We start from the raw sequence: 48,303 nt of genomic DNA, 5'->3' as shown, positions 1-48,303 counted from the left end.
GGGAGCGATGCGCTTTTTGATTTTGAACTGCAACCGCCGGTTTATGCTCAAGAAGATGCGTGTATTTTATTGGAGGAACGTCCTCATTGGCGGTTGGCTTTGCAGGAAGCGCAGACTAATTGGAAAGTTAAACCGTGGTTTGTTTTGGCATTTATGCATCAAGAATCGCGATTTGATCCGCGGGCATTGAGTAAATCGATGGCTTATGGTTATGCGCAGGCAAAAGATGATACGTGGGATTGGTATATGATGAAAACGGGGCGTTATGATAGCGTGCGCGATCGTTTTGATGATGCGGTGGATTTTATGGGATTTTATGTAAATCGTAATCGTGACCGTAATCACGTAGCCATTAATGATGTGAAAAATCAATATCTTGCTTATCACGAAGGTATGGGCGGTTTTGAAAGCGGTAGTTATTTAGCAAAACCATGGTTATTGGCGGTTTCCGATAAAGTGGTCAACCGCGCGCATATGTATCGCGAGCAATTGCGGCGGTGTCCATTATGAATGAGAAAGCATGTTGGCAGCTGCCGCAGGATAAGGAAAGCGTTTATCGTCATATTTTTGCCGGTGGGGTTTTTGCTTATCCAACGGAAGCCGTTTACGGATTGGGCGGAAATCCTGCCGATGAACGGGCGGTTTGTGAGATTTTGCGTTTAAAAGGGCGAACGGCGGCAAAAGGTTTGATTATGGTTGCGGGTAATTGGGCGCAATGTTGCGGTTGGGTGAGCGGCGTTTCTAAACGCGATCAAGCGGAAATGATGGATTGGGCAGGCGATTATCCCACAACGTTTATTGTTTACGCAGGGGAAAAATTGTGCGCGCACGTTGCTACCGCTGACGGCAAAACGGCAATTCGTATTTCACAACACCCGTTAATTCAAGAACTTTGTGCTTTAATTGGGCAGCCGTTATTGTCAACATCGGCAAATTTAAGCGGTCAGGAACCAGCGCGCAGTGTGGCAGCAGTGCGGCAGTATTTTCCAGATTTACCAATGGTTTTAGGCGCATTGGGCGCGGCAGAACGTCCCAGCCGTATTATTGATTGGCATAGTCGGCAGGTTATTCGTGCGTAATAAAATTGATGAAAATATGCGCGAAAGCATGCTGATGAGTTGCGTTAAAAAAAGGCGAGAATCACCAATCTTTATCTGGCTATCAATGTATATTATGATACTATCGGCGCGCATGCGGGGCGTTTTAGTAGGCAGATAAAAAAAGGGCGAGATGGTGCGAAATATCGGCGTCATGATTTTTTAAATCTGGAATTCTTTGTGAGTTTTTGGATAAAATTGCAGCCATCTTTATTATCTGCTGATTTAAAAGGAGTTAAGTATGAGTCTAGTTGGTGTTGATATAGGACAGTATGCAATCAAGATTGCTAAGGCAAAAAAGAGTGGGAAGGTTTTTGTTTGCGACTTCTTAATCTCTGAAGTTATTCCTTCGGATATTAGAGAAAAAAAGGATAAATTAGCACTCAAAAATCTTTTAAACAGAATATGGAAAGAATACAAACTCTCTAGTTATACCCCCGTTATTCACGTTCATGCCGGCGATACGATTATGCGACAAGTTCATGTGGACGAATCTTTAAGCGGCAATGAACTTGAAGGCGCGATGGAACTCGATTTAGCGCCCGCCATTCCTTTCGGAATTGAGCAAGTTTATTTTGATTATGCAGAAAAACCTGATGCCAACGGTGATCGCTTAGCCGTTGCTGCGCGCCGCGATTTAATTGATCCTAAAACAGATTTATTTGTCGATCCTAAAAAACCCAAAGCTAAAATTAAACCAATGGTCGATGTGGACGTTTTTGCTTACGAGCGTTTGGTTTCTTATTTACCTAACTCCGGGGTTGCCAGCGAACCCTGCTTTATGATCGCTGATATTAGTTATAATCGCTGCCGATTTGCCGTGTATCGCGATCATAAATATGTGTTCCATAGAGAGCAGCAATTGGGCGGACAAAAGATCAACGAAAATTTCATTGATGTTTATGATATTGATAATGAAGCCGCTGAAGTTAAAAAGATAAATCAGAATTTTGGTGAAGAGTATAATGAGCTCGTTTTAACGCCTTTTGCGGCAGAATTAGCAGAACAAATTAATTTGGCTATCGATTTCTATGAAGCAAGTAGTCCTGATTCGGCTTCAGTTGAAAAAATTTATTTAACGGGCGGTGGCGCAAATACGCATAATTTGTTGAAAAAATTAGAGCAAAATTTGAGTATTAGCGTTGATTTGTTGGATTTATCTCGTTTTATTAAATTGCAAAGAGGGCAGCCTGATTTGTTGCGAAACGGATTGAGTCATGCGCTGGCAATTGGATTGGCATTGGAGACAAAATAATGGCAAGAAGATTTAACCTACAACCTTGGCGTCATGAACAAAGGGAAGCGCAACGAAAAACTTTTATAACGATTACCGCTGCAATCGCAGTCATTACAGCTTTGCTGCTTGGAGCGTATTGCATCATGATGGATCGGTATATTGAAAGCCAGCAAAATGGAATCAGTAGACTAGAGCAAAAGATTAAAGATTGCGAAACAGCAGAAAAACAAATTGCGGTAATTAAAAAATTAAATGAAGGAATAGAGCAACAAATCTCTACCATCTATGCTTTGCAGCTTCAGCGTTCAACAACTGTGGAAATCCTCGATCATATTGCTAAAAAAACTCCAGAAAACATTTTGATTAATAATATTTCCTACGGTAATGATTCTGGAAGAGGGCGAAAAGCGGATATTGCTGCGGGGGAAAAAGTGTTGCTGATTAGCGGCGTTGCGGAAAATGAGCTGGCGGTTTCTTCTTTTATGTCGGAGCTCAATAGTTTTGGGCAATTTGCGCCGGCAAAAATCGTCGGTATCGAAAGAGCAAGCAATACCGATCGTTATACCGTTCCTGATGATACTGATGTGCGATCTTTCCGGGTTAGTATCGTCGTTTCTCCTAAAGCCTCGGATAAACTTAATCCAGAATCAATGCAAGAAAAATAGGAGTAATCGATTATGAAAGGTTTTGTGAGTCCTGCGAAGTTAGATACTTCAAATATAGGTGGTTGGCCTATTTACTATAAGATTCCCATGTGGGTGTTGCTTGTTGTTGCCATGTTTGCTCTTGCAAAATCCGCTTTGTTCAAGGAGCGAGAAGATAGCATTGCCGCAAATGAAGCCAAAATTGCATCTTTGGAGAAAAGTTTTGCCGATATTTTTCAAAAAACGGTGGATCTTCAACAGTATCAGGTAAGAGCAAATGAATTGTGGAATATATTGGAAGGATTGTTAAAATATTTGCCGGAAAGCGATCAAGCTCCTGAATTAATTAAAGAAGTTAACCAGTCTGCACTCAATAGTAGCATCGCCATTACTAAATTTTCTCCCGCGGCAGAAGTGAAAAGCGAATCTTATACAATCAATCCGTTTATTTTAGTGACGAAAACGAGATTTGAGAATTTTGCAACGTTTGCGGAAGCTTTAACGAAACTTGATCGTATTATGAATATCGTAAACTTTGATTTAAATGTTGCTCCTCAAGAGGATCAAAATTTTATCGATGAAAAAAATATGATCGATGTTTCTGCACAGCTTCAAACTTATGTTTACGATAGCGAGATGATTGAAGGGCTTCGTAAAGAGGTAATGCAAAGTACGAAAAACATGAAGAAAAACGTGAAATAAGGCAGAGGAACTATCATGAAAACAAAATATGAACTTATCGCGGTAATATGTTGTTACGTTTCTCTGGTGGGATTTGGTGAAATTTTGTTGGCAGAAAGACCAGATAGGGCAGTGGAAGCGTCTATTAATAGAATACAAAGTAATGCGCAACCGAGTAAAAACCTCGATTTGGGATCGCTTCCTAACATAGAAAAATATAATCCTTATGTTTATTCTTCGCCCAGCGATAAAGATCCCTTTATACTCAAAGCTTTTGTAAGCCGAATGCAAACAGAAGAAGAAATGCAAGAGCAGCCAATTTCAGAAATTTGTGATAATCGCTCTTGTGATGGTGATCCGCCAGCTCCGCACGAACCTTATTTTTTAGAAAATTATGAACTCAGTCAGCTCGCTATGGTTGGTTTTGTTATCAACCGGAAAAATTGTCAGAGTTCTCATGAAGACTCTTGCGAGAAAATCGCATTGATTAGTACGCCTGATGCCGGCATTATTGAAGCGAGAAAAGGCGAATATATGGGCAGGGATAACGGATTGATTATGGAAATTCATAAAGATCATATGACGATTAAGGAAGCAAAGAAGGTTCCCGGGGGTTGGCAGAATCCTAATCCTCCTTTTGAGCTAATTGTTAGATAATTTTGAGGTATAGGAAGACACAATGAAAAAGTTAATTTATGCGAGTATGTTGTTGGTAAGTTCCCATATTTTCGCGGGAACGATCACAGGGATTGATGCGGTTGCAGGAGGAAATAATCGTTTCAATCTGGTTTTTAAAAATGCAGATGCTGAACCCGTCAGTTTTAATACCAACGCGCCCACAGCGATTATTTTGGATTTCCCGAGAACAACTTCCGCGCTGCCCAGCCGTGAAGTGCCGATTAATGCCAACGGCATTTTTTCTGTTGACGTAATCCCCGGTGATGATCGGACGCGTGCCGTGGTTAATTTATCCAAACCCATGAGCTATAACGTTTCTCGTGTGGGAAAAGATATTTATCTTTCTTTGCCTTTATCCGATGCAGCGCCCGCTTTGAGTCAAAATACTTCTGCAGGATTATTCAATATTGCCAACGCTGCGCCACAGTCAAACTTTTCAACTAATGCTACAGCACAGCGCAAAGCTTATGCCTATAAATTGGTTCCTACATTCCATAAAAATGGTAAAAAAGGAGGTCTTTTGTCATTCAAACTGCCTGATAAAGACACTTACGTTAATTTGAAGCAAGAAGGCGGCACATTAGTTGCGACGATCAGTGATTACAAACCTTCACGCGATGAAGAACGGCGCTTAGATGTTGCTGACTATGCTACGCCGGTGATGCGTGTTGATATCACAGGAAAACAAAAAGATACCAAGATTGAAATCTATATGGGGCGTAATCCGTACGATTACAAAACCTATCAAAATGGCGATATTTATAACATTGAAATCAGCGAGCCAGATTTAGATTCTTTCGAAAATAAAGCCAAAGAATTAACAGGTTTTGCGCCGAATAAAGTTTATACCGGTGAGCCGTTATCATTGAACTTCCAAGATATCGAAGTGCGCGCGGTGCTCAATATTATTGCTGAATTTACGCAACAAAATATTGTAGTTAGCGATACGGTTTCTGGAAATATTACTTTGCGTTTGGATAATGTTCCTTGGGATCAAGCATTAGATATCATTATGAAAACCAAAGGATTAGCAAAACGCGAAAACGGTAATGATAAAACCGGAAGAATTATCTATATTGCGCCCGAAAAGGAATTGGATACGGCAGAAATTGACGCGTTAGAAGGTTGGCAGAAAAAACAACAATTAATGCCAATGCAAACTGATTTTATCAGAATTAAATATGCTAAAGCATCTGATTTACAAAGAATTTTAGAAAAATCCCGTGAAATATCTTCTGATGGTACAAAAAATGGTATTTTAGCGGCGCAAGACGCAGTTTTATCAGCGCGTGGTTCTGTGACTATTGATGAAAGAATGAACGCGCTCATTGTTAGTGATATTCCTGCTAAAATTCAGGCAGTGCGCGATTTAGTGGCTCGATTAGATGAATCCGTGCGCCAAGTTTTGGTTGATGCACGTTTGGTTATTACTAAAGATAATTTTGCTCGCGATTTGGGTGCACGTTTTGGTTTATCCTTTAAGGGTACAGCGGGTAGTAATCCTATTGTGGGTAGTGGTAATTTAACTGGCACTACTTTTTATGCTGGCATGTTGGAAGAAAAAACCATACCCATCGATAATCGTCTTGGAGTAAATTTGGGAATTGCTTCTCCCAATGTCAGAGCTCCTTCTTACGGTATATCTATCTTAGGCTCCGATGTGCTCGTAGATTTAGAATTGCAAGCTTTGCAAAATGAAGGGCGTTCCGAAGTTATTTCTAGTCCACGCGTGGTAACACAAGATGGCAATCAAGCAAAAGTGATGTCTGGTCAGGAAATTCCTTATAGTACTCTTGATGACAAGGGTTCTGTCCAAACTGATTACAAAGAAGCTTTGCTTTCTTTAGAGGTTACACCGCGCGTTACTCCTAATGATCGGGTCAATATGGAAATTGAAATTAAAAAGGATCGTGTAAATTGGAGTGAACAAGTTCTAGGACAACCAGCAATAGATAAAAATCTGTTGAATACTAAAGTAGAAGTTGCTAATGGAGAAACCATTGTGCTTGGTGGTATCTATGAGCAAGAACAATCACTTAGTGAGAATAAAGTACCTTTGTTAGGTGATATTCCCGTGGTTGGTAATGTATTTAAAAATACCAATAAGAAATTCACTAAAAACGAATTACTTATTTTCATTACGCCGCGCGTTATCGATCAACGCTTAACCGATAGCGATAAATTCTCTAATTTGCGCGACAACTAAGCGTTAGGTTTTTATTTGCCCCACTTTTGTGGGGCTTCTTGTTTTTTCCTTGAGGTAATAATGCGTTACGAACCCGTGATTGGTCTTGAACTCCATATTCAATTAAATACTCACAGTAAACTTTTTTCTCCTTCTTCCGCAGCTTTTGGCGCCGAAGCGAACACGCACGTCAATGAAATTGATTTGGCTTATCCGGGCGTTTTGCCGGTATTAAACGAACAAGCGTTGGCATCAGCGGTATTATTTGGTTTAGCTTTGGGCAGCCGCATTCATTCTTCTGCCGTTTTTATGCGCAAAAACTATTTTTATCCTGACTCGCCAAAAGGTTATCAAATCAGCCAGTTAAATGATGCGGTTATTTTGGGCGGACAAGTCAGCATTGATGTTGACGGCGCCACGCAGACCGTACGTATCAATCGCGGGCAGTTAGAAGAAGATGCGGGAAAATCCGTGCATGATATTTTTTCCGATCGCACGGGTATCGATTTGAACCGCGCCGGCGTGCCGCTCATTGAATTGGTTTCAGAACCTGATATGCATTCCGCGGCGGCAGCGGTGGCTTATATGCGCAAAATCCATCATTTAGTGCGTTATTTGGGCATTAGCGATGGCAATATGCAAGAAGGATCATTTCGTTGCGATGCGAACGTTTCCATTCGTCCGGTCGGCAGCAAAGAACTCAATGCCCGCGTGGAATTGAAAAATATCAACTCTTTCCGTTTTGTGGCTCAAGCAATTCAAATCGAAATTGAACGGCAAAGCGACATTTTGGACGCCGGCGGCAGCGTTGAGCAAGAAACGCGGCTTTTTGATCCGGAAAAAATGCAAACAAGAACCATGCGCAGCAAAGAAAATGCCAACGATTATCGCTATTTTCCGGATCCTGATTTGTTGCCACTCCATTTAAGCGCGGAAACTATTGAACATATTCGCGCGCAATTGCCCGAATTGCCCGATGCGCGCGCGCAACGTTATCGCAAAGATTATCAGCTCGATGACGAAACTATTGCATTCCTCGTACAAACCCGAATGATTGCCGATTATTTCGATGCCGTCGTTGCCAAATGCCACGACGCCAAACTCGCTGCTAATTGGATTTCCGTAGAATTAGCGCGGTTGCTCAATGAACATCATTTAAGTTTTGAACAAAATCCTGTTTCCGCGGAACAATTTTCTCAATTATTATTGAAAATTCATGATGATACGATTTCGGCGCAAAATGGTAAAAAAGTGCTGGATTACTTATGGCAGCACGCCGATGCGGATGTTGATGCCGTCATTGATACGCAAGGTTTACGGCAAATCAGCGATGATCAAGCGTTGAAAACATGGGCGGCGGAAGTATTGGCTGCTTATCCGAAGCAAGTTGCCGATTATCGCGGTGGACAAGAAAAACTTCTTGGCTTTTTTGTCGGGCAAGTGATGAAAAAATCGCGCGGCAAAGCCAATCCCAAAACGGTAAACGATATCATCAGCCAAATGCTTCAAGCGGAATAAAACCGCCGCTGAAGTTAATGCGCTTCCTTTTTCTTGCGGCTATAATTGCCGCTCCTTTTTTTAGTGGATAAGAGTATGACTAATAACGATACGGCGTATATTCGTAACATTGCGATTGTCGCCCACGTCGACCACGGTAAAACAACTTTGGTTGATCAGCTGCTGCGCCAATCCGATACCTTAGCGAAACGGGCAGAAATTCATGAACGTATGATGGATTCAATGGATTTGGAACGCGAGCGCGGGATTACTATTTTGGCGAAGAATACGGCGATTCGTTGGCACGATTATCAGATTAATATTGTCGATACTCCAGGGCACGCCGATTTTGGCGGCGAAGTTGAACGCGTTTTATCGATGGTAGATAGCGTTATTTTATTGGTTGACGCGACCGATGGCCCGATGCCGCAAACGCGTTTTGTTACGCAAAAAGCTTTTAATATGGGACTGCGCCCAATTGTACTCATCAATAAAATTGACCGCCCCGAAGCGCGTCCGGATTGGGTTTTAAATGAAACTTTTGATTTATTTGACCGTTTGGGTGCCACCGATGAACAGTTAGATTTTCCAATTGTTTATGCTTCTGGATTAAATGGTTACGCCGGCGATAATCCCGATATCCGCTCGGGAGATATGACTTATCTTTTTGAAACGATTGTCAAATATGTAAAAGCGCCGCAAGTTGATCGTACAAAACCATTTCAAATGCGGGTTTCTTCATTGGATTATTCGCGTTATACCGGCGTGATTGGCGTGGGACGCGTTGAGCGCGGCACAATCAATAAAAATACGCCGGTTAAAATCGTTGGACGAGATGGCGCCATGCGCAGCGGACGCATTTTGCAAATGTTTCGTTTTTTAGGTTTGGAAAAAGTAGAAATCGAACAAGCCGCCGCCGGCGATATTATTTCTTTTACCGGCATTGATCCGCTCTATATTTCCGATACGTTATGTGATCCTAATTGCGTGGAAGCATTGCCGAGTTTGACGGTTGACGAACCAACAATGAGCATGACGTTTCAAGTAAACACTTCTCCATTTGCCGGACGGGAAGGCAAATTTGTTACCTCGCGGCAAATTCAAGAACGTTTAGAACGTGAATTAATTCATAACGTTGCTTTGCGCGTGGAAGCAATGGCAGATGCCGATAAATTTAAAGTTTCTGGTCGCGGCGAACTGCATTTATCTGTTTTGATTGAAACGATGCGGCGCGAAGGTTACGAGCTTGGCGTTTCGCGTCCGGAAGTAATTTTTAAAGAAATTGACGGCGTCAAACATGAACCTTATGAGCTTGTTTTGCTTGATATTGATGAAGAACATCAAGGCGCGGTGATGGAGCGCATGGGCGAACGTAAAGGCGATTTGCAAAATATGGTGGTTGACGGCAAAGGACGCGTGCGGCTGGAATATTTGATTCCAACGCGCGGCTTGATTGGTTTTCAAACAGAATTTATGACGATGACTTCCGGCACGGGTTTAAAATTCCAATCTTTTGATCATTATGCGCCGGTTAAAGAAGGTTTGGGCAAAACACGGCGAAACGGCGTATTAATTGCCAACGGTTCCGGCAAAGCGCTGGCTTATGCCTTGTTTAATTTGCAAGAACGCGGACGTTTATTTATCGGGCACGGCGATGAAGTTTATGAAGGCATGATTATTGGCATGCACAGCCGCGATAATGATTTAGTGGTTAATCCATTGAAAGCAAAACAATTAACCAATATTCGCGCTGCCGGTTCAGATGAAAATATTATTTTAACGCCGCCGATTCATCATTCTTTAGAGCAAGCTTTGGAATTTATTGATGATGATGAATTGGTGGAAGTGACGCCGAAATCGATTCGTTTGCGCAAAAAATATTTGCACGAACTCGAACGCCGACGCGCCCCAAAAGAATAACGTTTCGAGGCTGATCATTTCAGCCTCTTTTTTTAAGCTTTTTGCCCAAATTATTGGGCGTTTTATGCTTTTTAGCTGCTAGAATAAACCGTTTTTGAATAGAGTTAGGAAACAACAAAATGAGCGAATCGATGGCAACACGCTATCAGCCGGCGGAAATTGAGGCAAAGTGGTATCAAATTTGGGAACAAAATGGAGATTTTAAACCCAGCGGCACGGGCGATGTGTTTTCCATTATGATTCCGCCGCCAAACGTCACCGGCAGCCTTCATATGGGACATGCTTTTCAAGATACGATTATGGATATTTTGATCCGCTATCACCGTATGAATGCGCACAATACATTATGGCAAGTTGGCTGCGATCACGCGGGTATTGCCACGCAAATGGTGGTTGAACGGCGTTTAAATGCGCAAGGAAAAACGCGGCATGATTTGGGACGCGAGGCGTTTTTACAAGAAGTTTGGCAGTGGAAAAAAACCTCCGGCGGACAAATTATGAAACAATTGCGGCGTTTAGGCACTGCTGTGGATTGGTCACGCGAACGTTTTACGATGGACGAGGGCATGTCGCGCGCGGTGTGTGCGATGTTTGAACGTTTATATGATGACGGCTTGATTTACCGCGGTAAACGTTTGGTTAATTGGGATCCGGTATTAAAAACGGCGATTTCTGATTTGGAAGTTGAAAACCGCGATGAGCAAGGATTGATGTATTACGTGCGTTATCCTTTTGCTGCCGGACAAGGGCTTGACGGTCAATTTATGATGATTGCCACCACGCGTCCGGAAACGATTTTGGCAGACGGCGCGCTGGCAGTTCACCCAAATGATGAGCGTTATCAAAAAGTTGTGGGGAAAAAAGTGCACGTGCCGTTAACCGAACGCACGGTTACCATTGTGGCTGATGATTATGTTGATCCCGAATTTGGTACGGGTTGCGTCAAAATCACGCCGGCGCACGATTTTAACGATTACGCGGTGGGCATGCGTCACAACATCACGCCGATTAATATGCTAAACCCTGATGCAACGTTAAACGACAATGTTCCGCCGATTTATCGCGGTTTGGATCGGGAAACGGCGCGGGAGCGCGTGGTTGCGGATTTAAAAACAGCAGATTTGTTGATAAAAACCGAGCCGCATCTTTTAAAACGACCGTACGGCGATCGCAGCGGCGTGGTTATTGAGCCGTATTTAACCGATCAATGGTTTGTTGATTTGAGTAAAAAAGGTTATGAACGTTTAACGAAACCTGCGATTGAGGCGGTGCGCAGTGGTCGCATTCGTTTTGTGCCGTCTAATTGGGAAAATACTTATTTCCATTGGATGGAAAATTTACAAGATTGGTGTATTTCTCGGCAATTGTGGTGGGGACATCGCATTCCTGCTTGGTATGACGCCGATGGACATATTTATGTGGCAGAAAACGAAGCCGCCGCGCGCGAAAAATATCAATTAGCAGACGATGTGCCGTTAACGCAAGATGAAGACGTGTTGGATACGTGGTTTAGTTCTGGATTATGGCCTTTTGCAACGCAAGGTTGGCCCGAATCAACGCCCGATCTCAATACTTATTATCCGAGCAGCATTTTAGTGACTGGTTTTGACATTATTTTCTTTTGGGTCGCGCGCATGGTGTTATTGGGACTGTATGCGATGGACGGCAAAGTACCATTCCATACCGTTTATATTCACGGTTTAGTGCGCGATAGTGAAGGCAAAAAAATGTCTAAATCCAAAGGCAATGTGATTGATCCGATTGATGTTATTGACGGCATCGATTTGGAAACTTTGGTAGCAAAAAGAACCGAAAATATGATGCAGCCGCAATTAGCGGAAAAAATTGCGGCGCAAACGCGCAAAGAATTTCCAGAAGGCATTCCTGCTTGTGGCACCGATGCTTTGCGTTTTACTTTTGCCGCACTGGCAACCAGCGGTCGCGATGTGGTTTTTGATTTGCAACGTGTTGAAGGTTATCGCAATTTTTGCAATAAATTGTGGAACGCCGCGCGTTTTGTGTTGATGCAAACGGAAGGAAAAGAAATTGCCGCAACCGTTGAATCCAAAGATGCAGTCGCGCGTTGGATTGATGACCGTTTATGCGTCACGATTGCGGCGGTGCGTCAAGCGTTTGCGGAATATCGTTTTGATTTTGCGGCAACGGCGATTTATGAATTTGTGTGGCACGATTATTGCGATTGGTATTTGGAATTGGTTAAACCCGTTCTTAATAAAAATAATCCCGACGAAGCGGCAAAAGCGCAAACGCGGCGGCATTTATTAACGATTTTAGAAACGATTTTACGCCTCGCGCACCCGATTATGCCGTTTATCAGCGAAGAAATTTGGCAAACTTTGCGCGATTTGCTCCATTTGCCTGAAAAACACATTACGCATTGCGCTTATCCGCAAGTTGCCGCCGATTGGGCGCTTGATGAAGATGCGCAGGCGCAAGTTTTGTGGTTGCAGGCGGTATTATTAGGCGTGCGCAAAATTCGCGCGGATATGGATATTGCGCCGGCGAAATTGTTGCCGTTATTGCTTGATAAAGTCAGCGCGCAAGATCAACATTATTTGCAGGCGCAAAAAGAACGTTTGCTCGCTTTGGGACGGTTGCAAGAAATCACGATTATTACGGGCGCAGCGCCAGAATCAGCGGCGTTTGTAGTCGGTGAAATGCAAGGATTAATTCCGCTTGCCGGATTAATCGATAAAACGGCAGAACTCGCGCGGCTCGATAAAGAGATTGAAAAAATTGAAAAAAATCAAGCGAAATTGAGCGCGCAACTTAATAATCCTAAATTTGTTACGCAGGCACCCGAGGCATTAGTTGCGCAAACGCGTGCGCAATTGTCCGCCGATGAAACGGCGCTTAAAGCGTTAAAAGAGCAACGCCAAAAAGTCGAACAAATGTAACCGCGTTTTGATGAAAACCAGCTGATTATCAGCTGGTTTTTTTATGGTGCGATACAAATTAATAAACTTGACAAGGAAGGAACATCGTTTTTAGTATGGTGCCGCGGTTATTTTATTGAAATGCTCGTCTCTACGATGACTTGCTTCATCGCGGGCGGCAATATTTGTGAAGCCGTAATCTACTAATTTTAATAAGGAGATAACTATGCCTTGTACAACGATTTTAGTTGGCAAAAAAGCCAGCTTCGATGGCTCAACTTTAGTGGCGCGGAATGAAGATTCTCCCACCGGAATTTATAACCCGAAAAAATATGTCGTCGTGCAACCGAGCGAGCAGCCGCGCGTTTATAAATCAGTATTATCACATGTTGAAATTCCGCTGCCCGATGAGCCAATGCGTTATACCTGCATGCCGCATGCGATTGATAAAGAAGGCATTTGGGGATCGTTTGGTGTCAATACTGCCAACGTTTCTATGAGCGCAACAGAAACTATTACGTCTAATGAACGCGTTTTAGCCGCGGATCCGTTGGTGAAATATGTTGCCGCAGTTGGTAAAGAAGGCGATGAAAATTATATTCCCGAACAAGTCGGCGGCATCGGCGAGGAAGATTTTGTTACTTTGCTTTTGCCGTATATGCGTACCGCGCGCGAAGGCGTGATTCGTTTGGGCGAATTGTTGGAAAAATACGGCACGTATGAAATGAGCGGCATTGCTTTCCAAGATGTCAACGAAATTTGGTGGTTGGAAACCATCGGCGGTCATCATTGGATTGCAAAACGCGTGCCTGATGATTGTTATGTCATTATGCCGAACCAATTCGGAATTGATGATTTTGATTTGCATGATGCTTTTGGCGCGCAAAAAAATCATTTGTGCTCCAAAGATTTAAAACAATTTATTGAAAAATATCATCTTGATTTATCTTTAAACGGCACATTCAATGCACGGCTTGCTTTTGGTAGTCGCGCCGATTCTGATCATATTTACAACACACCGCGGGCGTGGATTTTGCAACGCTATTTGAATCCGCGCTCCAATGTTTGGGACGGTTGTAACGCTGATTTTACGCCGTATTCTGATGATATTCCTTGGGCGCGGGTGCCGGAGCGCAAAATTACGGTTGAAGATGTGAAATATGTGTTATCGCATCATTTCCAAGGTACACCTTATGATCCGTATGGAAAATATGGCGATTTGTCGCAAAAAGGACAATTCAGATCGATCGGTATTAACCGCAACGGCGTTTTAGGATTGGTGCAAATTCGTCCTTATATGCCGGAAGCGATTCGCAGCTTGGAATGGATTGCTTTGGGGTCAAACGTATTTAACGCCATGATTCCGTTTTACGTAAATATCGATAAAACTCCAGATTATCTCGCAAATACCAGCGCCACTGTAACCACGGATAATTTTTATTGGACTAATCGCATTGTTGGTGCGCTCGCTGATGCGCATTATCACGCTACCGCAAATACTATTGAGTTTTATCAAAATGATTTGCAAAGCAAATGTATGGAATTAATCAACAAGTACGATGCGCAAATTTTAGAAAAAGGTCTTTCTTATGCCGATGCGGCGCACATTTGCGAGGAAGCCAACGAAGCCATTGCCGAAGAAGCGCGTAAACAAACGCAAGGCGTTTTAAATGATGTGCTTTATATCGCGTCAAATACGATGAAAAACTGTTATTTAAGAACAGACGATTAAACGTCTCAAAACAAAAAGACCGCAGCTCGTGCGGTCTTTTTTTATGCGAAAAATAAGGAAATCATTCGTTGCGTTCGTTATAAAACGATTTTTCTTTGCGTTCGGCAAGATGTTTGCAATCAATGCACAATTCTGCCGTTGGGCGCGCTTCTAAACGATGAAAACCGATTTCTTCATCGCATTGTTCGCAATAACCAAAATGCCCTTGTTTAATGCGTTCCAACGCTTTATCGATTTTTCTTAATAATTTTCGTTCCCGATCGCGGGTGCGCAATTCCAATGAAAATTCTTCTTCTTGCGATGCGCGGTCGTTTAAATCGGCGGTTTGTGGACGTTCGTCTTTTAAATATTCACGGGTTTTTTCACTATCTGCCAAAATTGTCGCTTTCCATTCTTGCAAAATGCGCGAAAAATAATCGAGCTGTTGTTCGCTCATATAAGGTTCATCGGCGGCGGGAGTATATTTATTTTTTATTTTAATAAGTTCTTTCATAATCGCTCCATTGAGCAGTAAAAAAACGCGCTGATATTAGCGGAGCTTGCTGGTGAAGTCAAAATTTCTTTTTAAATAACACGTTCCTAACCGATTGCACGAAATAAACGCCGCCCAAAGAAACCACAATCGTCGGCGCGACCGGCAAATTACCGTAATAAGCAATGCCAAAGCCAACGGTCGTGGCAATCGCGGCAATGAAAAGCGCAATTAAAACGCATTCTTCCGGCGTTTGACTCATCGGCGCGGCGATGTGTACGGGAATAATTAAAAAAGCAATGATTAACATCAATCCCAAATAATGCACCATTAATCCCAAATATAACCCAATGATTAATAAGAAAATAAAATCGTAATACACCATATAACGCGATTCAGCTTTGGCAATGGATTCGTTAACCGTTAATAAAATCAGCGGTTGCCAGATTTTTTTCAAAACTACCGCCAGAAAAAAACTTGCAAAACCAATTATTTTCAGATCGCTGATGGTGGTCGATAAAATATCGCCGAATAGATAGCCTACTAAATCGGTGCGAATATGAGGCATAGACGTTAACGTAATCATGCCCAGCGCTAAAAAAATATGTGCGAGCGTACCCAAAATATTATTGGAATCAGCGTTACTCTGTTGTTTTAAAATAAAAAGTAACACGACCATTAACACGCTCATCAACCAAATTCCCAAATAAATGGGAAATCCCATCAGCAAAGCTAATGCGATGCCCAATAAAGAAGCGTGCGCCAACGTTTCGCCAAAATAAACCAAACGGCGCCAACTGATTAAAGCGCCTAAAGGTGCGGCGGTCGTGGCAGTTAATAACGCGCACAACCACGGAACAACAATAAAATGGATCAGAAAATTCATAAATGCGTATGTTGATGATGATGAGAATAAAAGCCGATGGTATGTTCAGAAAGATGCACAAATTCAGGGTGATGCATAATTTCTTGCGGGTGACCTTGGCAACAAATATGGCGATTAATACAAATCACGCGATCGCTTGCCGCCATCACCAAATGCAAATCATGCGACACCATCACAATTGCGCATTGATACCGCAACTGCATCGCGCGAATGACCGCGTAATAATGATCGATCGCCGTTGGATCAATGCCTGCCGCGGGTTCGTCTAAAACGATGAGATCGGGTTGCAACAAAAATGCGCGTGCCAACAAAAGCCGTTGCGTTTCGCCGCCGGAAAGCATTTGCAGCGGCGTATCGAGCAAATGTTGAATGGATAAAGTTTGCAAAATATCTGCTTTATCGGCGTTGGGAATATCGCGCAAAAATCGCCGCATCGAAATCGGCAAATCAGCTGGCGGTTGAAATTTTTGCGGTAAATACGCCATTTTCAGCGCTTTTTTGCGCTTGATATTGCCGGAACTCGGCGCCAGTTGTCCCAAAATTAATTTAAGCAAAGTGGATTTACCCGCGCCGTTTGGTCCGACAATTGTCAGCAACGTGCCCGCGGTAATTTCAAGCGTGATGTTGTGTAAAATGGAGCGCCCACGAATGCAGTAATCCAGATTGGAAACGGTGATTAACGGTTGTGCCATGCAAAATAATCAAAATGAAGTGATACACGATAACGAGGCGGCGCATTTTATCGCGGTGGTCGTGTTGCGTCCATTGTATCAGCGCTTTATTTATGCGGCGGCAACGCCTATTGCTTCAGGCATGCGCGTACGCGTTCCTTTCGGCGCGCGAGACGCAATCGGTATTACTGTTGCCACTGTCGCCCAGCCCAAAACCCATTTTCATATCAAAAAAATCCGCAAAGTGCTTGATAATGAACCCGTATTTGATGCAACGCTTTTGCGGTTTTTACAATACACCGCCCGTTATTATCAAGTTCCGGAAGGCACGGTTTTTGCGGCGGCATTGCCGAATGCTTTATTAAATGGTGCGTCCAATAAAAGAACGCTGCCGGCAATTTATCGTTTAACGGAAAAAGGGCGCGCGGCGAACGCATCGGGCAAAAAACAACAAGCCGTGTTGCATGCATTAACCATTCAACCGTTATCCGGCGCACAATTGCGGCAAACGTTTTCGGTTTCGGCGGCGTGGTTAAACGATTTAGTCAATCGCGGTTGGCTCGAAATGACGGAAACTTTTATCGCACCGCCGGCGGCAACAGAAAAAGCGCCCACGTTAAACGCCGCTCAAAACGCCGTATTACAAACATTAATAACGAAAACGACCTTTTCCGTAACCGTGCTTGACGGCGTCACCGGTTCCGGAAAAACGGAAATTTATTGGCGTTGGGCGGAATTGTTGTTGGCAGCTGGTAAACAAATATGCGTTTTATTGCCCGAAATTGGTTTGGCGATGAGTATTTTTGCGCGTTTTCGGGCGCGTTTTTCGGCGTGCGCGGTTTATCATTCGGAAATGAGCGAGGCGGCGCGGTTATCTGTTTGGCAGGCGGTAAAAGCTGGCGATATTAAAATGGTTGTGGGGACGCGTTCGGCGTTATTTTTGCCGTTTTGTCGGCTCGGCGCGATTATCGTTGATGAAGCCCATGATCAATCCTATAAACAATCCGACCAATTTCGTTATCACGCCGCTGATATGGCAGTAGTGCGCGCCAAACAACACAATATTCCCATATTATTAGGTTCGGCAACGCCTACGCTCGAACATTATCAACAAACCTTAACCGGCACGTGGCAATTGTTGCATCTTCCCGAACGCGCGTTGACGCAGCACAAGCCGTCGATCGTTATCGATGAAATCGAACCCAGTAAACAAATCGGCGGATTATCGCAGCCATTAATCAGCGCGATACGCCAACATCTTCAGCGAAAGCAACAAATTTTGTTATTTTTAAATCGTCGTGGTTATGCGCCGGTGATGCGCTGCCGCGAATGTTCGTGGGAAAGCAGTTGCACGGCTTGCGATACGATGATGACGGTGCACACGTTTAGCCGGCAATTGATTTGTCATCATTGTGGACGCAGCCAATTATTGCCGGTGCGCTGCCCTAAATGTGCGTCAACGCAATTATACGTTTGCGGATTGGGCACGCAGCGTTTGGAGCAGACGGTGCGCGAACAATTTCCACAAGCGCGCGTTTTGCGCATTGATCGTGATGTTTTTAGTACCGCTAAACAATTTCAACAAGCGCTTAAACAAATTCACAGCGGCGCGATCGATGTGATGATTGGAACGCAATGGTTAGCAAAAGGGCACCATTTTCCGCGTTTGCAATTGGTGGCGGTGGTTGATGCTGATAGCGCGTTTTATAGTAGCGATTTTCGCGCCGAAGAACGATTGGCGCAGTTGCTGGTGCAAGTTGGCGGACGGGCAGGGCGAGAACAAGCGGGAACTATTTGGATTCAAACGCAACACGCGCAGCACCCGATTTTTTCCGCGCTGTCGCAGCCGTATTTTGCCACTGCGCAACAATTATTAACGATACGTCAGCAAGCGCAATTGCCGCCGTTTAGTGCTCAAACGTTATTTTGGGCGCAACATCATGAATTATCGCGCACGTTGGCGGTATTAACTTCAATGCGCGATGTGGCGCAAAAAGCGGAAATAGGGCAAACGTGGCAATGGTTGGGACCGATTCCCGCGTTAATTGCGCGTAAAGATGGCAAATATCGGGCGCAAATGGTGGTGCAGGCACCGAATAAGAAAGTTTTGCAGCGAGAATTGGCGCAAGTTCGCGCGCTGTTATGGGAAGAAAGTCGTGCGTCGGGCGTTAAAGTGGGAATAGATGTCGATCCTTTATGGTTCGATTAAAACCGTAGACATCACCTAAGATTATTTTATAATGATTTTTTTCTTAAAGTCGTTGAAAAAAGGTGATATATCATGATGACAGACTATTATGTACTTCTTGGCGTTGGAATGGACGCAAAACCACAAGAATTACAAGCTGCTTTTGAACGTTATGCCTCCAAAGCAACTAATCCAGAAGAAATAAAAGCAATCAAAGAAACGTTATTAAATCCAGCCAGTAAAGCGAATTACGATTTATTTTTGCGGCAAAACTATCCCAGCCGATACGCAAAATAAAATCCATTATTAAGTGCTGGAAAAAATGTTAAAGCTCCGATAATTCGGAGCTTTTTTATATTCAAATAAAACATTATTTTAGCGGTAAACCACTTTCTTGCTGCATCATGCGCATTTCATCAACGCTGCCGTCTTTTTTCCAACACAAAGGACGTTGCCAATAAGAGAATCCTGATAAAAATAATTTATTTCTTTCTTCAGGCGTAAACGAAATGCCTAAATTTTCATCAACAACGCGCCAATCCCAATTGCCGCCAGCATAATTTTGTCGGTAAATCATATTAACTGCCAAACAATAACACGCCGCAAAAATGGGTGATGAAGCAATCGATTGATATTGCTGCAATAATTTAAATAAAGAAAAGGATTGCTGCGGAGTAATGAAATAAGCATAAAGTGGGCGCCCGTCATTAGAAATATTTAAATCGCTCAACCAACGATGCAATATAACTTCCTGAAAAGAATGAATCTTTTGAGGTTTATTGGGTTTTTGTGCGGTATCATCAGGTAAATTCATCAAATCTGCGGATTCGGTCAACGTTTCTTTTTCATTTTCCGAATGATGCGGTTCATCGGTTTGGAAGAACAATCCATTTGAATCCGCTTCATCATCGGGCAAATGCATCAAATCCGTGGATTTGGTCAACATTTCTTTTTCATCTTCCAAATGATGCGGTTCATCGATTTGGAAAAATAATCCATCTGAACCCGCTTCATCATCGGGTAAATGCATCAAATCCGCGCGGGTTCCCTGAGCGCGCTCCGTTAATTGCGCAAGCAAAGTTTTTGTAAGCGCCAAAGTTTTAACCATATCGGCTTGCATTTGCTGCAATTGTTGGCTGACGAGACAATCTTCCGCCGATGTTACAGTTGGCTGTATTTTGACTAATTGCGCACGGCTTGCTTCCGCTTGTTTTGCGGTTAACGATTGCTGCTGTGCGGCAAGTTCATTTTTCGTTTCTTCCAGCATTTTTTGTTCTTTTTCATATTCTGCTGCGCATTTTGCGAGATTTTCTTGTTCCGCTTGTTTTGTGGCGAGCTCTTGATTAAATTGCGCAATTTCTTGCTGCACGCGTTCCAATTCTGCCTGCGCGGCGGTGATTTCTTGTTGTTTTGCGGTTAACGATTGCTGCTGCGCGGCAAGTTCATTTTTCGTTTCTTCCAGCATTTTTTGTTCTTTTTCATATTCTGCCGTGCATTTTGCGAGTTGTTCTTGTTCCGCTTGTTTTGTGGCAAGATCTTGATTGAACTGCGCAATTTCTTGCTGCACGCGTTCCAATTCTGCCTGCGCGGCGGTGATTTCTTGTTGTTTTGCGGTTAACGATTGCTGCTGCGCGGCAAGTTCGTTTTTCGCCTCTTCCAGCGCCGCATTGCAACGGTCATATTCTTGTTTTGCCGTTTCTTCTTTTTCCACGGCTTCTTGCGTTTTTCTTTTCACTTCAACCGCATCTTTATGCAATTGCTCCAATTTTTCTTGTGCTTTTTTAATGGATTGTTCGCAATCGATTTGTTCTTGTCGGCTGGTAACTAATTGTTCCTGAATTTCTGCTTGCTCATTTTCTAATGCACTGCGCGCGGCGGTGATTTCTGCCATTTGCTGCTGATAATTTTGCGCGTGCTGTTGCTCTTCGGAGGCGAGTTTTTGCCGCGTTTCTTCGGCGCGTTGTTCGAGTTCGGCACAAACGCGTTCTTGTTCGGAAATGAGTTGTTGGCATTTATTTTCCGTATCGCGTTGTGTTTGCTCAATTTGACGTTGGATTTGACTCAATTCATCTTGTTTAACAACGAATCTTTTCGTGATTTTATCGAGTTTTTCCTGCCAAATTTTCACTTCTGCTTGCGCGCCGACCACGATCGTTTCTTGTTTTTTGCGCGTTTCTGCCAATTGTTTTTCGCTGCGCTCGCGCTCGCTCATAATAAATTGATATTCTTGCTCCAAATCGACTTGAATTTTATGAGCTTTATCTTCCATTTCGAGGCGTAATTTTTCTTTTTCTTCTTGATAATTATGACGTTTTTCGTCAATTGTTGCGATAATTTCTTGAGATTTTTTCTGTAAATCCTCAAGCGATTTTTGCTCTTGAATAACGGCGTTTTGCTTTTCATCTAATTGCGCTTGCGCGGCGGCTAACTCTTTTTGAATATCATGCAATGCGCTTTCTTGCTTTTGCTGCTCGGCGATTAATTGTTGTTGATGATTTTTTTCCAGTTCGGCATATTCTTCCACTCGTGCCGCTTTTTTTGCTTTTTCTTCGCTTTCTGCTTGTTGATATTGCGTTTGTAATTGAGCCAATTTTGCTTCCGCCGCTTGGCATTGCGCAGTTAATTCGGTGAGCTTTTGTTGTTGCGCTAAAACGCGATTAGCAAATTCCCCTTCTTTTTTTTGAAACGCTTCTTCAGCTTGAGCAACGCGTTGCTGTTGACTTTCTGCCCACTGCGTTTTTTCTTGTTTCAGCGCAGTTTTTAGCGCTTCGGCGTCTTCCGTTTTTTGACTACATTCGGCTTGTTTTTGTTGAAACTCTTGCTCGTATTGCTCCTGCAACGCTTGGAATTTTTTCTCCAATTCCAACTGCTGATTATGAAATGCGCGTTTATTAGCTGCGATTTGTTCTTCTAAAACCTTTTTTTCCTGCGCTAATTCTTGTTCTTTTTTCTGCATTTGCGCGCTTTTTTGCTCAAAATCGCGCGTTTGATCAGCGAGTTGTAAATTGACCACGCCCAATTCTTCGCTATGCTTTTTTTCCAATTCTTGGATTTTTTCTTGCAAATTGCGGATCGTCTGACCGTTATTGAGACTTTCCTGCTCCAAACGCAAGAGATAATCTTCGAGTTCCTCTTGTTCTCGTCGGAACCCCGGACTGATTGTGCGGATAATTTTGTCTAATGCCATGGTGAACTTCTCCTGTGTATCGTCTGATTTTATCCGCTTTAAACAGAAATTACAGTACTTTATATCTTGAAAAAGGGATAATCTACTTCCAGCGCGCCGTCAATGATAAGCGCCGGCGGAAAATAAACAACCTCACAAACCGCCGCGGTGAACCCTATTAAAAAAGACTTTCTCCGCGGTAGAAAAACAGAAAAATAATATGAATATCAATCAATTAGAACTACTTTTTCAATGGCAAACGCAAACTAATCCCACGGCTTATTTGCTTGCGTGCAGCGGCGGACGCGACAGCATCGCCTTATTGCACGCGCTTTATCAACAAAAAACGCAATTAAGTGCACCGCTTGAAATTGTCTACATCAATCACGGCTGGCATCAAGATGCCGCCAAATGGGGCGAATTGGTGGCAACGCGCGCCGCCGCCTACGGTTTTTCCTTTCGCAGCGTTTCCCTGCATTTAAAAGCCACGAAAAACGCGGAAGCCGTCGCCCGCAAAGCGCGTTATCAAGCATTTGCGCAATTATTGCCTGTAAACGGCGTATTACTCACCGCGCACCATCAAGACGATCAAGCCGAAACATTATTGCTTAATTTATGCCGCGGCAGCGGATTAGATGGATTATCAGCCATGCCTTTGCGGCGTTCATTTGCCGCAGGAGAACATTGGCGTCCGTGGCTGTTGCATGCGCGCGCTGAAATTGAAGATTATTTAAAATCGCAGCAGCTGACTTTCGTTGATGACAGCAGCAACACCGATACACGTTATCAAAGGAATTGGCTGCGCCATCAAGTATTGCCGTTATTGGAAACGCGTTTTCCGGCGATCCGCGCCCAACTCGCGCAAACGAGCGCCCAATTATCTGCCGCGCGTCATTTTCAAGAACATTGTTTATACGCTTATTTACCCGCGCCCGAACAACCGTTCACTATGGAAACGCTTTCCGCGGTGCCGTCTTCCAGCCGCGCGTTACTCATTCGTTATTGGTTGCGACAACGTCATCTGCCGCTGCCGCCGCGGCGTCGTTTACAAGAATTTATCGATCAACTCGATAACGCCGAACACGCGCAAATTGAATACGCCGATCGCTGTTTATTTCGTTATCGTTCCGAAATTTATAACGTTGCGACGGAACCGCCGGCGCCGCCGCCCATTTTTGCCGAACAAACGCATTGGCACGGCATCGGCACATTAACCCTTCAATCGGGCGCGGCGTTGTTATCGTCGCACATTTGCCGTTGGACACTGTATCCGCCGGCGGCGCGGTTTCGTCCGCATCATCAAGCGCATCACAAACCGCTTAAAGCGTGGTTTCAACAATACGGCGTTCCGCCTTTTTTTCGCCGTAGAACACCGCTTTTGTGGGCTGATGACGCGTTAATTTGGGTTGGCGGCATTGGTGCGGCTTCGGGCTGGGAAACGTTAGTAATTGATTGGCAACGCTTCTAGCAAACTGATAAAATTTCGGGTTATTTTTTTGACAGGATTTTCAACGATGACGCAATATATTTTTATCACCGGCGGCGTGGTTTCTTCATTGGGAAAAGGGATTTCTGCTGCTTCTTTAGGCGCAATTTTGGAAGCGCGCGGTTTACGGATCACCATGATCAAATTAGATCCTTATATTAACGTTGACCCCGGCACGATGAGTCCTTTTCAACATGGAGAAGTGTTTGTAACGCATGACGGCGCGGAAACGGATTTGGATTTGGGGCATTATGAACGGTTCGTTAATATGCGCGCCACGCAATTTCATAATTGCACCGCCGGACGCGTTTATTTAGAAGTGATCCAACGCGAACGTAAAGGCGATTATTTAGGAAAAACGGTACAAGTTATTCCGCATATTACGGATACCATTCAACAATATATTCTCCGCGCGGCACAAGGCGCTGATATTGCTATGGTGGAAATCGGCGGCACGGTGGGCGATATTGAATCGTTGCCGTTTATGGAAGCCATTCGTCAGTTGGGCACGAAATTAGGGCGCCGCGATACCATGTTTATTCATCTCACTTTAGTGCCTTTTATTTCGGCTGCCGGTGAACTCAAAACCAAACCAACGCAACACAGCGTTAAAGAATTGCGATCCATCGGCATTCAACCGGATATGTTAATTTGCCGCGCCGATCGGGAAATTCCAGAAGATGAAAAAGCCAAAATTTCTTTGTTTACCAATGTGCCGGCAAAAGCAGTAATCAGCGGTTTAAGCGTGAAAAATATTTATGAAATTCCCATGCTTTACCAAAAACAAGGCGTTGATGATTTGGTGGTGAAACATTTTGGTTTACACGTTAAAGAAGCCAATTTAGGCGATTGGGAAAAAGTTGTTGACGCCATCAATCACCCCGAACATGAAGTAACCGTGGCAATGGTCGGTAAATACGTCAATTTAACTGATGCTTATAAATCATTGAATGAAGCGCTTTATCACGCCGGCATTAAAAATAAAACCAAGGTTAATATTCGCTACGTTGATTCTGAAGATTTATATTCTCAAGGAACAGAATTGCTCGCGGGCGTTGATGCCATCGTTGTGCCCGGCGGTTTTGGTAATCGCGGTGTGAACGGCAAATTGCGGGCAGTGCAATATGCGCGCGAGGAAAATATTCCTTATTTAGGCATTTGTTTGGGATTACAAATTGCTGTGGTGGAATTTGCACGCAACGTTTTAGGTATTAAAAATGCATGCAGCACGGAATGGGACGAAAAAACCGATGAGCCGATTATCGCATTAGTGGCGCAATGGGTAAATGAACGCGGCGAAGTAGAACAACGCGATAAAAAAATGGATCTCGGCGGCACGCTGCGTTTGGGCGCATTGCCAGCAAAATTAAAAGCCGGCAGCAAAATTGCCACGATTTACGGCAGCGAAATCATGAATGAACGCCATCGTCATCGTTATGAAGTCAACGCCAATTATGAAAAACGCTTGGAAGCCGCCGGCATGCGCATTTCCGGACGTTCCGCGGATAATGATTTGGTAGAAGTCATTGAAATTCCAAGCCATCGTTGGTTTATCGGTTTGCAATCGCACCCTGAATTTACGTCCACACCGCTCGGCGGTCACCCGCTATTTTCCGCATTCATTGCCGCGGCATTGGATTATCAAACGGAACGTTTATCATGAAATTAATTGATTTTGACGTTGACAACGATCGTCCTTTTTTCTTAATCGCAGGTCCCTGCGTTATTGAATCGGAATATTTAGCATTGCATACGGCGGAAGTGTTAAAAACCATCACCGATGAATTAAAAATTCCTTTTATTTACAAATCTTCTTTTGATAAAGCCAATCGCTCATCGGGGGCGAGTTTTCGCGGTTTAGGATTGGCAGAAGGCTTGCGGATTTTAGCCAAAGTGAAAGAAACGTTTGCCGTGCCAATTCTTACGGACGTTCACGAATATACGCCGCTTGATGAAGTGGCATCAGTGGTTGACGTTTTGCAAACACCGGCGTTTTTGTGTCGGCAAACCGATTTTATAACCCGCGTTTGCGCGCAGGGAAAACCCGTGAATATCAAAAAGGGACAATTTCTCGCGCCGTGGGATATGAAACATGTTGTTGCCAAAGCCAAAGCTACTGGCAATGAACAGATTATGTTGTGCGAACGCGGCGCTTCTTTTGGTTATAACAATTTAGTTGCCGATATGCGTTCGCTTGCCGTGATGAAAACATTTTCTGCGCCGGTGGTTTTTGATGCCACGCATTCCGTACAACTCCCCGGTGGCAATGGTGCCAGCAGCGGCGGACAACGCGAATTTGTGCCCGTTTTGGCGCGCGCAGCAATTGCCGTTGGTGTTGCTGGTATTTTTATGGAAACGCACCCCGAGCCAGAAAAAGCGTTATCCGATGGCGCCAATTCCATTCCTTTAGCCCAAATGCGCCATTTATTACAACAATTGCGCGCATTAGATACGCTGGTTAAAACTAATGAACTGATGAAGGAGCTTTCATGACCATAACCATTTCACGCATTCACGCTTTAGAAATTTTAGATTCACGCGGCAATCCGACGCTACAAGTTGGCGTTACCTTATCGGACGGCAGTTTTGCGCAAGCTGGCGTTCCTTCTGGCGCTTCTACTGGTTCGCGCGAAGCTTTGGAATTGCGCGACGGCGACGCTCAACGTTATTTAGGAAAAGGCGTGCAAAAAGCGCTGGCAAACGTGAAAAACCATTTTGCGCCGGCGTTAATCGGTAAACCGATTTACGATTTAGCCGCACTCGATCGCATCATGTTGGCGCAAGATGGCACGGATTTTAAAACCCATTTGGGCGCAAATGCGATTTTGGGCGTTTCTTTAGCGTTGGCGCGGGCAAAAGGGGCGAGTTTGAAAAAACCGTTGTATGCAGTGCTTTGTCCGCAAGAAGAATATACCTTACCCGTGCCGATGATGAATATTATTAACGGCGGTGAACACGCAGATAATTCCGTTGATATTCAAGAATTTATGATTGTACCCGCGGGATTTGATCGTTTTTCTGAAGCGTTGCGCGCTGGTTCGGAAATTTTTCATACGCTGAAAAAAGTATTAAAAGAACAAGGTCTTAATACGGCAGTTGGCGATGAAGGCGGTTTTGCGCCGGATTTACCTTCTAATGAAGCGGCTTTTGCCGTCATCATGCAAGCGATTGAACGCGCGGGTTATCGCGCCGGCGAGCAGATTTTCTTGGCGATGGACGCCGCGGCTTCCGAATTTTATCGCGAGGGACGTTATCATTTGGCTTCCGAGCAAAAAGCGTATACATCGGCAGAATTTGTTGATTATTTGGCGGATTTGTGTCGGCGTTATCCGATTGTTTCCATTGAAGATGGTTTGCATGAAAGCGATTGGGACGGCTGGCAATTGCTAACCCAATCATTGGGCGAACGCGTGCAATTAGTCGGTGATGATTTATTTGTTACAAACAGCGCGATTTTGCAAGAAGGCATTGATAAAGGCGTTGCCAACGCGATTCTCATTAAACCGAACCAAATTGGTTCATTAAGCGAAACGTTGCAAACAATCGCGCTTGCCGATGCTGCTCATTACGCCGCTATTATTTCGCATCGTTCCGGCGAAACGGAAGACACGACGATTGCCGATATTGCCGTGGCAACTACGGCGACCCAAATTAAAACTGGTTCTTTATGTCGCTCCGATCGGGTGGCGAAATATAATCGTTTGCTGACGATTGAAGATGAATTGGGAACGCGCGCGCGTTATGCCGCAAAAGCCGCGTTTTTGGGGAAAATTAAAGCGTAAATTCACCCTCATCAATCACCGCCTCGTGCGGTGATTGTGTTTTTTGTGGAGTATGTGATGCGTCAACGCAGTTTTTATCTTTTTTTAATCATTATCGCCGCATTGTTGGCGTTGCTTAATGTGTATTTATGGCAGTTGCAAGATGATAAAAAAAGCAAAATTCGCGAGTTATCCGAGCAAGTTTCTTATTTTAATACGCAAAACGAACGCTTAAAGGCGCGCAATAAAACGTTAGATCTCGATTTGCAAACGTTGCAATCGCCGGATTCTTTTTATACGTATGAAGAAAAAGCGCGCGAGGAGTACGGCATGATTGGGCAAGATGAAACGTTTTTTGTGTTGCCGCAAGAAGAATTAAATGCCTTGCCCGATCTTGCCGCATTGCAAGAATACGACCGCGAAGGTTTGGCGCCGATTTATGCTGTTTCGCCGCAAACGCCGCAACCGTCGCCGTCGGAACCGGAACCCGTTTCTGCGCCGATTGAAATGCCGAAAATTGACGCGCTGCCATTGGAATTAGAATCGTTGGAAGGCAATTAAAAACCTTACTTCAACGCATGGTAAGGTTTGTTTCTTTGTTTTATATTTTTTATTGATTTATCCTCGCAACAATAAGTTTTTAATAAAAGGACAACGATTGTGTTACGATTTTTTGAGCGCCTCACCGAGGCTTATCCCGAGCAATTAAACGCCGCGCCTGCTAAAAACTTGCTGCGTTTTTGTTTGCAATATGCGCAGGGTTTTAAAAAATATATTCTTTTATTGGGCGTAATCAGTGCGGCGCAAGCGGTATTTGAAGTCAGTTTATTTTCTTTTTTGGGGACGATTGTTGACTGGTTATCGCGGCATCAGCGCGCGGATTTTTTAAATCAAGAAGCGTTAACTTTGTTTGCGATGGCGGCAGTTGTTTTGTTGATATTGCCTTTATTGCATTTGATGAATACGCTTTTTCGTTATCAAGCATTGATGGGCAATTTCCCAATGTCGATTCGCTGGCGCATGCATCGGCATTTGCTGGGGCAAAGTTTATGTTTTTATCAAGATGAATTTGCCGGACGCGTTGCCACCAAAGTGATGCAAACGGCGCTTTCCACGCGCGAATTAATCATTAAATTGATGGACGTCGTGGTGTACGTCATCGTTTATTTTGCGTCAATGTTTTATCTTTTGGGGCGGTTAAATACCCATTTTCTCATTCCGATTTTTTGCTGGTTTGCGTTATACATTGCATTGCAGATTTATTTTATTCCGCGTTTAAAAGCCATCGCGCAAGCACAAGCGCACGCACGCTCAACGATGACGGGGCGCGTGGTTGATGCTTATACGCATATTTCCACCATCAAATTATTTGCTCATACGCGCCGCGAAGAAAATTATGCCCGCGCAGCAATGGACGATTTTATGCAAACGGTTTACACGCAATTTCGTTTGGTAACGCGTTTGCAAGTCAGCATGAACAGCATCAATTTACTGCTCATTTTTGCCGTCACCGCGCTGGGGATTAGTTTGTGGATTAAAGGCGCGGCAACCGCCGGCGCGGTGGCAATCGCCAGCGCGTTGGCATTACGGTTAAACGTGATGTCGCATTGGATTATGTGGGAAATCAGCAGTTTATTTGAACATTTAGGCACCGTAGTTGACGGCATGACGATGATGGCAGTGCCACCGGCAATAACCGATCAACGCGGCGCCCGCGATTTAGTCGTTAGCCGCGGCGAAATTACGTTTAAAGATGTGTGTTTTTCTTATCAAAATGCAGTCACTCAAAAAGCGCCGGTCGTCATCGATCATTTAAATTTAACGATTCGTTCGGGCGAAAAAATTGGTTTGGTGGGACGAAGCGGCGCCGGCAAATCCACTTTAGTTAATTTATTGCTGCGGTTTTACGACGTCAGCGGCGGCGAAATTTTAATTGACGGGCAAAATATCGCGGCGGTAACGCAAGAAAGTTTGCGCAGCCACATCGCGATGGTAACGCAGGATACTTCTTTACTACACCGATCCGTGCGCGAAAATGTGTTATACGGTAAACCTGATGCCGATGAAGCGGCGTTACAGCGCGCTTTGGAACAATCCGAAGCGTTGGAATTTATCGCACAACTTTCTGATCCACAAGGTCATTGTGGTTTAGATGCTCAAGTTGGCGAACGCGGCGTGAAACTTTCCGGCGGACAGCGGCAGCGCATCGCAATTGCGCGCGTTTTGCTCAAAAATGCGCCGATTTTAATTTTAGATGAAGCCACTTCCGCGTTAGACAGCGAAGTTGAAGCCGCGATTCAAAGCAGTTTATTAACGCTGATGACTGGAAAAACCGTCATCGCTATTGCGCATCGTTTGTCTACCATCGCGCAAATGGATCGTTTAATTGTTTTGGATAAAGGACGCATTGTTGAAGAAGGCACGCATCAAGAATTATTGGCGCAAAAAGGATTATATGCGCGCTTGTGGTCGCGGCAAACGGGCGGTTATTTGGGCGATATCGAAGAGTTTGACGATTAAATGAAGATTTTGCACAGCGCCGATTGGCATTTAGGCGCGAAATTACACGGTCAATCGCGCGAATCCGAACAACAGGCATTTCTCGATTGGTTTTTAGAAACGTTGGCGCGCGTGCAGCCGGATATTTTATTGCTCGCCGGTGATATTTTTGATACGGCAACGCCGCCCGTTTCTGCGCAGCGGCAGTATTATCATTTCCTTTATCAAGCCGCGCAGCAATGCGATGCCATCGTTATCATTGCCGGCAATCACGATAGCGCCGCGTTTTTAGATGCACCGCAGGCGTTGCTCGCTAATATGCAAATTTATGTGGTTGGGCAGGCGCCGCAAAATGCCGCCGAAGCAGTATTTGCTTTGGAGACGAAAAACGGGCGCGCGATTGTTGCCGCAGTGCCTTTTTTGCGTGAACGCGATATTCGTTGCACGCAGGTGGGCGAATCGTTGGCAGATAAAGCCTCAGCAATTGCTGACGGCGTGCGTCAGTATTATCAACAAGCTGCGGAACAGGCGCAAAAATTGCGGCGTGGTTCGGAACCGTTAATTGCGTTAGGACATTTATTTGCTGCCGGCGGTAAAACGACCGATCACGACGGCGTGCGCGATTTATTCGTGGGCAAATTGGGGCATTTGAGCGCAACGATTTTTCCTCAATGTTTTGATTATGTTGCGCTGGGACATTTACATTTGCCGCAAATGGTGGCGCAAAATCCGCGCATTCGTTATAGCGGCGCGCCGTTAATGATGGGCTTTGGTGAAAGCGTTTCAGAAAAACACATTGTGCAGCTGCATTTTCACGAGCGGCAGCCGATCATTGATGCCATTACGGTTCCGGTGTGGCAAAAATTGCGGCAATTACGAGGACGGCAAGAAACTGTTATCGCTGAAATTGAAGCGCTTTTAAATGATGAGGCGGCGGTGTGGTTGGAAATTATCATTGAAGAGGGCGTTTTTGATAGTGCTTTAAATGCGCGGTTGCAGGATTTAGTTGCCAATACGTCGGTAAAAATTTTGCGCATTCAACAGCCTTCCACGCAAGATTTTGTAGCCGCGTTAAGCGATACGCGGCAATTGTATGAACCGCAGGAAGTTTTTGCGCAACGTTTGGAGAAAACGCCGTTTAATGATGTGGAAAAAGCGCAGTTAACGGCAGATTTTTTAACCATTTTGCAGCAGGTGCACGATGCGCATTGAATCGGTACGTTTTCATAATTTAAACGCGTTAAAAGGCGCGTGGCAGATTGATTTTACCGCAATGGCAGATGATATTTTTGCCATCACCGGCGCCACCGGCGCGGGAAAATCCACGATTTTAGATGCAATTTGTTTGGCTTTATACGGGCAAACGCCGCGATTGGGCAAAATCACGACAAAAGATAATCAAATTATGAACCGCAGCCGCGCGGAATGCGGCGCAGAAGTAGTATTTTTTATTGCGGGGAAACGTTATCGTGTTTTTTGGCGGCAAAATCGCGCATACGGGCGGCGTGATGGCAAATTGCAGGAGCCGCAGCATTACATCAGTGATGCCGAAACTGGCGTCATTATCGAAGAAAAATTAAGCAGAACCGCGGCGAAAGTCGCCGAAATCACGCATTTAGATTTTGCCCGTTTTACGCGCACGGTATTATTAGCGCAGGGGCAATTTGCCACATTTTTGCAAGCAAAAGGCGAGGAACGCGCGCCGATTTTAGAACAAATTACCGGCACGGAAATTTATAGCGAGATTTCAATCGCCGTACAAAAACGTTTTGCGCGAGAACATGATGATTTTTCCGTATTAGCAGACAAAATGAGCCGGATTTCGTTGGTCAGTGCGGAAGAAATTGCTCGTTGGCAAGCGGAAGAGCAGCAGTTGATGGATAGCATTTGCGCGCAGCAAAAAGCCGCTGATGATTGGCGTAATGCCGTGCACATTCATCAACAATTGCATACTTTGCAGCAAGAAGCGCACGCCACGCAAACGCGTTTAGCAGAAATTGATAAAAAAATGAATGCGTTATTGCCAGAACAGGCGCGTTTTGCGCAGTATCAAAAAGTTTCCGCCGGCGCGGCTTTATGGGACGCTTTTATGCGCACGCAGACGCGTTGTGCCGAGCAGCAGCAATTGGTGAATAACAGCGCTGCGTTGGCAAAAAAGGCGGCGGAACAGGTGAAAAACGCACAAATCGCGCGCGCGCAAGCGGAAGCCGTTTGGCAAAACGCGCAGCAAAAAGAAGAAGCCGCGCAGCCGTTGTTAAATGAAGCAAGACAATTGCAAGCGCAAATCGCGGCGCTACGCATTTATGAACGGGATTTTCCGAAAACGTTGCCGGAAATGGTGTTGCGCGTTGAAGTAGCAGAAGCGGCGTTAAATGCGGCGCTGGCGCAAAAAAGTAAACAAGAATATTGGTCGCGGCAAAATTGTTTATTGCAACGGCAGCACGTGTTGCAGGATTTTCAGCAAAAATATCAGCAAATTACGGCGTTGAATAAAACGCAGCAAGACGTTCGGCAGCAATGGCAAGAAACGGCGCAGCGTTTGCAGGCGGTGCAGGCGGATTTAGCCCAAAAAACAATGCATTGGCAACAAAATAAAGCGCGCGCGGAAGATAAACGGCAAATTTATGATTTATCGTTGCAAATCAAAAGTTTGAATGAACAGCGGCAACTTTTGCGTACCGGTGAACCGTGTCCTTTATGTGGTGCGCGGGAACACCCGTTTGCCGTGTCAATGCCAGATATGACGACGGCGGAGCAATTGTGGCGCGCGGCGCAGCAAGAAGCAGAAGCGGCAGATGAGGCGCGTCAGCAATTGGCGCAACTGGCATTACAATTAATGGAGCGGTGTGCACAAATTAAGGAGCAATCTCTCATAATTGAGCAGCAAATTTCGGCGTTACGGCAGGAACTCGTTATTTTTGAACGCGATTTAAGTTTCCGTGCGGCAGATATTGGGCGAGAGATGGAGGCGGTAAAAACGGATTTGGCGCAAGTTGTGCAGCGGTTAACGTTGATTGATGAGGCAGAAAAAAATTTGGCAGCGGCGCGGGCGCAGGCGTTTTTTGAGAAAAAGGCAAAATTTGCGCAGTTGTTAGGCGGTCAAACGATTGAAGATTATCAGGCGGCGCAAAAACGTTTGCTCGCGGAATGTGAACGCGGTTATCAGGCGGCGCAGCAGGCGGAATTGGCGCAAATTAAAGATGAGTTGGCGCAGCGGGCGGCGTATCAACGCGATGCGGCGTTATTGATGCAAGCGCAGCAAGAACAAACCGCGGCGGAGCAGGAATTTATGCAGTTTTTAGCGGCAAATGGTTTTGAACATCGCGCGGCATTTGAGGCGTTGCAGGCAGCCGCGCGGGATTTTGAACGCGTTGAGCAACAAATGGCGCAGTTAACTGAAGAAAAAAAGCAACAACAATGGCAGTTGGAAACGCTGTGCGATCGGGTAAACAAGGCACAGCAAGGTTTACCGGATACGATGAAAGACGCTGCCGTATGTCAAACGCATTTGCAAACGATAACGTCAGCTTTAGCTAAAGCGCAGGAAGATTTGGGCGCGGTGCGCGCGCGCCGCCGTCAGCAGGAAAACGAGCAGGCGGAAAATGCGGCTTTGAAAGAACGTTATCAACGGCAGGACGCCGTGGTGCAGCGCTGGCAGCGTTTATATGATTTGATCGGTTCATCAGATGGGAAAAAGTTTCGCAATTTTGCGCAAAGTCTCACTTTTGAAGCGATGTTGCTCGAAGCGAATAAGGTTTTAGCGAAAATGTCGGACAGATATCAATTGCAAGCCGAAATGGAGCCGCCGCTTAGTTTGGTGGTGGTGGATTTATGGCAGGGCGGCGAGGTGCGCAGCAGTAGAAATTTATCCGGCGGTGAGAGTTTTATTGTGTCATTGGCGTTGGCGTTGGGACTTGCGGCGCTTTCGGGAAGAGAGGCGCGCGTGGATAGTTTATTTTTAGATGAGGGATTTGCGACTTTGGACGCGCAGGCGTTAGACGTAGCGCTCGATACTTTGGCGAGCATTCAAATGAGCGGCAAAATGATCGGGATTATTTCTCATTTGCCGTTATTAAAAGAACGCGTGAGTACGCATATTCAAGTGATTGCGGCGGGAAATGGAATCAGCCAATTGCGCGGCGCCGGCGTGGGAAAAGTTGAGGAGTAATTCATGAAAGCGATTCAAGTGCAAAAACAAGGTGCAGCATTGGTGGATTTGACTGCCGCGCCGGTGGAAAAAGGTTTTGTTGCCGTGCAAACCTTATATTCGGCGGTAAATTATCAAGATATGTTGGCGTTGACGGGACGCGCTGAAGCGCTGCAACGTTTGCCGCTGATCGCGGGTTCTGATGCGGTCGGCGTGGTGCTATCGGATCAGGGATTATTTCGGCGCGGCGATAAAATTTTTTGCACGGGCGCGGGATTGGGCGCGATGTATGACGGTGGTCTTGCCGAACAAGTGCACTTACCGCTTTCGGCTGTATTTGCTTTGCCGCGCGATTGGTCGAGTAAATCAGCGATGTTATTGGGTTCGGCAGGATTTGCCGCGGCGCAGGCGATTTTGCAATTACAACAAAGCGGTATTTTGCCGGAGCAGGGTGAGTTATTGATTACGGGCGCCAGCGGTGCCGTGGGTTTGTGGGCGGTGAAAATTGCGGCTTATTTGGGTTATGACGTGGTGGCAGTAACGCGTAATCCGGCGTTGCATGAATCGCTTTTATTGCATCACGGCGCCAGTCGTTTATTAGCGCTGGAATCGTTATATGCATCGTCAAAAGCGTTGGCAAAAGAACAAGTTGCCGGCGGTATTGATTGTTTGGGCGGGCGCGCACTTGCCGCAATGCTTTCTCAAATTCGGCAACAAGGCGCCGTGGCAGCGATTGGCGTGGTGACGGCGCCGGATTTTACGGCGTCATTATTGCCGTTTATTGTGCGCGGCATTGCGTTATTTGGCATTACAACGCATTGTTCGCTGGCGCGGCGGGAGCAAGTGTGGCAATGGTTGGCGCGGTATTTTGATGCTGATTTTATTGCCACAATGCCGTATCAAGAGATTTTTTTAGATGAAGTATTACCGCTGGCGCGCAGATGGCAGATGTTGCGCGCGGGGCGCGTGATCGTGCGTTGCGCACCAGCGGACGCTGATTTTGAATAGTAGCGTTTTATTTATTTTTGGCGCTGCGGCGTCCCAAAGTTTCGATGAGAATAACGAGCGTGCCGCCGGTGATAATGAGTAAAATCGGGTAAAAATAATGCGCGAGAAAACAGCTGTCTTCCGGCAATAATGACCACGGCCAGATTTTAACTAATGAGCCGGCAACAAAGCCGGTGAGCAATGCGAGCGCGGGATTGCGGTAGTTGTTTAATAAAAATTTCAAAAAGTGCGCAAAGCAAAGCAATCCGATGACGGCGCCGCCGATAAAAATGGCAATGATGTTGAAATCAAAACAATGCAGCGCGTCGAGCATAAAGCGATAAACGCCCAATAAAACTAAAACGTAGGATCCGGAAATTCCCGGTAATATCATTGCGCAAATGGCAAGCGCGGCGCAGAAAAAAATATAAGAAGGCGTGATATTGGCGGCGGTTGTGGTGGGGAGAAAATAGACAACGCCGGATAAGAAAATTCCCGTTAATAACGCGACCATTTCCTGTCCGCGCCAGCGGTGAATGTTGTTAAATAAAATAAAAACGCTGGCGAGCACTAATCCAAAGAAAAATGACCAGACGAATAAAGGTTGAGAATCGAGCAAATGACGAATTAATTGCGCAAACAGCAGGATTGAAGTCATGATGCCAGCGATCAACGTTGCTAAAAAATTGCCGTTAACCTTTTGCCAAACCGCAACAAAACCTTCTTTAAATAATGTTTTCAAAAGTTCGGGTTTAAATGCGGCAATGCTGTTGATTAATTCTTCATAAATGCCGGAAATAAAAGCGATGGTGCCGCCGGAAACGCCGGGCACAATATCTGCCGCGCCCATCGCAATGCCTTTTAAGTAAATAATTAAATAATCTTTTTTTGTGCGCATAATGCTCTCAATTCATATTTAAGCCGTGTTCTGCTAGAGAATTAAAGGTTAACCGGTATGGAGTGTTATGTTTCCATTGGTTTTTTTCATCATTTAAATCCGCAACGGTTAGCGGTCGTTCGGCTAAAAATCCTTCAGGAAATGTTAAATGAACGGTTTGTTTATTGATTTCGATTTTGGGGTAATCTTTAGGATCGATATTAACGCGGCTGCGATAAAGCAATACCGATAAACGAATCACTAATAAATATTGCCACAGCATCGGTTGATATTGCAGCGGAAAATTGTGGATCAATTTGCTGGGGATTTTTTTGCGTTGCCCTTTGACTAAAACGGCTAACATTTGTTGCATTAATTGGGTAAATCCCGGTAAATCCGCGTGAATTAAAATATATTCGCCGTGATCTTGATGTTTATTTAAATCAATTGCCAAACCAATTTCATGCAAGTTGCTGGCAGCAGTAAGCAAACTATGAAAGCTGGGCAAATCGATCGGCGGCAATTGTTGATTGAGATGTTGGGCAAGCGTGGTGACGCGTTTTGCTTGATGCAGATTAATTTGAAAACGCTGCTGCAATGCGCTAACGGTATGCTCGCGTTCATCTTTATTATCGGCGCGGTTCATCAATTCTAAAATCACGCCTTCACGCAAAGCCTGCTGGCTGACGATTGCCTGCGTTAATTGCAAATGCTTGAATAAACCAAGAATAATGCAAACGCCGCCGATAAAACCAAAACGCCGATCGGGATTTAAATCTAAAACGTCCGATAAATGATCGCTTCTGCCGATATCTACTAAAACATCAATTAATTGATCCAGCGCTTTTTTCTCAATGCCGCGTTCGCATAAATGCAATTGTTGCAATACTTTTTCCGTTGCTTTTGCCGTTCCCGAGCAAAAAGTAATGCGTTGACTGGCAAAATCGATCACTTCTCTTTGAAATGGTTCGATATTTTTACCAACATAATCCACGGCTTTTTTAATACAGGCGGGCGTGATTTTTTCATCGGCAAAAAAGCGGTTTGCCATATTGGCGCACCCCATTTTAACCGAACGCAATAAATGGATTTCTTTGCCGGTGCCGGTGATGATTTCGGTTGAACCGCCGCCGATATCGATAACCAAATTGCGATCGGGGAAATAATTATGCGCGATCACGCCCAAATAAATTAAACGCGCTTCTTCGGCGCCGCTGATAATTTCAATATTGGTGCCGATGGCTTCTTCTGCTGCTTTTAAAAACTCTTCGCCATTTTCGGCAATACGCATTGTATTCGTGCCCACAACGCGGATATGTTCTTCTGGAATATGCGCGATGCGCTGCCGCATAGAACTTAATGCTTCTAAAGCGCGCGTCATCGCGGCGTTACTTAAATAATTATTTTTATCCAAACCTTCGCCGAGGTGAACCATATGCCGAATTTTATCGAGTTCCTGAATGCCGCTATCGGTTAATTGAACAATGATGAGATGAAAGCTGTTTGAGCCTAAATCCAAAGCAGCATAATAAGAATGTGCATCAGTAGTCATAAGAAAATAAACCCTAAAAATTCGGGCGGCATGATAACACTTGTTCCTAAAAATCTCTTATGATTTTTCCAACCATAAGTCATGCTTTTATTCATCGGCGCCTATTTTGAAACGTCAATAATACAACTGCCGATTTGCAGCGCATCGGCGATTTTTTCCGTCGCCGGCGTTTGATAACAAGAAAATGCGGTTAAAGAATTTTTCGGCGAACCTTCAATAATTTTGTCGCTATAAACCAAATAAGAAAACGTTTTCCGCTTTTGATCGTAATAGCGCACAATTTGCATGCTTTTAAAAGTCAAATTACTGTTACGCTTGAAAATTTGCCGCGGATTGAGCACATGTTTTTCATTAAAACGAATAACGGGCGCCGTTTGCAAACAAGTAATAGAGGCGTCGCTCGTATCTTCTTCTAAATTAACGAATTCTTTAAGACCGCCTTTTTTCGCGTAAGAAAGAAAACACGAAACGCCGGCAACATCAGGATCATCGAGCGCCACAATTTCAATGCGATCATTTTTCCCGAGCACATTAAAAACCGTGCTCGCTTCTCCGATTTTTTCCGCTTCATCGCTGCACGCGGTCAACCCGAATAAAACCGCCAACAAAAACCATAATTTATTCATTTATCATTCCTTTTTGATACTACCGCAATCATGCCGGCAAACTTCTGCCAGTGAAAACGGCTACTTTCCATGGGTAAATAAAAATCGGATAACGAACCGTCCAAATATAACGCCTGCTGGCAGCCAATCGTTTGCAAAGCGTGTGCAAAACGGTAAAGATTAGGAAAATGCGTGCCGTCGTCATAACGCGTTGTAATTACAAAATAAACGCGCCGCGCTTTATCAACGCATACGGCATTACGTTTATACGCCGCTTTATGATTTTTCGGCAACCGCGAATTAATCGCGCCGTCGATAATCAACAAAGGTCCGGATTGCACGGCATAATCTGCTTTTGGCGGATTATTGTGCCATTGCACGGTGGTGATGATGTGCGCTTTTTCTTGAGTGAGATAAAAAACGCCGTTCGGCTGAATATGAAAATTACCTTTGCCAGAACGTCGATTTAACGGGCGCAAAAGCGCCTTTTTTTCAACCCACAAACCTGCCGGTTGCGCGTTTTGATTAAAAATGCCGGCATTCATTAAAAAATGTACTTGATAACCTTCATTCGTCAGTGCGCGCAAAGCGTGGTGCATCGTTTGATAATTTTCGCCGCGATCGTTTTGCCATAAAAAACGGATTTTGTCGTGCTCCGGCATAAAAACTGCATAATCAACCGATTGATGATGAAAACGCGCAAAATTACCGCCTGCCACCTTTTTAAAATCCAAATGCGCGGCAGCCGTTTCCAATAAAAACGACGACAAAATCACCGGCACAATTATTTTACGCAACGCGACTAACATAAATATCCAAGCTTTCAATGCGATCAATTTGAATTATGGCGCCGGCGGGCATATCTTCGCCGTGAATCGTCCAAAAACTATCGTTAATTTGCAATTGCCCGCGCCCGTTTTCAATCGGCGTTTGCAGCTGAAAATGGCGTCCGATCAATTCGTTATTGGGGTGATTTAATTGCGTTGAGAGATCGCGGCGATCATTTTGCCAACGTTTTTTAACGAATTTCCACCAAAAAATCGTATTGACGAGCGCAAAAAGCGCAAAGCAAATTCCTTGCGCTGATAACGATAATTCGGGATAAATAAAGCTGATCGCGGCAACAATTGCCGCCGCGAGGCTTAAAAAAAACGCAAAAAAAGAAGGGCTGATGAGTTCAACGAATAAAAAAAATGCCGCTAAAACCAACCAATTCCAAAAAATGGGTTCGAGCAACGTCATTTCTTATCGGCTCCGCGATCGGCGCTTTGTTTTAACATTTCGGCAATGCCGCCGAGCGCGCCTAATAAACCGTTAGACTCCATCGGCATGAAAAAGGTTTTTTGTTGATCGTTTTCGGCAAATTTCGCCAACGCTTCCACGTATTTTTGCGCAACGAAATAGTTAATAGCATTGATGTTTCCGTTTTCAATCGCTTGGGAAACCATTTGTGTAGCGCGTGATTCGGCTTGTGCGAGGCGTTCGCGGGCTTCGGCTTGCAAAAATGCTGCGGCTTTTTCGCCTTCGGCTTCTAAAACTTGCGCTTGTTTTTCCCCTTCGGCGCGCAGAATTTCCGCTTGCCGTAAACCTTCGGCTTCTAGAATTTGCGCGCGTTTGATGCGTTCGGCTTTCATTTGTCGCGCCATCGCATCGGCTAATTCATCGGGCGGTGTAATGTCTTTAACTTCTACACGCGTGACTTTGACGCCCCAAGGATTCGTTGCTAAATCAATGGTTTTTAATAAATTATGATTGATTTCATCGCGGCGAGACAATAAATCATCTAACGGCATGGAGCCCATCACCGTGCGCAAATTCGTCATGGATAAATTCATAATGGACAATTCCAAATCGTCCACGCGATACGCCGCTTTTGCCGCGTCGATAACTTGAAAAAACACCACGCCATCAACGCTGACGATGGCGTTATCCTGCGTAATTACTTCTTGCCGCGGCACGTCAAAAACCCGTTCTTTCATATTGACGCGGTGCCCGATCGATTCCCACAACGGCACTAATAAAGTAAAACCCGGATCTAAAGTGCGGTGATAACGTCCCAAACGCAGCACGGTATATTCCATTCCCTGCGGCACAATTTGCACTGCTTTTCTAACCAACCAAATCAGGGTAAAAACAAAAATTAAGGTAAAGACATTAACGCCAGAAACCATTTCCATTATGAAACTCCTTTGATGTGATTGTTATGCTCATTCTTTGCAAGCAATCTGCATGCCTTATGTTAAAAATAAAATAATTTGCAATACGATTGCGCAAATTCGGCGTATATTTGCTCGAAAATACCGCTTTGGGAGAAAAGTCCACGCCGGCTTTATAAAGAATCGAACGCGGGCTTTTTTTGTCTCCGGCGGACGGTTGTTTTTCACGCGTTGGCGTATTATGTTGGCGCCGGAGCAAAAGATGCTTTAATACGTCACCCGTTGCATTTATTTTATCGTCTACGCTTAAAAATTAGGATAAAAATGATATTCATGAAAAATTTTATGCCGTCATCACGTTTTTTGTGTTTGTTGCCGCTTTTGGAAATGATGGTTGCGTGTACAACGTCTCTTTCATCGATGCCGCTCCAACGTTTAAGTGAAGCACAAGCCGCTATTGACGCGGCAAAATCGTTGGCGACTTGCTCGTGTCCCAAATATTTAACGCCGCCGTGTTCGTGTCCTGATTTAGCGGAAGCGGAAGCGGCGTATCAGCGCGCGCAAAAATTAATTCAACAGGGACGTTATCGCGCCGCAGAAATTGCCGCAGAAAGCGCGTTGCATTCTGCGCAAAACGTGATCCGGCAGCAAAAAAATGAATGATTTTCTGAAAATACCGGTAAAAATCATCGCTCAAAATGAGCATTACTTAACAATCAATATGTTGGGAGAAAATGCCCAATGTTTGCACTGCACGCAAAATTGCGCTTGCGGCAAGCAGGAAATGTGGTTTACGGGTGCGATTTTTCCGGCATCTTTAACGTTGCCGCGGCAACCGGAAACATCTTGGGGCGATTATGGAATGTTGTGCATTTCGCGCCGAATTTTGTCTTTATTAGCGATTTATACCTACGGTTTGCCGTTATTTTTATTTTTTGTGGTGTTATTTATGGGGACGCCGTTTGCAGAATATGTAACTTTTTTCGCGGCGATTTTGAGCAGTGCTGGCGCGGTATTATTGAGTAAAAATCACCGACAATGTTTATTGCAGCGCCATTTATCGTTGTATCCTGCAGAAAATGCACAATCTGGTTTTTTCCCCTGCAGTTTGAAACCGTAATATCACGCAAAACCTGCTCATGATGTTTCATTTCTTTTTTGTCAGATGCCATAACTCCATCATTTTTCCGCGTTTGCCGTTTGCAGTTTCATCATGGAATAGCGCTGCCGGCAAAATAAAACCGCTCTAAATTTTCTTTTTACGTTAAAATGACGCGCCATTTTAGTAACTGCGGAGAAAAAATGCGCATCATTGAAGAAGCCCTTACTTTTGACGATGTTTTATTAGTGCCGGATTATTCGGAAGTTTTGCCGCGTAGTGTTGATTTAAAAGTGAAAATTGCCCGCGGCATTACGTTAAATATTCCCGTTTTATCCGCCGCAATGGATACCGTCTCCGAATCTCGTTTAGCGATTGCTTTGGCTCAAATGGGCGGCATCGCGGTCATTCATAAAAATATGTCGCCGCAACGGCAAGCGGCAGAAGTTCGCAAAGTGAAACGTTTTGAATCAGGAATCGTGCGCGATCCTTTAACTACCAGCGCCGATGTCACGATTGGCGAGGTGCGGCGCATCATTAGTGAACATAATTTTTCCGGATTGCCGGTTTTAGAAAATGGAAAATTAATTGGCATCGTTACCCGCCGCGATATTCGTTATACCGAAGACGATAAAAAAGTCCGCGAAGTGATGACGACGCAAGAAAAGTTAATCACGGTTAAAGAAGGCGCGAGCCAGCAAGAAATTAAAGCGTTATTGCAAAATCATCGCATCGAAAAATTATTGATGGTTGACGATAATTTTGCTTTGAAAGGATTAGTTACCGTTAAAGATTTGCGCAGCAGCCGCGATTATCCAAATGCATGCCGTGATAGTAACGAAAGTTTACGTGTTGCTGCGGCAATCGGCACCGGCGCTGATAGCGAAGAACGTATTGAATTATTAACGGCTGCCGGCGTGGATATGATTGTGGTTGATACGGCGCACGGTCATTCTAAAGGCGTGATTGATCGCGTGCAGGCGTTACGCAAATCGCATCCGGATTTGGTGATTGTGGGCGGTAATATTGCAACCGCTGATGCTGCAATCGCGTTAGCTGATGCCGGCGCTGATGTGGTGAAAGTAGGGATTGGTCCGGGATCAATTTGTACCACGCGGATTATTGCCGGCGTTGGCGTGCCGCAAATTTCGGCGATTAGTAACGTGGTCAATGCTATGAAAGGGCGCGATGTGAAAGTTATTGCTGATGGCGGTTTGCGTTATTCCGGCGATATTGCCAAAGCGATTGCAGCAGGCGCGCACGCGGTGATGATCGGAAGTTTATTGGCAGGAACGGAAGAATCTCCTGGCGAGGTGGAAGTTTTCCAAGGTCGCGCTTATAAAGCGTATCGCGGCATGGGTTCTTTAGGCGCCATGAATGCCGGATCAGCGGATCGTTATTTCCAAGGGGGCGAAAAGCCGGAAAAATATGTTCCGGAAGGTATTGAAGGACGCGTTCCTTATAAAGGTTCGGTTTCTGGTGTGATTGAGCAATTAATGGGCGGTTTGCGTTCGGGAATGGGTTATGTCGGTTGCCATAATTTGGCAGAAATGCGCGAAAAACCGCGGTTTGTGCGTATCAGTAGCGCCGGCATGCAAGAATCTCACGTTCACGATGTCACTATCACTAAAGAAGCGCCCAACTATCACAAATTATAGTTTTTGGCTGATGCCGTGGCTTTGCGCTGCGGCATGATTAAAAAATAGTAGGGACACCCGCGCTATTTTGTAGCACAATGGACTTTTGTCGTATTAGAATCGGAGTTTATGATGAAAAATAATGTGTTACTGATAGCGCTGGGATTTTCAATCTTGTCCCAAACTGTTTTGGCAAAAACTTATTTGGTCGGTACGGAAAGAATTTATGCGCCTTATGCAAGCACTGATGAGCGCGGCAAAGTTTCCGGCATTGATATTGATATTTTAAATGCGATTGCTATCGATCAAGATATTGAATTTGATTACAAAATTCTTCCGTGGTCAGCTTTGAAAAATTGGAAAGAAGAAGGATTATCCATCATTATGGAAGGCGTTTCTCGTAGTGATCTTTCTGATTTTTCCGGCATCACCGCTTCAGAATATTATTTAGAATCAAAAGATTGCATTTTTTCTTTGGATAAAGATAAATTAGCTCATTGGACAAACGGCACCATCAGCACCGATCCCGCAGATGGCTTAAAAGATCTTTTTTTAGAAAATCAAATCATCACTAATCCCGATCAATTTGTTGCTTTTCCGGGAACGCATTTTTTGAGTTTGAAAAGTTTATTAAACGGTAAAGCCGAATTTGCTGCGGGCGATTGTTTAGTGCTCAATTATTTGGCTACGCGCGGCGCGTTGAGTCGCCGCGTTTTTTATTCACAAGTGATTGATATGACTGCCGAAGATAAAGATGCAACGCAATTAGTTATTGGTGTTGATGAGCGCGAACAAGAATTATTGCGTAAAATTAACGCCGGTTTGGAAAATATCCGGAAAAGCGGTGAACTCAGTCAAATTATTGCGCGTTGGCGATAGTTTTTTGCCTTTATTTTCATCTCTGTTGCTCAAAAATAGGCTCAATATTTCATCGTTTTTTCCGTTCTATTTTAAAAACCGTTAAAGTAGACATTTGAATAAACTTGTGAGTAAGGAGCATTTTATGATTCCGGAGGAATATCCTGAATCCATTCGGCAAATATTGGCTTATTTATGGACGGCGCGGATTCCAAATTCTTATAAATCTCCGAAAATTTATCGCGTTTTATGGCAGCGCGGCTTGGAAATTCCGCCGCCGATTGTGGCTGATTTTTTAAAGAACTTCATCATGATGAGCATTTTTTCTGCGCTGCTGTTACTCCCTTTTTTTCTGCTCTATGCCTTAATTTTTTTGGGGCATGATGTTTTTTATTCTTTGATTTTTTCTCTTTTTTTTAGCGTTATTTTGACGCCGATTTTTGGCGCCGCTGCCGCTGGTTTTTGGGAATGGCAAAGACGAAAATATCAAATAATGCCTTGGCAGGAGATCATAAAATATGACAATCTTTAAGGATAATCATGCTTCATTCTAATCTTCATAACGATAAAATTTTAATTCTGGACTTTGGCTCGCAATTTACGCAATTAATTGCGCGCCGTGTGCGCGAGGCGGGCGTTTATAGCGAAATCTACGCTTACGATGTGGATCCGCAAATGATCCGCGCTTTTGCGCCCAAAGGCATCATTCTTTCCGGCAGTCCTAATAGTACGCTCGAAAGCGATGCGCCAACCATTCCTGAAATTGTTTGGCAATTGGATTGCCCGATTTTAGGCGTTTGCTACGGCATGCAGGCGATGATTAAACATTGGGGCGGTCAAGTTACGCATACAAATCAACAAGAATTTGGTTATGCCGCGCTGGATTTTCAAGCGGATCACGCCTTTTTTGCCGGATTGGATATGCGCGATGTTTGGATGAGCCACGGCGACCACGTCAGCCAATTGCCGGCAGAATTTGTTGCGATTGCGTCTTCAAATAATGCGCCGATTGCTGCTTGCGCGCATCAATCAAAACCGTGGTACGGCGTGCAATTTCACCCAGAAGTCACGCATACACCAAACGGCGCGGCATTAATCGCACAATTCGTGCGCAAAATATGCGGTTGTTCAGCTGATTGGACAACCGAGCATTTTATTACCGAAAAACGGCGCGAAATTGCCGAAAAAGTAGGCACCGAAAAAGTTATTTTGGGATTATCGGGCGGCGTGGATTCTTCCGTGGTTGCGGCGTTATTGCACGAAGTCATCGGCGCGCAATTGACATGTGTTTTTGTGGATACGGGTTTATTGCGTTTGCATGAAGGCGATGAAGTGATGGCGGTTTTTGCGCAAAATATGGGCGTTAACGTGATTCGCGTTAATGCGGCTGATCGCTTTTTTGCAGCATTAAAAGGGGTGACCGATCCCGAGGAAAAACGCAAAACTATCGGGCGTTTGTTTATTGAAATTTTTGATGAAGAAGCGGCAAAAATTAAGGACGCTAAATGGTTGGCGCAGGGCACGATTTATCCTGATGTGATTGAATCGGCTGGTAGTAAAACGGGCAAAGCGCAAGTGATTAAATCGCATCACAATGTGGGCGGTTTGCCTGAAAAGATGAATTTATCGCTTTTGGAACCGTTGCGCATGTTGTTTAAAGATGAAGTGCGGCAATTGGGGCTGGCTTTGAGCTTGCCAAAAACGATGATTTATCGTCACCCTTTTCCGGGGCCAGGTTTGGGCGTGCGCATTTTGGGAGAAGTGAAGGCGGAATATGCCGATTTGCTGCGGCAAGCCGATGCGATTTTTATTCAAGCGTTGCGCGAATATGATTTATATGATGCTGTGAGCCAAGCGTTTGCTGTTTTTTTACCGATTCGTTCGGTGGGCGTGATGGGCGACGGGCGGCGTTATGATTTTGTAGTGGCGTTGCGCGCGGTGGAAACAATTGATTTTATGACGGCGCGGTGGGCAAAATTGCCTTATGATTTTTTAGATGAAGTTTCGCGGCGGATTATTAATCATGTTTCGGGCATTTCGCGCGTGGTTTACGATGTGAGTAGTAAACCGCCGGCAACGATTGAGTGGGAATAGCGCGCTATTTGCTATTTCATGTTGACGATCACCCAAAGAATGCATTCTTTGGGTGATTTTTTCATAACGATTTTTTTTAAGAAGCAAATTCACATTTCAAACATCTGCCGCAGCGTGCTAAACATTTCCTCGCGTTTTTCGTTAAGCGCCTGTTCATCAATCGCGCAGCGCCCGTCTTGCCAATCAATGCCTTCTTCTGGCAATTCCTGCAAAAAACGGCTTGCCGTGCTCGCCTCCCAATTTTTGCCGTGGCGGCGTTGTTTAGCGTAACTCAAAGTCAATTGAAACTTTGCCCGCGTCATGCCGACATAAAGCAATCGCCGTTCTTCTGCAATCGCTTCCTCGCTTTCGCCGCAATGATGATGTGGTAACAAATCTTCCTCCACGCCGGCGATATACACATAAGGAAATTCCAAACCCTTTGCTGCATGCAACGTCATCAATTGCACGCCATCTTTTTGCTTATCCTGATGCTCCAAAATATCAAGCAACAACACATGCCGCATCAATCCCGCTAACGATTGATAACGTTCTTCCTCCTCCAAACGCACAAGCCACGCGATCAACTCCTCAACCCGCGCCCAACGTTTTTCCGCCTTTGCCGGCGCCTCATTGGCTTCAATATATTCACGATAAGCTACTTCATCGATCACCGTTTGCAATAATGCGCTGGGCAGCGCCGTTTCGGCTTCTTTTTGTTTTTCTTCAATCCATTGGCAAAACTGCTGCACACTCATTGCCGCGCGCGCCGACAATAACGTAGCCAAACCCAATTCCGTTGCCGCATAAAATAAACAACATTGCCGTTTTGCCGCATATTCGCCTAAAACCGTCAACGTTTTAGTACCAATTTCGCGTTTGGGCACATTACAAATCCGCAAAAATGCCGCATCATCTTCCGGATTATTAATTAAACGCAAATAGGCGAGTAAATCGCGGATTTCGCTGTGTTCATAAAAACTGGTGCCGCCGCTTATTTGGTAAGGAATACTCACATCGCGCAACGCCTGCTCAATTGCCCGTGCCTGAAAATTGCTGCGATATAACACGGCAAAATCCTGCCACGCCGCTTGAGTGCGTAATTTTTGCTGATAAATCGCGCTGGCGATGCGTTCGGCTTCGGCTTCATCATTACGCGCCGCAAAAATACAAACGCCGTCGCCGCGTTCCAACTGCGACCAAAGCCGTTTTTCCACAAGATGCGGATTGTGCGCAATTAACGTGTTTGCCGCCTGCAAAATTTTATGATGGCAACGGTAATTTTGCTCTAATTTGATGATGTGAAGCTGCGGATAATCTTCCTGCAAATACTGCAAATTTTTCACCTGTGCCCCGCGCCACGCGTAAATCGATTGATCATCGTCGCCAACCGCGGTTAACGCGCCGCCCGCGCCCACAATCAACTGCATCAAAGCATATTGGCAATTGTTAGTATCTTGATATTCATCGACGAATAAATAACGGATTTTTTCCTGCCAAAAACCGCGCACCGCGGCATCAGTTTTTAATAGTCGCGTTGGCAATAACAACAAATCATCAAAATCCACCGCGTTATACGCCTGTAAACGTTCACAATAAGCGCAATAAATTTTTGCCGCCTGCGCTGCCGTTTCGTCATCAATCATTAAAGAAGCGGTTTCTTCCGGCAAAACATTGGCATTTTTAAACGCGGAAATGTGCTGCTGCATACGGCGCAAAAATGCATCATCATCGTTGTGACACAATTCGCGCAACAACGTGAGGCTATCGTGTTGATCAAAAATACTAAAACCGCGGCGCCGATTCGCTTTAGCAAAATCGCGCTCGAGCATCATCAGCCCGAGACGATGAAACGTGGCAATCGTTAATCCGTGCGCTCGCTTTTTTAAACGGGCACGGCTGCGCGCTAACATTTCGCGCGCAGCTTTATTGGTAAAGGTCACGGCGCATACATTTGGGGCGTCGTAATGCGCGCTTTCGATGAGATACGCGATTTTTTCGGTAATAACGCCGGTTTTGCCGGAACCAGCGCCAGCGATAACCAGCAGAGGAGAATCAAGATAAAGAACGGCGGCGCGTTGCTGTGGATTTAATTGATCGAACACAAAATATATCCAATAAATGAAAGGGTTATTCCGAGATAAAGTCGGCGCGAAATTATCGACCATTTGCTCCGGTTATTCAAATGACGGCACCAAAATTTGATGCCTTTTTTGCAATAAAAATCATAAAAAAGCGGATAAAAAGGGCGGTTTTAAAAGAAAACTTTTTCACGGCGACGGAACGATTTTAAAAACAATTTGGAAAACTTTATGCAGTTTATAAAACGTTTTATAAAACGTTAACACAAAAATCATGGAGAAAATTTGGCAGGCTTTTAAAGAAAAATTTTTGCCGCAAGTTTTTAAACTGTTTTTTATGTTTTTATAAATCCGAATCAAAAAACGATAAAACCGCGGTCGTAATTTCAAAAAAGAATTTCCCAGAAGCAACCTTAAGTAAAATCGATAAAGGTCTTTTCGACGCATACAAGAAAAAACAAAAAGAGCTCGAAAATCAAGCTTCCGATGATGAAGTTGACCCGACTAAAACCGGCGTTGTAGGTAATTTGGATC

General features: G+C 44.7%; 39 protein-coding genes. 28 read left to right on the top strand and 11 right to left on the bottom strand.

Annotated elements, in window-relative coordinates; all coding sequences use genetic code 11:
* The 11 genes from AKG33_RS04495 to AKG33_RS04445 all read left to right on the top strand — a co-directional run.
* Positions 1–510: transglycosylase SLT domain-containing protein (locus AKG33_RS04495; protein ID WP_050707996.1), on the top strand; the 510-nt coding region annotated here is incomplete at its 5' end.
* Positions 507–1,079 (top strand): L-threonylcarbamoyladenylate synthase, encoded by a 573-nt coding sequence (locus AKG33_RS04490; RefSeq protein ID WP_012030686.1) that lies wholly within the window; start codon positions 507–509, stop codon positions 1,077–1,079. The genes AKG33_RS04495 and AKG33_RS04490, both read left to right, overlap by 4 nt.
* Positions 1,080–1,338: 259 nt before the next feature.
* Positions 1,339–2,352 (top strand): type IV pilus assembly protein PilM, encoded by a 1,014-nt coding sequence (gene pilM / locus AKG33_RS04485; protein ID WP_012030687.1) that lies wholly within the window; start codon positions 1,339–1,341, stop codon positions 2,350–2,352.
* A complete protein-coding gene (locus tag AKG33_RS04480; protein WP_012030688.1) occupies positions 2,352–2,999 on the top strand; it encodes a PilN domain-containing protein in 648 nt (215 codons plus the stop codon). The genes pilM and AKG33_RS04480 overlap by 1 nt, the downstream gene beginning before the upstream one ends.
* Positions 3,000–3,011: 12 nt before the next feature.
* Positions 3,012–3,680 (top strand): type IV pilus inner membrane component PilO, encoded by a 669-nt coding sequence (locus AKG33_RS04475; RefSeq protein WP_012030689.1) that lies wholly within the window; start codon positions 3,012–3,014, stop codon positions 3,678–3,680.
* A 15-nt stretch (positions 3,681–3,695) separates the two neighbouring features.
* On the top strand, positions 3,696–4,316 hold the full coding sequence (locus tag AKG33_RS04470) for a pilus assembly protein PilP (protein ID WP_012030690.1): 621 nt from the start codon (positions 3,696–3,698) through the stop codon (positions 4,314–4,316).
* Positions 4,317–4,338: 22 nt separating this feature from the next.
* A complete protein-coding gene (gene pilQ, locus AKG33_RS04465) occupies positions 4,339–6,543 on the top strand; it encodes a type IV pilus secretin PilQ (protein ID WP_012030691.1) in 2,205 nt (734 codons plus the stop codon).
* 60 nt (positions 6,544–6,603) lie between these two features.
* Entirely contained in the window at positions 6,604–8,040 is a 1,437-nt protein-coding gene (gene gatB / locus AKG33_RS04460; protein ID WP_012030692.1) for an Asp-tRNA(Asn)/Glu-tRNA(Gln) amidotransferase subunit GatB, read from the top strand.
* 75 nt (positions 8,041–8,115) lie between these two features.
* A complete protein-coding gene (gene typA, locus AKG33_RS04455) occupies positions 8,116–9,939 on the top strand; it encodes a translational GTPase TypA (RefSeq protein WP_012030693.1) in 1,824 nt (607 codons plus the stop codon).
* Positions 9,940–10,070: 131 nt separating this feature from the next.
* Entirely contained in the window at positions 10,071–12,857 is a 2,787-nt protein-coding gene (locus tag AKG33_RS04450; protein WP_041729799.1) for a valine--tRNA ligase, read from the top strand.
* A gap of 205 nt (positions 12,858–13,062) precedes the next feature.
* Complete coding sequence (locus AKG33_RS04445) at positions 13,063–14,568, top strand: C69 family dipeptidase (protein ID WP_012030695.1); 1,506 nt, start codon at positions 13,063–13,065, stop codon at positions 14,566–14,568.
* A 61-nt stretch (positions 14,569–14,629) separates the two neighbouring features.
* Here the strand turns inward: AKG33_RS04445 and dksA are convergent, their stop codons facing one another.
* From dksA to AKG33_RS04430, 3 genes are read right to left on the bottom strand one after another with little or no spacing between them, the layout of a single operon-like run.
* Positions 14,630–15,061 carry an RNA polymerase-binding protein DksA gene (gene dksA, locus AKG33_RS04440; RefSeq protein ID WP_012030696.1) on the bottom strand — a complete coding sequence of 144 codons (432 nt, stop codon included), beginning with the start codon at positions 15,059–15,061 and terminating at the stop codon, positions 14,630–14,632.
* Between the two features lie 58 nt (positions 15,062–15,119).
* Positions 15,120–15,926: a metal ABC transporter permease gene (locus tag AKG33_RS04435; RefSeq protein WP_012030697.1), complete on the bottom strand. Its 807-nt coding sequence runs from the start codon at positions 15,924–15,926 to the stop codon at positions 15,120–15,122.
* Positions 15,923–16,618 carry an ATP-binding cassette domain-containing protein gene (locus AKG33_RS04430; RefSeq protein WP_012030698.1) on the bottom strand — a complete coding sequence of 232 codons (696 nt, stop codon included), beginning with the start codon at positions 16,616–16,618 and terminating at the stop codon, positions 15,923–15,925. The genes AKG33_RS04435 and AKG33_RS04430 overlap by 4 nt, the downstream gene beginning before the upstream one ends.
* On the opposite strand from AKG33_RS04430, the gene priA reads away from it, so the two are divergent.
* Positions 16,617–18,806 (top strand): replication restart helicase PriA, encoded by a 2,190-nt coding sequence (gene priA / locus AKG33_RS04425; protein WP_049752480.1) that lies wholly within the window; start codon positions 16,617–16,619, stop codon positions 18,804–18,806. The genes AKG33_RS04430 and priA overlap by 2 nt on opposite strands.
* A gap of 72 nt (positions 18,807–18,878) precedes the next feature.
* A complete protein-coding gene (locus tag AKG33_RS07270; protein ID WP_012030700.1) occupies positions 18,879–19,082 on the top strand; it encodes a hypothetical protein in 204 nt (67 codons plus the stop codon).
* A gap of 73 nt (positions 19,083–19,155) precedes the next feature.
* Here AKG33_RS07270 and AKG33_RS04420 read toward each other — a convergent pair whose 3' ends face one another.
* Complete coding sequence (locus tag AKG33_RS04420; protein WP_050707995.1) at positions 19,156–21,972, bottom strand: coiled-coil domain-containing protein; 2,817 nt, start codon at positions 21,970–21,972, stop codon at positions 19,156–19,158.
* 199 nt (positions 21,973–22,171) lie between these two features.
* On the opposite strand from AKG33_RS04420, the gene tilS reads away from it, so the two are divergent.
* From tilS to AKG33_RS04375, 9 genes are all read left to right on the top strand, one after another.
* Positions 22,172–23,419, top strand: a complete 1,248-nt coding sequence (tilS, locus tag AKG33_RS04415; protein WP_012030702.1) for a tRNA lysidine(34) synthetase TilS — start codon at positions 22,172–22,174, stop codon at positions 23,417–23,419.
* Positions 23,420–23,465: 46 nt separating this feature from the next.
* Positions 23,466–25,100, top strand: a complete 1,635-nt coding sequence (locus AKG33_RS04410) for a CTP synthase (RefSeq protein WP_012030703.1) — start codon at positions 23,466–23,468, stop codon at positions 25,098–25,100.
* The gene (kdsA, locus tag AKG33_RS04405; protein ID WP_012030704.1) at positions 25,097–25,930 is read left to right on the top strand and encodes a 3-deoxy-8-phosphooctulonate synthase; all 834 of its coding nucleotides are present in this window, start codon (positions 25,097–25,099) and stop codon (positions 25,928–25,930) included. Before AKG33_RS04410 ends, kdsA begins: the two co-directional genes overlap by 4 nt.
* Positions 25,927–27,219: a phosphopyruvate hydratase gene (gene eno / locus AKG33_RS04400; protein ID WP_012030705.1), complete on the top strand. Its 1,293-nt coding sequence runs from the start codon at positions 25,927–25,929 to the stop codon at positions 27,217–27,219. The genes kdsA and eno overlap by 4 nt, the downstream gene beginning before the upstream one ends.
* 57 nt (positions 27,220–27,276) lie before the next feature.
* Positions 27,277–27,759, top strand: coding sequence for an FtsB family cell division protein (locus AKG33_RS04395; protein WP_012030706.1), 483 nt, complete (start codon positions 27,277–27,279; stop codon positions 27,757–27,759).
* A 99-nt stretch (positions 27,760–27,858) separates the two neighbouring features.
* On the top strand, positions 27,859–29,718 hold the full coding sequence (locus AKG33_RS04390; RefSeq protein WP_012030707.1) for an ABC transporter ATP-binding protein: 1,860 nt from the start codon (positions 27,859–27,861) through the stop codon (positions 29,716–29,718).
* Positions 29,719–30,909: an exonuclease SbcCD subunit D C-terminal domain-containing protein gene (locus AKG33_RS04385; RefSeq protein ID WP_012030708.1), complete on the top strand. Its 1,191-nt coding sequence runs from the start codon at positions 29,719–29,721 to the stop codon at positions 30,907–30,909. It abuts the gene before it with no gap.
* Positions 30,899–33,865: an SbcC/MukB-like Walker B domain-containing protein gene (locus AKG33_RS04380; RefSeq protein WP_012030709.1), complete on the top strand. Its 2,967-nt coding sequence runs from the start codon at positions 30,899–30,901 to the stop codon at positions 33,863–33,865. Before AKG33_RS04385 ends, AKG33_RS04380 begins: the two co-directional genes overlap by 11 nt.
* A gap of 3 nt (positions 33,866–33,868) precedes the next feature.
* The gene (locus tag AKG33_RS04375) at positions 33,869–34,852 is read left to right on the top strand and encodes a YhdH/YhfP family quinone oxidoreductase (protein WP_050707994.1); all 984 of its coding nucleotides are present in this window, start codon (positions 33,869–33,871) and stop codon (positions 34,850–34,852) included.
* Positions 34,853–34,859: 7 nt separating this feature from the next.
* Here the strand turns inward: AKG33_RS04375 and AKG33_RS04370 are convergent, their stop codons facing one another.
* The 6 genes from AKG33_RS04370 to AKG33_RS04345 all read right to left on the bottom strand — a co-directional run bounded on the left by AKG33_RS04370 (position 34,860) and on the right by AKG33_RS04345 (position 40,042).
* Positions 34,860–35,729, bottom strand: coding sequence for a DUF368 domain-containing protein (locus AKG33_RS04370; RefSeq protein WP_012030711.1), 870 nt, complete (start codon positions 35,727–35,729; stop codon positions 34,860–34,862).
* A 7-nt stretch (positions 35,730–35,736) separates the two neighbouring features.
* Positions 35,737–37,260: a Ppx/GppA phosphatase family protein gene (locus AKG33_RS04365; protein ID WP_050707993.1), complete on the bottom strand. Its 1,524-nt coding sequence runs from the start codon at positions 37,258–37,260 to the stop codon at positions 35,737–35,739.
* Positions 37,261–37,361: 101 nt separating this feature from the next.
* On the bottom strand, positions 37,362–37,886 hold the full coding sequence (locus AKG33_RS04360; protein WP_012030713.1) for a CreA family protein: 525 nt from the start codon (positions 37,884–37,886) through the stop codon (positions 37,362–37,364).
* Positions 37,883–38,674: a phosphodiester glycosidase family protein gene (locus AKG33_RS04355; protein ID WP_050707992.1), complete on the bottom strand. Its 792-nt coding sequence runs from the start codon at positions 38,672–38,674 to the stop codon at positions 37,883–37,885. The genes AKG33_RS04360 and AKG33_RS04355 overlap by 4 nt, the downstream gene beginning before the upstream one ends.
* Positions 38,655–39,107, bottom strand: coding sequence for an NfeD family protein (locus AKG33_RS04350; protein WP_012030715.1), 453 nt, complete (start codon positions 39,105–39,107; stop codon positions 38,655–38,657). Before AKG33_RS04350 ends, AKG33_RS04355 begins: the two co-directional genes overlap by 20 nt.
* Positions 39,104–40,042 (bottom strand): SPFH domain-containing protein, encoded by a 939-nt coding sequence (locus AKG33_RS04345; RefSeq protein ID WP_050707991.1) that lies wholly within the window; start codon positions 40,040–40,042, stop codon positions 39,104–39,106. Before AKG33_RS04345 ends, AKG33_RS04350 begins: the two co-directional genes overlap by 4 nt.
* A gap of 303 nt (positions 40,043–40,345) precedes the next feature.
* Here AKG33_RS04345 and AKG33_RS04340 point away from each other — a divergent pair, with 303 nt between their 5' ends.
* The 6 genes from AKG33_RS04340 (at position 40,346) to guaA (ending at position 45,709) form a co-directional block, all read left to right on the top strand.
* Positions 40,346–40,684 (top strand): efflux RND transporter periplasmic adaptor subunit, encoded by a 339-nt coding sequence (locus tag AKG33_RS04340; protein WP_152907711.1) that lies wholly within the window; start codon positions 40,346–40,348, stop codon positions 40,682–40,684.
* Positions 40,677–41,141, top strand: coding sequence for a SoxR reducing system RseC family protein (locus AKG33_RS04335; protein ID WP_012030718.1), 465 nt, complete (start codon positions 40,677–40,679; stop codon positions 41,139–41,141). Before AKG33_RS04340 ends, AKG33_RS04335 begins: the two co-directional genes overlap by 8 nt.
* A 182-nt stretch (positions 41,142–41,323) precedes the next feature.
* Positions 41,324–42,778 (top strand): IMP dehydrogenase, encoded by a 1,455-nt coding sequence (guaB, locus tag AKG33_RS04330; RefSeq protein WP_012030719.1) that lies wholly within the window; start codon positions 41,324–41,326, stop codon positions 42,776–42,778.
* Positions 42,779–42,886: 108 nt separating this feature from the next.
* A complete protein-coding gene (locus AKG33_RS04325) occupies positions 42,887–43,636 on the top strand; it encodes a transporter substrate-binding domain-containing protein (RefSeq protein ID WP_081423582.1) in 750 nt (249 codons plus the stop codon).
* 124 nt (positions 43,637–43,760) lie between these two features.
* Positions 43,761–44,147, top strand: coding sequence for a DUF6404 family protein (locus AKG33_RS04320; protein ID WP_012030722.1), 387 nt, complete (start codon positions 43,761–43,763; stop codon positions 44,145–44,147).
* Between the two features lie 8 nt (positions 44,148–44,155).
* Positions 44,156–45,709: a glutamine-hydrolyzing GMP synthase gene (guaA, locus tag AKG33_RS04315; RefSeq protein WP_012030723.1), complete on the top strand. Its 1,554-nt coding sequence runs from the start codon at positions 44,156–44,158 to the stop codon at positions 45,707–45,709.
* 89 nt (positions 45,710–45,798) lie between these two features.
* Here guaA and AKG33_RS04310 read toward each other — a convergent pair whose 3' ends face one another.
* The gene (locus AKG33_RS04310; protein ID WP_050707997.1) at positions 45,799–47,793 is read right to left on the bottom strand and encodes an ATP-dependent helicase; all 1,995 of its coding nucleotides are present in this window, start codon (positions 47,791–47,793) and stop codon (positions 45,799–45,801) included.
* Positions 47,794–48,303 lie beyond the last annotated feature (510 nt).

The organism is Dichelobacter nodosus (genome assembly GCF_001263335.1).
Taxonomy (GTDB): domain Bacteria; phylum Pseudomonadota; class Gammaproteobacteria; order Cardiobacteriales; family Cardiobacteriaceae; genus Dichelobacter; species Dichelobacter nodosus.
The sequence above is the reverse complement of the archived record's forward strand: the minus strand, read 5'-3'. Positions and strand labels throughout refer to the sequence as shown.

Bases quoted from the DNA above. Each gene is read 5' to 3' on its own strand.
- AKG33_RS04450 (WP_041729799.1), top strand. From the start codon at position 10,071: ATGGCAACACGCTATCAGCCGGCGGAAATTGAGGCAAAGTGGTATCAA.
- guaB (WP_012030719.1), top strand. From the start codon at position 41,324: ATGCGCATCATTGAAGAAGCCCTTACTTTTGACGATGTTTTATTAGTG.
- AKG33_RS04340 (WP_152907711.1), top strand. From the start codon at position 40,346: ATGATATTCATGAAAAATTTTATGCCGTCATCACGTTTTTTGTGTTTG.
- AKG33_RS04445 (WP_012030695.1), top strand. From the start codon at position 13,063: ATGCCTTGTACAACGATTTTAGTTGGCAAAAAAGCCAGCTTCGATGGC.
- AKG33_RS04365 (WP_050707993.1), bottom strand. From the start codon at position 37,260: ATGACTACTGATGCACATTCTTATTATGCTGCTTTGGATTTAGGCTCA.
- AKG33_RS04380 (WP_012030709.1), top strand. From the start codon at position 30,899: ATGCGCATTGAATCGGTACGTTTTCATAATTTAAACGCGTTAAAAGGC.
- AKG33_RS04385 (WP_012030708.1), top strand. From the start codon at position 29,719: ATGAAGATTTTGCACAGCGCCGATTGGCATTTAGGCGCGAAATTACAC.
- gatB (WP_012030692.1), top strand. From the start codon at position 6,604: ATGCGTTACGAACCCGTGATTGGTCTTGAACTCCATATTCAATTAAAT.
- dksA (WP_012030696.1), bottom strand. From the start codon at position 15,061: ATGAAAGAACTTATTAAAATAAAAAATAAATATACTCCCGCCGCCGAT.
- priA (WP_049752480.1), top strand. From the start codon at position 16,617: ATGCAAAATAATCAAAATGAAGTGATACACGATAACGAGGCGGCGCAT.
- AKG33_RS04490 (WP_012030686.1), top strand. From the start codon at position 507: ATGAATGAGAAAGCATGTTGGCAGCTGCCGCAGGATAAGGAAAGCGTT.
- AKG33_RS04335 (WP_012030718.1), top strand. From the start codon at position 40,677: ATGAATGATTTTCTGAAAATACCGGTAAAAATCATCGCTCAAAATGAG.
- tilS (WP_012030702.1), top strand. From the start codon at position 22,172: ATGAATATCAATCAATTAGAACTACTTTTTCAATGGCAAACGCAAACT.
- AKG33_RS04375 (WP_050707994.1), top strand. From the start codon at position 33,869: ATGAAAGCGATTCAAGTGCAAAAACAAGGTGCAGCATTGGTGGATTTG.
- guaA (WP_012030723.1), top strand. From the start codon at position 44,156: ATGCTTCATTCTAATCTTCATAACGATAAAATTTTAATTCTGGACTTT.
- AKG33_RS04475 (WP_012030689.1), top strand. From the start codon at position 3,012: ATGAAAGGTTTTGTGAGTCCTGCGAAGTTAGATACTTCAAATATAGGT.
- eno (WP_012030705.1), top strand. From the start codon at position 25,927: ATGACCATAACCATTTCACGCATTCACGCTTTAGAAATTTTAGATTCA.
- kdsA (WP_012030704.1), top strand. From the start codon at position 25,097: ATGAAATTAATTGATTTTGACGTTGACAACGATCGTCCTTTTTTCTTA.
- AKG33_RS04430 (WP_012030698.1), bottom strand. From the start codon at position 16,618: ATGGCACAACCGTTAATCACCGTTTCCAATCTGGATTACTGCATTCGT.
- AKG33_RS04360 (WP_012030713.1), bottom strand. From the start codon at position 37,886: ATGAATAAATTATGGTTTTTGTTGGCGGTTTTATTCGGGTTGACCGCG.
- AKG33_RS04420 (WP_050707995.1), bottom strand. From the start codon at position 21,972: ATGGCATTAGACAAAATTATCCGCACAATCAGTCCGGGGTTCCGACGA.
- AKG33_RS04470 (WP_012030690.1), top strand. From the start codon at position 3,696: ATGAAAACAAAATATGAACTTATCGCGGTAATATGTTGTTACGTTTCT.
- AKG33_RS04325 (WP_081423582.1), top strand. From the start codon at position 42,887: ATGATGAAAAATAATGTGTTACTGATAGCGCTGGGATTTTCAATCTTG.
- AKG33_RS04320 (WP_012030722.1), top strand. From the start codon at position 43,761: ATGATTCCGGAGGAATATCCTGAATCCATTCGGCAAATATTGGCTTAT.
- AKG33_RS04480 (WP_012030688.1), top strand. From the start codon at position 2,352: ATGGCAAGAAGATTTAACCTACAACCTTGGCGTCATGAACAAAGGGAA.
- AKG33_RS04435 (WP_012030697.1), bottom strand. From the start codon at position 15,926: ATGAATTTTCTGATCCATTTTATTGTTGTTCCGTGGTTGTGCGCGTTA.
- AKG33_RS04355 (WP_050707992.1), bottom strand. From the start codon at position 38,674: ATGTTAGTCGCGTTGCGTAAAATAATTGTGCCGGTGATTTTGTCGTCG.
- AKG33_RS04395 (WP_012030706.1), top strand. From the start codon at position 27,277: ATGCGTCAACGCAGTTTTTATCTTTTTTTAATCATTATCGCCGCATTG.
- AKG33_RS07270 (WP_012030700.1), top strand. From the start codon at position 18,879: ATGATGACAGACTATTATGTACTTCTTGGCGTTGGAATGGACGCAAAA.
- AKG33_RS04410 (WP_012030703.1), top strand. From the start codon at position 23,466: ATGACGCAATATATTTTTATCACCGGCGGCGTGGTTTCTTCATTGGGA.
- typA (WP_012030693.1), top strand. From the start codon at position 8,116: ATGACTAATAACGATACGGCGTATATTCGTAACATTGCGATTGTCGCC.
- AKG33_RS04350 (WP_012030715.1), bottom strand. From the start codon at position 39,107: ATGACGTTGCTCGAACCCATTTTTTGGAATTGGTTGGTTTTAGCGGCA.
- pilQ (WP_012030691.1), top strand. From the start codon at position 4,339: ATGAAAAAGTTAATTTATGCGAGTATGTTGTTGGTAAGTTCCCATATT.
- pilM (WP_012030687.1), top strand. From the start codon at position 1,339: ATGAGTCTAGTTGGTGTTGATATAGGACAGTATGCAATCAAGATTGCT.
- AKG33_RS04345 (WP_050707991.1), bottom strand. From the start codon at position 40,042: ATGGAAATGGTTTCTGGCGTTAATGTCTTTACCTTAATTTTTGTTTTT.
- AKG33_RS04370 (WP_012030711.1), bottom strand. From the start codon at position 35,729: ATGCGCACAAAAAAAGATTATTTAATTATTTACTTAAAAGGCATTGCG.